Source organism: Pseudomonas sp. B20 (assembly GCF_020515755.1).
GTDB lineage: Bacteria > Pseudomonadota > Gammaproteobacteria > Pseudomonadales > Pseudomonadaceae > Aquipseudomonas > Aquipseudomonas syringae.
The window spans coordinates 114687-170997 of record NZ_JAHPJG010000002.1; the positions used below are offsets into that span (position 1 = coordinate 114687).

Consider the following 56311-nt stretch of genomic DNA (forward strand, 5'->3'; position numbering starts at 1 on the left):
ACAGCAAGGCGCACAGGTTGACGTAGATCGAGCGATCCCCGTCGATGCTCAGCTTGTAAAGGATGGCAAGGATCAATGACTGCTTGAAGATGTTGTCATTGAATGCCCCGAGGGACTGCGTGATGAAAAACGGCAGGAAACGGCGTTTCCCGAGCAGGCTGAATTGTGACTGTTGGCTCATCGTCCGTGGTCCTGAGAGGCTGGGGAGAACTGACGCAGCGGCCAATCCGAGGCACATTGAAGACGTAACGCCGCCGAATGTCGATAGGACATTTTCTTTTACAAAACCTGTGTCGCTATTTTTATCACTTCGGGCTTTGTCGGGGCAGCTGCGACACCGCGCCACGCTCGACCTTGGTCGACAAAGACGAAGCGCGGCCATCGTGCGAGACTGCGCGTTATCGATACGGTGTGGAATTTGATATGTCGCTGTCCAGCGGGCTGATTGCGGCCGTTGCTCTTACCTATATGGCCATCATGTTCGCCATCGCCTTCTACGGCGACCGCTACAGCGCGTCGCTGCGCCCGACCATGCGTGCCTGGGTCTACAGCCTGTCGCTGGCGGTGTACTGCACCAGCTGGACGTTTTTCGGCGCAGTGGGTCAGGCCGCCGAGCAGTTGTGGTCGTTTCTGCCGATTTATCTGGGGCCCATCGTGCTGATGGTACTGGCGCCCTGGGTACTGCAAAAAATGGTGCTGATCAGCAAGCAGGAAAATATCACTTCAATTGCCGACTTCATCGCGGCTCGATATGGCAAGTCCCAGTCCCTGGCGGTGATGGTGGCGCTGATCTGCCTGATCGGCATGCTGCCGTACATCGCGTTGCAGCTCAAAGGCATCGTGCTGGGGGTGAATATCCTGATCGGTGCCGTGGCTGACTCCACCGGCACCCGCGCGCAGGACACCGCGCTGGTGGTGTCGCTGATTCTCGCGCTGTTCACCATCGTCTTCGGCGCACGCAATCTGGATGTCACCGAACACCATCGCGGCATGGTGCTGGCCATTGCTTTCGAGGCGCTGGTCAAGCTGTTTGCGTTCATGGCGGTCGGCGTATTCGTCACGTTCGGCCTGTATGACGGATTCGACGACCTGTTCAATCAGGCCAAACTGGCGCCACGCCTCGAGGAATACTGGAAAGACACGATCAACTGGCCGTCGATGTTCGTGCAGACCGGCGTGGCGATGATGGCGATTGTCTGCCTGCCCCGCCAGTTCCACGTGACGGTGGTCGAGAACATCGAGCCTCAGGACCTGAATCTCGCCAAATGGGTGTTCCCGGCCTATCTGGCGCTGGCTGCGCTGTTCGTGGTGCCGATTGCACTGGCCGGACAAATGCTCCTGCCCGGCTCCATGCTGCCCGACTCGTTCGTGATCAGCCTGCCGCTGGCGCACGCTCACCCGTCACTCGCGCTGCTGGCCTTCATCGGCGGAGCATCGGCGGCAACCGGCATGGTGATCGTCGCCTGCGTGGCGCTGTCGACGATGATTTCCAACGATATGCTGCTGCCATGGCTGTTAAGACGCAAAAACACCGAGCGGCCGTTCGAAGCGTTCCGCCACTGGATGCTTTCTGTCAGGCGCATCAGCATTGTGATGATTCTCCTGCTGGCCTACGTCAGCTACCGGATGCTCGGGTCGACGGCCAGTCTGGCGACCATCGGCCAGATCGCCTTTGCCGCGATCACCCAGCTGGCTCCCGCGATGTTCGGTGCGCTGTACTGGAAGCAGGCCAATCGGCGTGGTGTATTTGCAGGCCTGGCGGCCGGTATCTTCATTTGGTTCTACACCCTCGTGCTGCCGGTGGCGGCGCATGGCATGGGCTGGTCTTTGAGTACTTTCCCACTGCTCTCCTGGCTGCACAGCAACCCGTTCGACCTGCCTATCTCGCCGATGACCCAGGGCGTGGTGCTGTCGATGGCCGGCAACTGCACGTTGTTCGCCTGGGTGTCGATGCTGTCGCGCACGCGAGTGGCCGAGCACTGGCAGGCGGGTCGTTTCATCGGCCAGGAAACCCAGGGACGCGACTTCAGCCGCCCGCTGCTTGCGGTACAGATCGAGGACCTGCTCAGCCTGTCGGCACGCTTCGTCGGTGAGGACCGCGCGCGGCAGAGTTTCATCCGCTTCGCCCAACGACAGGGCAAGGGTTTCAACCCCAGCCTGAATGCCGACGGTGAATGGATCGCGCATACCGAGCGACTGCTGGCCGGCGTGCTCGGCACCTCTTCGACCCGCGCGGTGGTCAAGGCTGCTATCGAAGGTCGCGACATGCAGCTGGAAGACGTCGTACGCATCGCCGACGAAGCCTCCGAAGTCCTGCAGTTCAACCGTGCGCTGCTGCAGGGGGCCATCGAAAACATTACCCAGGGCATCAGCGTGGTCGACCAGTCCTTGCGGCTGGTGGCCTGGAATCGTCGCTACCTTGAGCTGTTCAATTATCCCGAAGGCCTGATCGGCGTTGGCCGGCCGATTGCCGACATTATCCGTTACAACGCCGAGCGCGGACTCTGCGGGCCGGGCGAGGCAGAGGTTCACGTTGCGCGGCGTCTGCACTGGATGCGCCAGGGCCGCGCTCACACCTCGGAGCGGTTGTTTCCCAATGGGCAGGTGATCGAGCTGATTGGCAACCCGATGCCGGGCGGCGGCTTCGTCATGAGTTTCACCGACATCACCGAGTTCCGCGCTGCCGAACACGCCCTCAAAGGCGTCAATGAAAGCCTTGAGCAGCGGGTAGCCGCACGTACCCACGAATTGTCCCAGCTCAACCAGGCGCTGACCGAAGCCAAGGGCACCGCTGAAGCCGCCAACGAATCGAAAACCCGTTTCCTGGCCGCGGTGAGTCATGACCTGATGCAGCCTTTGAACGCTGCACGGCTGTTCTCCGCTGCGCTGTCACATCAGCAGGAAGGGATTTCCAGCGACGCCCAGCAACTGGTTCGGCACCTGGACAGCTCGCTGCGCTCAGCCGAAGACCTGATCAGCGACCTGCTGGACATTTCCCGCATCGAAAACGGCAAGATCACCCCGGATCGTCAGCCGTTCCCGCTCAGCGCGCTGTTTGACACCCTGGGTGCCGAATTCAAGGCGCTGGCCCAGGAGCAGGGTCTGAGTTTTCGTGTGAGGGGCAGTTCACTGCGCGTCGACAGCGATATCAAGCTGTTGCGCCGGGTGCTGCAGAACTTTTTGACCAACGCTTTCCGCTATGCCAAAGGCCCTATTCTGCTGGGTGTCAGGCGCTACGGTGACAGCCTGAGCCTGGAAGTCTGGGACCGCGGTCCGGGCATTCCCGAAGACAAGCGCAAGGTGATCTTCGAAGAATTCAAACGCCTCGACAGCCACAAGACTCACGCGGCCAAGGGGCTGGGTCTGGGGCTGGCGATTGCCGATGGTTTGTGCCGCATTCTCGAGCATCCTTTGCAGGTGCGCTCCTGGACCGGCAAAGGCAGCGTGTTCAGCGTACGGGTGCCGCTGGCCGCGCCCCAGGCGGCAGTCCCCGCGACACTGCCTGAGGTCAGCCGCCCCGCACTGAACGGTACGCAGGTGCTGTGTGTCGACAACGAAGACAGCATCCTGATCGGTATGCACAGTCTGCTGTCACGCTGGGGCTGTCAGGTCTGGACCGCGCGCAATCGCCAGGAATGCGAAGCGCTGCTGAACAATGGCGTTCGGCCGCAGATTGCCCTGGTGGATTACCATCTTGATGAAGGCGAAACCGGTACTGAACTCATGGCCTGGCTGCGTACCCGACTGGGTCAACCGGTGCCGGGCGTGCTTATCAGTGCCGATGGGCGTGCGGAGTTGATCGCTCAGGTGCACGCGGCAGGGCTCGATTACCTGCCCAAGCCGGTCAAGCCTGCAGCGCTTCGCGCACTGTTGAGCCGGCATGTGAGTCTGGACGGGTAACGGAATGCCGGTTGTTCGCAGAGGCGACGAACAACCGGATCAGGGGAAAACCGGAAACACTGTCGCTTAACCAAACAACCAGTAGCCCAGCAGCGTCAGTACCGCCACTGCCAGAACAGGGCGCAATATGCGATAAGCCTTGGGGTTGGCGCGCTTGAACTGCTTGACCTTGCCACTGAAGCCATCACTGAAACGCTTGCTGAACGCATACGCCTGGTTGATTCCGCCGACGCGCTCGTCGTCGAGATTCTGCGGGGCGGTGGCGCGGCCCAAAAACGCGCTGACGCTGCGGTTGATACGGGTCATGAAGCGGTTGGTCAGTGGACGCTCGATGTCACAGAACAGAATCACCCGGGTCTGGTCGGTCTCGTTCTTGACCCAGTGAACGTAAGTCTCATCGAACATGACGTCCTGACCGTCACGCCAGGCGTACTCCTTGCCATCGACGAAGATCCGGCAGTCATCGGAGTTGGGCGTGGACAGGCCCAGGTGATAACGCAGCGAGCCGGCAAACGGATCGCGGTGCGGATTGAGGTGACTGCCACCCGGCAACAGCGCGAACATCGCGCCCTTGACGTTGGGAATGCTGTTGACCAGTTCGACGGTTTTCGGGCACAGCGCCTCGGCAGACGGCAAGGCCTTGTCGTACCACTTCAGGTAAAAGCGCTTCCAGCCCTTCTTGAAGAACGAGCCAAAACCGGCGTCGTTGTTCTTCTCCGCCGCACGAATATAGCCTTCGTCGAACAGGTGCATGGCTTCGTCGCGAATGGTTTCCCAGTTGTCCTTGAGGACGTCCAGTTCAGGGAATTTGCTGCGGTCCAGATACGGCTCGGACGGCACGCGGGAAAACAGGTACATCAGTGCGTTGTACGGTGCGAACAATGCCGAATGGTTGACGAACTGCCGCAACAGAGGCAATCGGGCACGACCGCGCAAATGAACGTACAGCGTGCTGCCCAGAAACAGCATCAGGATCGATGCCTTGGCAACAAATGAAAGGGTCATGAAGCTCTCCTTGAAGCGGACAGATAACGCCAAACGTCACGCGGGCAGTGCTGATGCATGATTCTGAATAATGACTGGAGCGCCGGGCGGACAGCGCTCATTGTCCGGCGAGTCGTAAGCTGGCCATCATAAACCCTTGCGTTGCCCGCATGAAGTGCGCACTTGCGAAGATGTGTTACTGGGAAAGCTCCTGATCGGTAAACAGATCGCTGAACAGCATGCTCGACAGGTAACGTTCGCCGGAGTCCGGCAGCACCACCACGATCGTCTTGCCTTGCATCTCCGGCTTTTCAGCCAGACGGACGGCCGCCGCCATTGCCGCGCCGCAGGAAATACCGCACAGAATGCCCTCCTCCTGCATCAGACGCCGCGCCATGGCCTTGGACTCTTCATCGGTGACACGCTCTACCCGGTCGACAATCGACAGGTCGAGGTTTTTCGGGATGAAGCCGGCGCCGATGCCCTGAATCTTGTGCGGGCTGGGGGTGATCGTTTCACCGGCCATCGCCTGGGTGATGATCGGCGAACCGTCCGGCTCGACCGCGACCGACAGGATCGGTTTGCCTTCGGTGTGCTTGATATACCGGGAGATACCGGTGATAGTCCCGCCAGTTCCTACGCCTGCCACCAGGACGTCGATGGCACCGTCGGTGTCTGCCCAGATTTCCGGGCCAGTGGTTTTTTCATGGATGGCCGGGTTGGCCGGGTTCTCGAATTGCGCCGGCATGAAATAGTGCTCGGGGTCGCCTGCCAGCAGTTCTTCGGCCTTGGCAATAGCGCCTTTCATCCCCTTGGCCGCTTCGGTCAGCACCAGTTCTGCGCCCAGTGCCTTGAGTACCTTGCGACGTTCTATGCTCATGGAAGCAGGCATGGTGAGCATCAGTTTGTAGCCACGGGCAGCGGCAACGAAGGCCAGACCGATGCCGGTGTTGCCCGAGGTTGGCTCGACGATGGTCATCCCCGGCTTGAGCTTGCCGCTGCTTTCGGCGTCCCAGATCATGTTGGCGCCGATACGGCATTTGACGGAATAACCCGGATTACGCCCTTCGATCTTGGCCAGAATGGTGACACCGCGTGGCGCGATACGATTGATCTGCACCAGCGGCGTATTACCGATGGAATGGGCGTTATCAGCGTAGATACGGCTCATGAGGGTGTCCTTGTGCACATCGGTTAAAGACCCAAAGCCTATGCCGCCAACTGTGGGGCGTCCAGTCTGACCGAACGGATGACGGCGCGAGCAGTCAATCCATCATTGAAACAGGAGACTCATGTCATGAAACGTCGCTACAGCTGGCCGCTATGGACCCTGGCCGCTCTGATAGTCCTGCTGGTCGCTGTCAATATCGCCCTGCCCTACCTGGTGCGTGACTATCTGAACGACAAACTGGCCGACATGGGTGACTATCGAGGAGAGATCACCGATGTGGACCTGGCACTGTGGCGAGGCGCGTACCGGATCAAGGGGCTGAAGATCGTCAAGACCGACGGCAAGGTCCCGGTGCCCTTCTTCGATGCACCGATGATCGAACTGGCAGTCAGCTGGCATTCACTCTGGTATGACCATGCAGTGGTCGCAAAAGCCCTGTTCACCGGCCCGCAGATCAACTTCGTGGACGGCGGCAGCAAGCAGGACTCGCAGACCGGTCAGGGCACCGACTGGCGTACCCAGATGAACAAGCTGCTGCCTATCACCCTCAACGAGTTGCGCATCGACGACGGGCGCATCACGTTCAATAACTTCAACTCCACGCCCAAGGTAAAAATCGAGGCGGATCAGGTCAATGCCAGCATCTACAACCTGACCAACGTGGTCGACGTGGAAGGCAATCGCGACGCCGAGTTCAAGGGCAAGGCGCGTCTGCTGGGCCACGCCGATCTGGAAAGCTCAGCCAGATTCGACCCGTTCAGCAACTTTGAAGACTTCGACTTCAAACTGCGCGCCACCGGCATCCAGCTCAAGAAACTCAACGATTTCTCGTCGGCCTACGGCAAGTTCGATTTCAACGCTGGCGATGGCGACGTGGTAATTGAAGCGCAGGCCGATAAAGGCCAGCTCAAGGGCTATATAAAACCGCTGCTGCGCAACGTGGACGTATTCAACTGGCATCAGGATGTGGAAAACAAGGACAAGGGTGTTTTCCGATCGATCTGGGAAGCGCTGGTCGGCACCAGCGAAACCGTATTGAAAAACCAGCGGGAAAACCAGTTCGCCACACGCGTCGACCTCAGCGGCAGTGTCCATCAGCAGGACATCAGCGGCTTCCAGGCGTTTCTGCAGATCCTGCGCAATGCGTTCGTGCAGGCATTCAATGCGCGCTATGAGAGCAGCAAGGGTTCCTAGCGTGTTTTTTTGTCTGTGCCGTAGACGCCCCGCTCTTCGGCGGCCTGTGCCTGTTGCTGCAATGCATCCCAGCCAAGGCAAGCCAGCGCCAGGGTGCGTGGTGTAGGCTCGCGGGAGTTGCTGTAGCGGGTGATGCTGCGCGGGCTGACCCCCAATGCTTGTGCGGCCTGAGCCAGTGGCAAACCCGTGCGGGCCCGCCACCCGATGAAAATACGCGTGTTTTCATCGGTGGCCGCTTGAGCCTGAGCGTCAAGGTACAAGGTATCGGCACCGATCTGGATATCCGGCTCCGGCCATTCAACCGTCCAGCCATCATCGCCCACCTGGGCCTGGGCAAAGACATCGGCAGCGATCAAAGGCCGTAACCCAGGAAAAGTCTGCACATCCGCGCTCATGTCGAGCACGAATTGCTGATCGTCGATGAACGTCAGGGCCAGTCGATAACCAGACTGGGCCTGAACCTCCTTGAGCCGTGGGCGTTTCATGGATGCCATCGTTTCCATTCCTCCATCAGTTCGTTGCGGTGAGTTCGTATCCATTCAAGAGCTTCCCTTAACACAACAGCCGGTGCGGTTCCGCGCATGGGCTCTACAAGCTCAAGGCAAATCAGCACGTCCAGCCCTCCACCGGTCAGGTGAACATGCGGCGGCAGGTGGTCTTTTTTTCTCTCAGCTGAATCCTGTATTTATCCCTGAATCTGTATTTGGTCGACATGGCACGCATGGTATCGCCAAATTAGCCATACCAGAAGCAGCGTTACAATTTAGACCCGGTCACAGCGTGACGCGCCATTCAATAACTGAATGAGGCGTCTTCGTTCACAGCCATCGGGCCGCCACGTTATAGTCAGGGCATTGCTTGCCCCTCTTACGGCGTGCGTGCCGACCGGTTACGCGCGCCCACGCGAAAAGGATGGATCAATGAAGTTCGAAGGTACGCCGGCCTACGTTGCCACCGACGATCTCAAGCTGGCGGTCAACGCGGCCATCACGCTGGAACGTCCACTGCTGGTCAAGGGCGAGCCCGGCACCGGCAAGACCATGCTCGCCGAGCAACTGGCCGAGTCCTTCGGCGCGAAACTGATTACCTGGCATATCAAGTCCACGACCAAGGCCCATCAGGGTCTGTACGAGTACGATGCGGTGAGTCGTCTGCGCGACTCGCAACTGGGCGTCGACAAGGTCCACGACGTACGCAACTACCTGAAAAAGGGCAAGCTCTGGGAAGCCTTCGAGTCCGAGGAGCGTGTGATTCTGCTGATCGACGAAATCGACAAGGCCGATATCGAGTTCCCCAACGACCTGTTGCAGGAACTCGACAAGATGGAGTTCTACGTTTACGAGATCGATGAAACCATCAAGGCCAAAAAGCGACCGATCATCATCATTACCTCCAATAACGAGAAAGAGCTGCCGGATGCCTTTCTGCGTCGCTGCTTCTTTCACTACATCGCCTTTCCGGATCGGGCCACGCTGCAACGCATCGTCGATGTGCATTACCCGGACATCAAGAAAGACCTGGTGAGCGAAGCGCTGGACGTATTCTTCGACGTGCGCAAAGTGCCTGGGCTGAAGAAGAAGCCCTCCACTTCCGAGCTGGTCGACTGGCTGAAGCTGCTGATGGCCGACAACATCGGTGAAGCCGTGCTGCGCGAACGCGACCCGACCAAGGCGATTCCGCCACTGGCCGGCGCGCTGGTCAAGAACGAGCAGGACGTCCACTTACTGGAACGTCTGGCGTTCATGAGCCGTCGCGGCAATCGCTGATCGTGTCTATCCAACCTGCCATGTAAAAGGGCAACAGCCATGCTGCTCAACCTGTTCAACGAAATGCGCGCGGCCAAAGTGCCGGTGTCTCTGCGTGAACTGCTGGACCTGATCAATGCGCTGAAACAGCGGGTCGTCTTCGCCGACATCGATGAGTTCTACTTCCTGGCGCGCACGATTCTGGTCAAGGACGAGCGCCATTTCGACAAGTTCGACCGGGCCTTCGGCGCATATTTCAACGGCCTGGAAAACCTCGATGAGCATTTGCAGGCGCTGATCCCGGAAGACTGGCTGCGCAAAGAGTTCGAGCGTTCGCTGACGGACGAGGAACGCGCGCAGATCCAGTCGCTGGGCGGCCTCGACAAACTGATCGAGGAGTTCAAGAAACGCCTGGAAGAACAGAAGGAACGCCATGCCGGTGGCAACAAATGGATCGGCACCGGAGGCACCAGCCCGTTCGGTTCGGGTGGCTATAACCCGGAGGGCATCCGCGTCGGCGATGCAGGCGAGCGCAAAGGCAAGGCCGTCAAAGTCTGGGACCAGCGCGAGTACAAGAATCTGGATGATCAGGTTGAGCTGGGGACGCGCAATATCAAGGTGGCCCTGCGTCGCCTGCGCAAGTTCGCTCGTCAGGGTGCCGCGGATGAACTGGACATCGACAGCACCATCGATCACACCGCACGCGATGCGGGCCTGCTGAACATTCAGATGCGTCCGGAGCGGCGCAACACCATCAAGTTACTGCTGTTGTTCGACATCGGCGGCTCGATGGATTCGCACATCAAGGTCTGTGAAGAGCTGTTCTCCGCGTGCAAGACCGAGTTCAAGCATATGGAGTATTTCTACTTCCATAACTTCATCTATGAATCGGTGTGGAAGAACAACCAGCGCAGAAGCTCGGAGCGGACCGCCACCCAGGACCTGCTGCACAAGTATGGCGAGGACTACAAAGTGATTTTCATCGGCGACGCCTCGATGGCGCCCTATGAAATCACCCAGCCCGGCGGCAGCGTCGAACACTGGAATGAAGAAGCAGGCTATGTATGGATGCAGCGCTTCATGGGCAAATTCAAGAAAATCATCTGGATCAATCCCTACCCGAAAGATGCCTGGGATTACACCACCTCGACGCATATCGTGCGTGACTTGATCGAGGGGCAGATGTATCCGCTGACCTTGAACGGTCTGGAAGAAGGCATGCGCTACCTGGCGAAATGAAATAAGGCTGCTGCCAATGCTGTACAAGCCGGTCATCGACCGGCCGGTACCACCCGACCAGCAGCATGATCATTTTGAACACCCGAACTACGCTGACAGTTCCACACAACCAATCAGACGGAAAAGTGCTGATTGAGTAGGTCGTTTTGCAGTTACTCCATCGTTTTGCCTGAGCAGCCGTCGCGACGTCGCGGGTTACTTATGAACGAAACGCTCGGGATCATGCAGCCTTACTTTTTCCCCTACATCGGTTACTTCCAGCTCATTGCGGCGGTCCAGCGCGGGCTGGTCTTTGACATCGTCAAATACAAACGCAAAAGCTGGATGAACCGCAATCGGGTACTGGGCAGCAAAGGCGACTGGCAATACATCAATGTTCCGGTCTGTGTCAGCGAGGGCGCACTGATCAAGGACGCGACCATCATCGACCTTGCCTGTGCCCACCGACGAATCAAGCATCAGCTTGAACACTATCGAAGCCAGGCACCGTACTTCCGGGAAACCTTGCAGGTGGTCGAGCAGACATTCGGCACACCTGCCACCCACCTGTGTGAACTCAATACACGCGCGCTGAAAGTGGTCTGCGAGTATTTAGGCATGAGCTTTAACTGGGAAAGCTGTGCAGCGATGAACCTTGATCTGCCGCCCATTGAACATGCGGGCCAATGGGCGCTGGAAATAAGCACCGTGCTGAAAGCGCGTCAGTACATCAACGCCACAGGTGGACGCGAAATCTTCATACCCGGCGAGTGGCAGGAAAGAGGCATAGAACTGAGGTTTCTCGCGCCCGCTTCATTCAGTTATTCCACGGGACCTATGAATTTCGTCGAAAACCTTTCAATCATCGACGTGCTGATGTGGAACGCACCTGAAACAGTACTCGCCTATCTACGTAATGAAACACGGGCAGTCATATGAACTGCCCACCGATGTTTCGCTACGCCCCGACCCAGAGTCAATTCCAGTCGCGTTCGAGCTGAGGCTTGCGTCGTCCGCCGTGGACCACCCAGCCAAGCAACAGCACGAAGCTTTCGATCACCAGCGCCAGCAGCAATGCGCTGATGATGCCCCAGGCAATCACTTCCGGGGCCAGTAGAACTTGCCACGTATAACCATTGAAGGTCTCGCGACGGATATCCGGATCGGAAGAGGTAGCCACGAAGATGGCTTTGGAATACCAAGGCCCCTGAAGCCCGAGCCACTGACGCTCAAGGATGTGCGTGCGGTTCATCAGGGTGTCGATGGTGTCCGCATCACTGCGAAAAACCGGGTCTTCACTGCTGCGATAGTGCTGGATCAGCGCCTGGATATCGCCCTTGAAGAACTGCTGTGCGGTGGCGGTATAGCCCTTCACGGCTTGCTGCGCCTCGATCAGATGCGCTTCGACACGCTTGCTGTAATCACTGATGAAGCCGGGAATCTGTACCCCGAACAGCAGGCCCATGGTGAACAGGACCAATCGCAAATAACTTCGCAGCATTAATATCCCTCTTCTTTTTTATCCATTAAGCCGATGTGATGGTGTCTTACGACCTGGCCGTCTCGGTCGCGGTGTCGACCGAACCTTGCGCTACGCTCTCGCCCTTGCGCCACAGGCTCCACTGGCCCGGCTCATAGCGGTTCCAGTTTTCGTTCTCGGTCAAGGGTTCGGTCGCGATGACCGTGACCACGTCATGCGGTGTGGTTTCAGCCTGAAAATCGACAATCACGTCGACATCTTTCAACCTCGCCGGACCGAATGGGGCACGGCGGGTGATCTGAACCAGTTTGGTACTGCAAAAGCAAAACAGCCAGTCACCGTCGCTCAACAGGCAATTGAACACGCCTTTGCTGCGATATTCGGCACACGCCTGGATCAACGTGGGCAGCAACTCCTCGACGTCGACGGGCTCGGGAAAGGCTTCGCGGACGCGATTGAGCAGGTCGCAGAATGCCGCTTCGCTGTCGGTATCGCCCACCGGCCGATAAAAGGTAACGCCCGGGGTGAAATCCGCCAGCTGACCATTATGGGCAAAGCACCAATTACGGCCCCAGAGCTCACGTACGAAAGGGTGGGTATTGGACAGGCAGACCTTGCCGACGTTGGCCTGACGAATATGGCCAATCACGACTTCGCTCTTGATGGGATAACGCTGCACCAGCTGTGCGACTTCCGATTCACTGCTGGCTGCCGGGTCCTGAAACAGACGCAGGCCACGGCCCTCGTAAAAAGCAATACCCCAGCCATCGCGATGCGGACCGGTGCGGCCGCCCCGCTGCATCAGCCCGGTAAAGCTGAAGACTATGTCGGTCGGGACATTGGCGCTCATGCCCAGTAGTTCACACATGCTCAGGTTCTCGCTTCAAGACGTTTTGCAGCAGGTCATGCGCCGCAGGTAGCGGCGCTTGCCAACGAAGCGGGAGCTACAGCCGCGGCTCGACCCGCGCAGCCCTGGTCGGCGCAAGAGGCGCAGCGTTCTTGCGAGCGTAGTGATCGTCTTCGGCGAAAGGTTCGTCAGCAGGGTCTGTTTCGACAGGCTGAGCGGCAGGCTTGGGCTGGCGGGCCTTGCGGCTGCGTTCGATCGGCCAGCGGATAAACACGAACAGCAGGTACGCGGCGAAGGCGAACATGCCATACATGGCCAGGTCCGACACGGCTGTCCAGATATTGCTGCCGACCTTGAACATCAGGTCGAGCGCGGTGATCGCCACGGCTGGCGCCATCGCGTCCTTGGCAGGGTCGACCATGGTCGGCGTAAACAGCAGCACCGCGACCGCCACCAGCAACGGCTCCTTGAGATACCGCCACATCCAGCGGGTCATCAGAAACCATACCAGCAGGCAACCCAACGCGGCGAAGGCGTAGACGCTCCAGGCGATCAGATAGTCGTTTTCGGTCATGACGTCCGTGGTAAGCCAGGTAAAGAGGCGCTTATGATAACGGCTTTTGCCTGACGCGGCTTGCCTCGCTTCAGTATTCGGTTCAGCGTGTACCGATATTTTCCTGATTGATGCCTTAACAGAGAGCCCAGCATGTCCTTCTCGAATGCAACCTCCAGCGCCCCGATCGCTCGCAAGGCCGACGGTCCCGACCCTTATGCCTGGCTGCAGAACCGCGACACCGACGAAGTGCTCGACTACCTCAAGGCCGAAAACGCCTGGCAGGAGCAGCAACTGGCAGAGCAGACCGGGTTGCGCGAAAGCCTGTTCGAGGAAATCAAGGGCCGCATCCTCGAAACCGACCTGTCGCTGCCCTCCCCCTGGGGCCCGTACCTTTATTACACCCGCACCACACAAGGCGATGAATACGCCCGTCACTACCGCTGCCCGCGCCCGGCCGACGACAGCAACACGGTGGATGAAAGCGCCGAGGAATTGTTGCTCGACCCTAACGAGATGGCCGATGGCGGCTTTTTCTCGCTGGGCGCGTTCAGCATCAGCCCTGACCACCAGCGTCTGGCCTACAGCCTGGACACCAGTGGCGACGAGGTGTACCAGCTTTACGTCAAGGAACTGAGCACCGGCCAGATCAGCAGCCTGCCCTTCGAAAACTGCGACGGCAGCATGACCTGGGCCAACGACAGCCAGACCCTGTTTTTCGGCGAGCTGGACGACACCCATCGCCCAAGCAAGCTGCATCGCCATACCCTGGGCACGGCATCGGCCGAGCAGGTGTTCGATGAGCCGGACGGCCGCTTCTTCCTGCACTGCTTCCGCAGCAGCTCAGAGCGCCAACTGATCATCCTGCTCAACAGCAAAACCACCAGCGAAGCCTGGGTGCTGGACGCCGATCATCCGCAGCAGGCTTTCACCTGCCTCGCACCGCGCAGCGAAGGTCACGAATACTACCCGGACCACGGGCTGCTCGATGGCGTCTGGACCTGGTTCATCCGCAGCAATCAGAGCGGCATCAACTTCGCGCTGTATCACGCAGCGCAACACGCCAGTGGCGTACCGGTGCGCGAGGACTGGCAGACGCTGGTCGCGCACGACGACAAGGTCATGCTCGAAGGCGTCAGCCTCAACGCCAAAGGCATCAGCCTGAGCCTGCGCGAGGGCGGCCTGCCGATCATCGAAGTACGTCCGCAGGCGCTGCCGACCTATCGCGTGCAGCTACCTGACGCCGCCTACAGCCTGTATGTGCAGGACACGCTGGAATTCGACAGCGACAAAATCCGCCTGCGCTACCAGTCGCTGAACCGGCCAGCCCAGGTCCGTCAACTGACCCTGGCCAGCGGCGAGCAGGTGGTGCTCAAGGAAACCCCGGTACTGGGCACCTTCGACGCCGATGCCTACGTCAGCCAGCGTTTGTGGGCCACGGCCAGCGATGGCACCCAGGTGCCGATCAGCCTGGTGGTCAAGCGCGAACTGGCCGGACAGGCCACCCCGCTGTATCTGTACGGCTACGGCGCCTATGGCGAGAGCCTCGACCCGTGGTTTTCCCACGCACGTCTGAGCCTGCTCGACCGTGGCGTGGCGTTCGCCATTGCCCATGTGCGCGGCGGCGGCGAGCTGGGCGAGGCCTGGTATCGCAACGGCAAGCAGGAACACAAACAGAACACCTTCGGCGATTTCATTGCCTGCGCCGAACACCTTGTCGCCCAAGGTCTGACCAGCGCTGAACAACTGGTGATCAGCGGTGGCAGCGCCGGCGGCCTGCTGATCGGTGCGGTGCTCAACCAGCGGCCCGAGCTGTTCAAGGCAGCGATTGCCGAAGTGCCGTTCGTCGATGTGCTGAACACCATGCTCGACCCGGACCTGCCGCTGACCGTCACCGAATACGACGAATGGGGCAACCCGCAGGAGCCCGAGGTCTACGCGCGCATCAAGGCCTACGCGCCCTACGAAAACGTCACGGCCCAGGCCTACCCGGCCATGCTGGTCATCGCCGGTTACAACGACAGCCGCGTGCAGTACTGGGAAGCCGCCAAATGGGTCGCGAAATTGCGCGCCACCAAGACCGACGACAATCCGCTGCTGCTCAAGACCGAACTGGGTGCCGGACACGGTGGCATGAGCGGTCGCTATCAGGGCTTGCGTGACGTGGCGCTGGAGTACGCGTTTATCTTCAAGGTATTGCAGATCGCTGAATGAACTTGGTGTGAAACACCTGTCTTACTAGGATGGGGGGCAGCGGAGTTGCCCCTTTGTCAGGATTACCAGACCTCTCATGTCAGAACCACTGTCCAACCTGAACAACGCCATACGCGACATGCTGCTGGATTGCGGCCTGTTCGACACGCTGCTGCCGGGCGATTTCTTTACCGTAGCCGGCTATTTCAGCATTACCGATATCGATAAGGGCGAGACTATTTTCGCCGAGGGCGATGCCGGAACCTTCATGTGCATCATCCATCAGGGCACCGTGTCTGTGCAGAAGCTTGCTGCAGACGGTCAACAGGTGGAAATCGCCGTTCTGCGGCGCGGACGCGCCTTTGGGGAAATGGCGGTGCTGGATGGCGAGCGCCGCTCGGCCAGTTGTGTTGCAGCCACCAGTTGCCAGCTATTGAACCTGGGCCGTGATTCACTGGACAAGATGCTCGAGGACGCGCCGAAAATCGCTGCCAAGATCATTCGCGCCCTGGCCATCTCGTTGTCCAAGCGCCTGCGAATGGTCGATGGTCAATTACTCTCCCAGCAGGTGTGAGTTTGCCCATCTGGCGCTAAACTTGCCGACATTCCGCTTTCAATGCGCACACGCACAGGTGACACCATGAGCACGGCCAATCCCCCTTCCCATACTGCCAAGCTGGACCGCATCCTGGCCGACGCCCAGCGCGACCGCGAGATGGGCTACCGCGACAAGGCGCTGCGCATGTACCCGCATGTTTGCGGCCGCTGCGCGCGCGAGTTCGCAGGCAAACGCCTCAGCGAACTGACCGTACACCACCGCGACCACAACCATGACAACAACCCGCAGGACGGCTCCAACTGGGAGCTGCTGTGCCTGTATTGCCACGATAACGAGCACTCGCGCTACACCGATCAGCAGTACTTCGCCGATGGCTCTCTGGGCAGTCCGAAAACCGCCAAGGCCACTCACAACCCGTTCGCTGCACTGGCCGGGCTGATGAAAAAGGACGAGTGACCTCGGCACCACCGACCAGCCACGCTCCCCCGCCCTACTCGCACTTCCCCTGGCCTGCGGCCACCCGACCGACCGGATACTTTGTCATGCCCACCCGAACCTCAAGACGAACCTTTGTGAAAGGGCTGGCCGCCAGCGGCCTGCTCGGCGGCCTCGGGCTGTGGCGCAGCCCGGCGTGGGCGGTGACCAATCCGGGTCAGCCAAACGGGTTGTCCGGCACCGAGTTCGATCTGTATATCGGCGAAACCCAGGTCAACATCACCGGCAATGCCAAGACCGCGCAGACCATCAACGGCGGCATTCCCGGCCCGCTGCTGCGCTGGCGCGAAGGCGACACCGTGACCCTGAGGGTCAAGAACCGGCTCGACGAAGCCACATCCATCCACTGGCACGGCATCATCCTGCCGGCCAACATGGACGGCGTGCCGGGGTTGAGCTTTGACGGCATCGCGCCGGATGGCCTGTATGTCTACCGCTTCAAGGTCAGGCAGCACGGCACTTACTGGTATCACAGCCACTCCGGCTTCCAGGAACAGTCGGGGGTCTACGGGCCGCTGGTGATCGACGCGAAAGAGCCAGAGCCGTTCGAATACGACCGCGAACACGTGATCATGCTCAGCGACTGGACCGACGAAGAGCCGGTCCAACTGATGAAAACGCTCAAGAAACAGTCCGATTACTACAACAATAACCAGCGCACCGTCGGCGACTTCATTAACGACGTGGGTGAAAAAGGCTGGAGCGAGACCACCAGGGATCGCTGGATGTGGGCGAAGATGAGGATGGACCCGACCGATCTGGCGGATGTCAGCGGTGCGACCTACACCTACCTGATGAACGGTCAGGCGCCGAACATGAACTGGACCGGGCTGTTCAAGCCTGGCGAACGGATCCGACTGCGGCTGATCAACGGCTCGGCAATGACGTACTTCGACGTGCGCATTCCGGGCCTGAAGATGACCGTGGTGGCCAGCGACGGCTTGCACGTCAAGCCGGTGACCGTCGATGAGTTGCGCATTGCAGTGGCGGAAACCTTCGACGTGATTGTCGAGCCGGCGGAAGGTGCCTATACCCTGTTCGCCCAGTCCATGGACCGCACCGGTTATGCCCGTGGCACCCTGGCCAGCAGGCCCGGCCTGCAGGCTGTCGTGCCGCCGCTCGATCCACGCCCGCTGTTGAGCATGGATGATATGGGTATGGCGGGCATGGAGCATGGCAGCATGAACCACGCCGCAGCCCCGGCAACGCACGACATGTCAGGCATGGACCACAGCAAGATGGGCCACGACGCGATGCCCGCAATGGAACACGCGCAGATGCCGGCCAGGAAAACGTCGACCCCGCAATCGCACCCCGAAAGCGAAAACAACAACCCGCTGGTCGACATGCAAGCCATGAGCACCTCGCCAAAGCTCGATGATCCGGGCATCGGCCTCCGGGGCAATGGCCGCAGAGTCCTGACCTACGCTGACCTGCGCAGCACCTTCGAAGACCCGGACGGCCGTGAGCCCAGCCGCACGATCGAGCTGCACCTGACCGGGCACATGGAAAAATACGCCTGGTCATTCGACGGTGTGAAGTTCTCGGACGCCAAACCGTTGATGCTCAAATACGGTGAGCGGGTGCGTGTCGTGCTGGTCAACGACACGATGATGACCCACCCCATCCATCTGCATGGCATGTGGAGCGACCTCGAAGATGAAAACGGCCGGTTCATGGTGCGCAAACACACCATCGACATGCCACCGGGGTCACGCCGCAGCTACCGCGTGACCGCCGATGCGTTGGGCCGCTGGGCTTATCACTGTCACATGCTGTACCACATGGAAATGGGCATGTTCCGCGAAGTGCGGGTGGAAGAATGAGGACCCTGATGTTGAACAGAACGCTGAATTCGCCCTGCCTGCCGATGCTGTTGCTGGCCGCCGGGCTGACCGCCATGCCGTGGACCTCGAGCATGGCCGCCGGAATGGAAGGCATGGACCACGGCAGCCATGCGATGCCTATGGATTCCGGCGACAGCGAGGACACGCCATCGACACCGGCTGCGCCCGCCCAGAGCCGAACCCCGATCCCGCCGATCACTGATGCGGACCGGGCTGCAGTGTACACCAGCCACGCGGGCCATCAGGTCCATGACAGCGCCATCAACAGTTACTTTCTGGCCGACAAGCTGGAATGGCAGGACGCCAATGACGGCAGCGCGCTGGCCTGGGACCTGTCCGGCTGGATTGGCGGTGATATCGACCGCCTGCTGCTGCGCTCCGAAGGTGAGCGAACCAACGGCAAGACCGAAGAAGCGGAAATCCAGGCGTTGTGGGGCCACTCGATCAGCCCTTGGTGGGACGTGGTCGCCGGAGCACGTCAGGATTTCAAGCCGGGCGCACCGCAAACCTGGGCCGCCTTCGGCCTGCAGGGCCAAGCCATTTCGGATCTGGATATCGAGGCCACCGCGTTCATCGGTGAAGCCGGACAGACCGCCGCTCGCCTGGAAGCCGACTACGACCTCCAGCTGACCAGCAATCTGGTGCTGCAGCCCACCGCGGAGCTGAACTTCTACGGCAAGAACGACCCGCAACGCGGCAATGGTTCGGGCCTGTCGACCAGCGAGTTCGGCCTCAGGCTGCGCTACGAAATCACCCCGCAATTCGCACCTTATGTCGGCGTGAGCTGGGACCGCTCCTACGGCAAGACCGCCGATTACGCGCGCGAGGACGACGAAGACACCCAGGACGCGCGACTGGTGGTCGGCGTGCGCATGTGGTTCTGAACACAGTCAATGGCATTGCTCTGAGGCTGCCGTATAATCCCCGGTTTTCTTCAGAGCACCCTCCCCGTGGCCAACAAACGGTACGCCTGCATCGGTCTTTACAACCCCAAGTCCCCGGAAAACGTCGGCTCCGTCATGCGTGCGGCCGGCTGTTACGGCGTGGCGTCGGTGTTCTATACCGGTAAACGCTATGAACGCGCGCGGGACTTCATCACCGACACCAAGAAAATCCATCAGGACATCCCGCTGATCGGCATCGAAGACCTCAAAAGCATTCTGCCGCTGGGTTGCATTCCGGTGGCTGTCGAACTGGTCGACGGCGCGCGTGCGCTGCCCGAATACACCCACCCTGATCGCGCGCTGTATATCTTCGGCCCGGAAGATGGCTCGCTGGATCAGGAGATTCGCGACTGGTGCGAAGACGTGGTCTATATCCCGACCGAGGGCTGCATGAATCTGGCGGCGACCGTCAACGTCGTCCTCTATGACCGCATGGCCAAAGGTATCAATACCCGTTCGGGCCCGCAGTTCGGTCGCGAGAAAATTGATCCGGCCAGCGACCGCTGACGGAAAAGCATTGAACCTGTGTCGCGCACGGGCAGTCAGTTTCTCTGAATCGAGCAACTGCTTCCAATCTGCCAACTCCGACCTACTACCTCATGGAGAGCCATCATGCGCGACACCCCAATCATCGAACGCATCGACACACCTGAACTGCTCCAACGCAACCCCGAGCAGAACGTAAACGGCTGGGAGCGTATCGGCTCGCTGGCTGGCGGCGTACTGCTGATGGGTAAAGGCGTCCGTCGTGGCGGCTTTCTGGGCCTGATTCAACTGGCCATCGGCGGCGCGGCTCTGGCGCGCGGCATCAGTGGTCACTGCTCGGCCAAGAGCCTGATGGAAAAAGGCCGCAGCGATCTGCAAAGCGCACGCTCGACCATCGAACGTGCTGGTGCGGAACTGAACAACCTCAAGGACGACGCGGAAAATGCCGTGAAAACGGCGGCTGCCAAAGGCGTGGAAGCGCTGACCGAGCCAAAGCCGGTCATTTAAGCGTTCAACCTGCGCGAAAGATCAGGTAATCCTCCCAGTCGTCTTCGGCCACATTGTTCTCGCTGAGCATGCGGCCTGACTGGGAGATGCGCTCGTGATGCACGGCCGTGCGATCACCACACACCAGATGGTGCCAAAGCGGCAAATCCTTGCCCTCGCTGACCAGACGATAGCCACAGGTCGGTGGCAGCCATTTGAATTCATCTGCCTGACCAGGCGTCAGCTGAATGCAATCGGGCACCGAGGCACGACGGTTTGCATAGTCGGAGCACTGGCAGGTTTTCAGATCCAGCAGCTTGCAGGCAATTCGCGTGTAATAAACCGAGTTGTCTTCCTCATCCTCAAGCTTCTGCAGGCAGCACAGGCCACAGCCATCGCACAACGACTCCCACTCCTGGGTATCGAGCTGGTCAAGGGTCTTGCGAATCCAGAAGGGTTCAACTTTAGCGGCCATGGTTCGGACAACGGTATCGATAATGAAAAGGCCGCCAGTCTAGAGGTACACGGGGTGCGGGCCAAGCACTTGCGACTGCCGGTAGCCGGGACTTGTCAGCGACGGGGCAAAACAGTAGCGTTAACGGGTTTTCAGTGCGTTCAAGCGATGCCTGCCGACCACGGCCCATCAAGCCACGCTCGTTTTCAACCTTCGCTATCAAGGACTTTCATGAGCACGAACCCTCGCATCGCCGATCACCCTATCGACCCGCAATTCACCGAGCGCTGGTCGCCACGTGCCTTCAGCGGCGAAAGCATCGACCAGGAAACCCTGCTGAGCTTTTTCGAAGCCGCACGCTGGGCGCCCTCGGCATATAACTCGCAGCCCTGGCGCTTTCTCTATGCACGTCGCGATACGCCGAACTGGGAGCGTTATCTGGGCTTGCTGAACGAGTTCAACCGCAGTTGGGCGCAACACGCGGCAGCCTTGGTGATCGTCATTTCCAAGACCACCTTCGTCGCCCCAGGCGCAAGCGAAGAGAGCCCGGCTCTATGGCACACCTTCGACACGGGTTCGGCATGGGGTTACCTGGCACTGCAGGCCAGCCTGAGCGGCTGGCACACCCACGGCATGGCCGGTTTCGATCAGGATCTGACCCGCAAGGAGTTGAATATTCCCGAAGGCTACGCAGTGCATGCGGCCATCGCGATTGGCAAGCTGGGGGACAAATCGACCTTGCCGGACTACCTGCAAGGCCGCGAAGTGCCAAGCCCGCGCAAGCCGCTGGCAGAACTGGCCGCCGAAGGTGATTTTTCGCTATAACCGACTGTCTGCTGTAATCAATGCCTGCGAGCCGACGCCTGAAACGTCGGCTCGTTGGCAAGGGCGTCAGTAACCTCGCGAAAAATCGACCTCTCCGCGCAGCGCTTCTCCCGCCTGAAAAGCCTGCAGGTTATGCACGAAAAGCTCGGTCATGGCCACTGGCGAGGTAGGCGCCGAGCTGTGACCGGTCAACAGCAGACCGTAGGCAGTCCAGAACGGATGCCGCTGCGGCAAAGGCTCCTGACGGCAAACGTCAATCACCGCGCCAGCCAGATGCCCTTCTTTCAACGCCTCGACCAGATCCGCATCGACGACCGCGACCCCACGTCCGACGTTCATGAACAGCGCCGTGGGCTTGAAGCTGGCGAACAGCTTGGCGTCGTACAGGTCGTGCGTCTCGGGCGTGTTGGGCAGCAGGTTGATGACGTAGTCCATCTCACCGAGCAGACGCGTCATGTCTGACAATGCCGTCACTTCGATGAACGGTTCCTGAGTGCGCGCACTGGAGGCCACACCGTACACCTGCACGCCGAACGGCAGGAGGAACTCGGCAACGCGCTGACCGATATCACCGGCACCGACGATCAATGCCTTGCGGCCCGCCAGGCTCTGCCCGGTGCGGTTGTCCCACTTGCGCTCGACCTGACTCATCAGGCGCGCCAGCACCTCACGCTCATGGCCGAGCATGTAGGTCAAAACGAATTCGGCCATGACCTGGCCGAAAATCCCGACTGCACGCGTCAGGCGATAGTCCCGCGACAGGCTGTCGGCCAGCAGCGGTGTGATGCCCGCCCAGGTGGATTGCAGCCATTGCGGCGTGTGCCCCTGCCGCAGCAGATTGGCCATCAGGTCGGGCTGTCCCAGCCAGACCGGGCAGTCGCTGGCCATGCGCGACAACTCGGCAGAATCGCCAGTGCTGAAAACTTCCAGATCAGGCGCAGCCTTGCGCAACAATTGGGTGTAAACGTGGTAATCGTGCTCGGCAATCAGAACGCGCATGTTTCAAAAACCTTAAAAACAGGACAGGCAACCCACGTCGATGTGGGCCGCTTTACAACGTGAGCAACGATTACATGGGATCGTTGCGGCGCAGCAGCTCTTCGGGCAAGTGCTCGATGTAATCGTCTTCAGCCGGCGGCATCTGCAAGTGATAGCCCTGGCTGTCGAGGTTCTCCAGCACCACATTGATATCTTCGCGCGACAGCGCCCGCTCGGGGCTCAGTACCAGATCGAACGCATGAACCGGCTTGCCGAAGGCCACCATCAGCTCGGGCGGCACACGCTTGAGGACGTCACTTTTCAGAACGTAAAGGTACATCTCGTTTCTTTTCGGGCTGCGATAAATCGAGCAGATGCGCTTCAAGACGGTTCTCCGGAGGTGGCCAGGCTGTCCAGCAGCGCCTGCCCCATCAACTCGCGACGCCAGCCACGCAGCGAGTCGGGTAATTGGTAAGGACCGTCGGGATAGCCGCTCTTGAGCAGGGCTTCGAGGGTCTTCTTGCGCAGCATCAGCTCTGGGGCCATGTCCAGTCGCTCGGCGTACTGCTGACCTATGGCCCGCAGACGCTTGATCGACCCGGCCGCATCGATGGGCAACGGCTCGGGCAACGCAGGTGGCCACTCTTCTGGAGGCAACACGCTCGCGGTCTTGATCAGTTCGAGCAGAAACTCGCCGTCATGGCGGACCGTACGCGGGTGCATGTCTTCGATCCGCGCCAGCGCGCCGAGGTTGTCCGGCTGGGTCTTGGCCAATGGCCAGAGCGAATGCTCACGCACGATGCGGTTGCGCGGCAGGTTGCGGGCACGCGCCTCGCGCTCACGCCAGGCACACAGCTCGCGCAGCACCGCCAGCTGGGCGCGGGACAACTTCCAGGCCAGCTTGGCGTCGCGATACACCTCGTACGGGTCCACCTCACGGCGCAGGTTGGCGACCAGTTCGGCGCCGTCATCCAGCAGCCAGGCGTATTTGTCGTCGGACAAGCGCGGGCGCAGGATGGTGAACAGCTCGGCCAGGTGCACGGCATCTTCGGCCGCGTAGCTGATCTGCGTTTCCGACAGCGGACGCTGCAGCCAGTCGGAGCGGGTTTCGCCTTTGGGCAGGTCGATGTCGAGGACCTCCTGCACCAGACGCGAGTAGCCCATGGAAAAACCGAGGTTCAGGTAGGCAGCTGCCAACTGGGTATCGAACAGCGGGACCGGCAGGCTGCCGGTCAGGCGCAGCAACACCTCGAGGTCTTCGCTGCACGCGTGCACCACTTTGATGACGTCGGGGTTTTCGAGCAACGCAGACAGCGGCCGCCAGTCGTTGATCAGCAACGGATCAATCAGCCAGGCGCTCTGCCCGTCGCCGATCTGCAGCAACGCAGCGATCGGATAAAAAGTGTCGACCCGCATGAACTCGGTGTCGAGCGCCACGAAAGGCAGTGACTGCCATTGTGCGCAATGCCGGGCGAGGCTGTCGTCGTCGCGAATCCAGTGAATATCGATGGCCACACGGCTCTCCCTTCAACAATGGCGCGCAGTATATATCGTCATGGGAGATTATCGCGCGTCTGTCGTCCGGGTCTGGCGCATCTTCATGCAAATGACGGACAGGAGGAGCTGTTGCCGGGCAGACGCGCTGCCGATGATCGTCCCCATAACGTGAGAGGACGATCAATACCCGACACGCCGCGCACGTGGTTACTTGTCGGTGGCCGCCAACTCGCTGCGGCATCCGGCAAACATATCGAGACTGGGGTCATAAACCTTGGTATCGACTTTCAACAGGCCGAGCATGGAATGGAAAAGATTGTCCTGACTCAACGGTGCATTACGCTGTTTGGCCAGGCACTCCGGCGTGACGGCAAAGGACTTCTGATAGTTATCGGACAACCAGACCATCATCGGCACATGCTTTTGCTGATCAGGCGCCAGCACATAAGGCGTGCCGTGCAGGAACAGGTTGTATTCGCCCAGCGACTCGCCATGGTCCGACAGATACACCATGGCGGTATCGACCTTGTTTTGATTGGCGCGTAAAAGATCAATCAGCGTGGACAGTACATGGTCGGTGTACAACAACGTATTGTCGTACGCATTGACGATGCTGTCCCGGCTGCAATTGTTCAGCGCATTGCTTTCACACACCGGGGTAAACTTTTCAAACTCTTTTGGGTAACGTTTGTAGTATTCAGGCCCGTGGCTGCCCATCTGATGCAGAACAAGCACCGTGTCCTTGTCGAGGCTGTCGATAAAGGTCTGCAGGTTTTGCAAGAGTATCTCGTCCCGGCATTCGTGGTTGTTGCACAACAGCGGATCCTTGAGATTGCTCACGTCCTGAAAGGTCACTCGATCACAGGTGCCTTTGCAGCCAGCCTGATTGTCACGCCATATCACGTCTATACCCGCGCGCTTCAGTACATCCAGCAAGCCTTCCTGATTGCGCGCCTGGGTAGCGTTGTAATTCTTGCGTCCCATGTTGGAGAACATGCAAGGCACCGACACGGCGGTTTCGGTGCCGCAGGAATACACATCGGTAAACGCCACCAGCCCGCTTTCCTTGTTCAGGTTGGGCGTGGTGTTGCGACCGTAGCCAAGGATACCGAAGTTCTCGGCCCGGGCACTTTCGCCGACCACCAGCACGGTCAAGGATTTGCGGGCATGCGTGGCCCAGTCCGCAGAACGTTTGGCGTCCTCGCCGATCTTGACGAACGGGCGCCTTGCGGAGATTACCTGTTCACTCAGGTAGCCCAGCGACGCACCAATGTAATTGCTTGGCACCACCATCAGGCGCAATTCATGGTGATTGCGAAACAATGACGACAAGCCCTGGTAATTGGCCAGTGCAACGCCGCCGATTGCCACGCAGCACGCCACCGTCACCAGCAGTTTGCTGAACAGTTCAAGGTGCCAGCGACGGTAGCTGATCGGCAGTTTCCAGAGTATCAACGAGGGCACTACGCCCAGCAGAAGGATATACAAGGCCAGTTTTAAAGACAGCAGTCCCTGCACTTCCGTAGCGTTGGTTTCGGCGAAGTTTCGAAACATGCCGGCGTCGATCATGACCCCGTATTCGGTCATGAAATAAACCACCCCCGCGCTGATCATAAACAGACTGATCAACACCGGCTTAAACACACGACGGAATGCCAACAGCGTCAACACAATATTGAACACGCAGAAAATCATCAAGCCAAACGCAAAGCGCATGGCCAACCCTTTGCTATCGGCGCTGGTAATCGAGAAAAGATGCTGCCAGAGATTGAGATTGAAACCCAGTAACAGAAACGCACTGGCAAGTAGGGTTACAACCTCTGGACGAACAGTTCTGGGTGTCGGCATCGTGGTCTGCTTATCGAATTAATATGCATCAGGCGTTCGGGAGCCAGTTAATGCTCCAATGGCGCGCACTGTAGGCAGCGCATCATCAATTTTATGTGAAAACGATGAGAGTATTGGGTTGAATGAAGCTTATTTCACTGTAAAGAAATGCGTTGCAGCATTAACGCATTTGCGAGCAGCGTGTCTCCGCAAGCAAGCTTGCGGAGACATCAGCCGTTCAAACGCGCCTGATCAGACCGAGCGACGGCGGTAGGCCCGGTAGCCCGGCAACCAGAAATTACGCTCGATGGCCTCAAGCAGCGCCTCTTCGGTGGTTTCCAGCGCCAGCCCTTCGGCTTGCGCTTCCCTGGCCACAGCCAGGGCGATCTTGCGGCTGACCTGCTGGATTTCCTTGAGCGGCGGCAACACCGCATCGCCCTTCCCTGTCACCATCGGCGAGCATTCCGCCAGCGCATTGGACGCCGCCATGAGCATCCGATCGGTGATACGCGATGCCTTGCAAGCCACCACGCCGAGGCCGATGCCCGGAAAGATGTAGGAGTTGTTGCACTGCGCAATGTGCACCGTGCGACCGTTGATCTCCACTGGCGCAAACGGACTACCGGTGGCTACCAGTGCATTGCCGTCGGTCCAGCGCAGGATTTCTTCCGGAGTGGCTTCCACTTTGGACGTCGGATTGGACAGCGGCATTACCAGGGGTTTGGCGCAATGCTTGTGCAGTTCGCGAATCACCTGCTCGGTGAACAGACCGCGCTGCCCGGACACACCGATCATTACGGTGGCCCCGGCGTGAGTGACTACATCGAGCAACTGCGGAAAGGCTTCCGAGCCGGCAGTCCAGCCAGACACGTCGGCAGTCTTTTGCGCCAGTCGTTTCTGGAAGTCGAGCAGATTGTCCATGCCTTCGGTCAACAGGCCGAAACGATCAACCATAAAGATGCGTTTGCGCGCTTCGCTTTCGCTCAGGCCTTCGATGCGCATCGCTGCGATGATGTGCTCGGCGATCCCGCAGCCTGCCGAACCGGCACCGACAAACACCACTTTCTGCTGACCGAGGGTTTCATTCTTGGCCTTGCAGGCCGCCAGCAACGTACCCACGGCAACCGACGCGGTGCCCTGGATGTCATCGTTGAAGCAGCACAGCTCGTCCCGATACTTTTCGAGCAACGGCATGGCGTTGGACTGGGCGAAATCTTCGAACTGCAGCAACACGTCAGGCCAGCGACGCTGCACCGCGTCGATGAACAGCGCGATGAAGTCTTCGTATTCCTTGCCCGATACCCGCTCGTGACGCCAGCCCATGTACATCGGGTCGTCCAGCAGCTCACGATTGTTGGTGCCGACATCCAGCACGATCGGCAGCGTGTACGCCGGGCTGATCCCGCCACAAGCGGTGTACAACGACAATTTGCCGATCGGAATGCCCATGCCGCCGATGCCCTGATCGCCCAGACCGAGAATTCGCTCGCTGTCGGTCACGACGATGATCTTGATCCGGTCCTTGGTCGCGCTGCGCAAAATGTCATCGATGCGGTCGCGCTCAGGGTAGGAAATGAACAGGCCGCGATGCGTGCGGTAGATCTTGGAGAACTCCTGACAAGCCTGCCCCACCGTCGGCGTGTAGATGATCGGCAGCATCTCGTCCAGGTGGGAGTCGAGCAGACGGAAAAACAGGGTTTCGTTGTTGTCCTGGATCGAGCGCAGGTAGATATGCTTGTCCAGGTCGCTGGCACACTGTTTGTACTGGCTGTAGACCCGGGTGACTTGCTCTTCGATCGTCTCTACGTTCTGCGGCAGGAGACCGATCAGATTGAATTCGACCCGCTCTTGCGGGGTGAAGGCACTGCCTTTGTTCAGCAGGGGCATTTCCAGCAGTGAGGGTCCTGCGTAGGAAATGTACAAAGGTCGCGAAGTTTTGGTCATTTTCTCTAATCGCCTTTTTCGTCTACTCATTAATTCTTTACGTCGACCGGGGCGGGCAGCCTGGCTCAGTTCTTGTTGTTTTTTCTTGTCGCCAGCTCTCTATCAGGCCATGCCGAAAACCATTCGGCAGATAAGGTCAGGGCGAACATATTACTCGCCTGACAGCGGCTTGCGACATTTTGTCGCGCAAAGAGTGGCTAAGTGACGCTATTGCAGACACAGCTTCCCATGACCAGCCAGTGCATTCAGCACGCTGGAAGCCATCATGGTCTCGGGTTGAAAAAGCCCCGACGGACGTCGGGGCTGCATGGGGTCAGGCTGCGTCAGGCTTTTCGGCGATAAGCCCGATGGTGAACCCATCGACTGCCGAGATTCGCCCCCGCCACAGCACACCGGCATCACAAATCGGGTTGCCGTCAGTGGAATAGGTGCGGCAGTCCTTCAAGTGAATGAAATGGAAGGCCGGGGTGTCTTCAGACGACTCACCGGGCTTGAAGGACAGGATCATCTCCTTCATGGTCGCGTCAGTACCGTTGGCGAACGAACTGAATGGTGCCGAGATATCGTCGGCCAACTGCTCGAAATACGTATCGTGAGAAATCAGATGCCCGGAAACCAGATTCCCGCCCACCGACAACGTCACGCCCATCTCAACCTTGGTGTTGGCAACAAACTTGACCAGCCATTGCAGCAACCAGTCGATCTGCTTGCCCTGCCACTTGAACTGAGCAATCACGTCATCGTGGCTCTGGCTGGGAGAAGGTTGCGACTTTTGTACCTGATCTACGTCTGACATCTGAAAGCTCCTCGCCTCACAAAACGTTGAACCCAAGGTATAGATCAGATCGGGCGAAAGCGAAACCGGGAGGCAGGATTAGTTTGCGAATGGCCGAAGGGTACGTATGAAAAACACGCGATTTCGTAGAAGGATGACGACAGTGTTTCTACTCTGCACGGGCTGCCAGTGGTTCGGTTAAGTGTTGCAGTCCGAATATTGGTGATTTTTTTTCACAATGACTGATCCAAAAGATCGGAGATCCGCCTAAAGGTCATCTATAGAATCGAATGATCGATTTCCGAAACGGAGTAAAACGATGACTCAGAACAATCAATCGCTCGGCCTGGAGAACCATACGGCGTTCAGCGGTACATTCCAGCCTGATCAGTTGACCATCGGATTCATCTCGCCCGCGCGGGGCTATCCTGACGGCCCTTTTCCCAGCCTGGAGGACCAGGCCGAGATCGTGCAGCGCCTCGATCAGAGCGATGCTGCGGCACTGTGGCTGCGCGATGTGCCATTTTACGACCCGTCATTCGGCGATACCGGCCAGGTCCTCGATCCGCTGGTGTACGCGGGCTGGCTGGCAGCGCTCACTCATAGAATCGCCATCGGCACTGCCGGCATCGTCAGCCCGTTGCGAGAGCCGGTTATCACCGCCAAGCAGATCGCTACGGCGGACCAACTCCTGGGAGGCCGCTTTCTCGCTGGCATGGCTTCGGGTGACCGGGCAACAGAGTACCCGGCTTTCGGGGTCGAGTTTGCCAGCCGAGCGGAACGCTATCGGGAAGCGCTAACGCTGATCAAAACGCTGATTTCAGAGTCGTTTCCGCGCCTGAAGACACAGCATTTCGGCCAGTTGCGGGGCGATATCGATCTGATACCCAAACCCGCAGCCCAACGGGTCCCTATCATTGCTATCGGTCGCGCTGGACAGAGCCTGGAGTGGCTTGCGGCCAATGTAGATGCCTGGATCTGGCATGGCGACGCGCTGCGCATGCCGGAGGCTGTGCCGCATTGGCGTGAGGCAACCGCTTCCAGGGGATTCGTCCCTTTCGGCTACGGCGCGATGTTCGATCTCGACACTAATCCTGACGCGCCGCTACAAACGGGGCGGATACTGCGGGGCGGTCGAAAGGCGTTGAAAGACTTCTTCTCCCGGCAACGCGAAGCCGGGATCAATCATGTTGCATTGAACCTCAAGCCCACGCGGCGTCCCTCTGTGGAGGTGATCGATGAACTCCAGGAGCACATCCTCCCCGAGTTTTCCATCACGTCAGGCTGAGGAGACAGGGACAGCTTCGCGCTTCTGTGTTGTCAGCGGCTTTGCGATCATCCCCGATTCGATGATTATTCAAGCCCGCTCAACACGCCCGGCAGGCGTGAGATTGGCTCCCAGGTAGGCGACCAAAGCGCTGACTTTTGGCAGCGCCTCGCGACTTCGAAGCCAGACAAGATTCATCGGAAGGCCTTCGGTAGCATGATCCGGCAGCACCTCCACCAGCCTGCCGCTGTTCAGATGCACCTGGACCAGCCAGGTCGGTAGTTGAGCGATGCCTAGCCCCGCCAATACCGCCATCACCTCACCCTCTCCGTCTCCCACGGCAATGTGCGGATGTATGATCCTGCGCTCCATGTCCCCCGGTTGGCGACCCTTGAAGTACCAGGGGATCGCCATACCGTCATTTTGCCCGTAGCCGATGCACTGGTGGTCATCAAGGTCCGACACTGTTTTGGGCTGCCCATATTGATTTACATACTCGGGCGAAGCGCAAAAAATCAGTTTCTGCGTCCCAAAAAACTGGTGAGCCATGGCGGCTGGCCAGGCATCTGAACCACCAATCCTGACGACGATATCGATGCCCTCGTGCACCGGGTCGACGTACCGATCGGAAAAAGACACATGGGGCTGCAACCTGGGGTGCTGCTTCATGAAATCAAGAATCAACGGCAGGACATGTAAACGCCCATACGAAGCAGGCAAATCAATACGCACTTTGCCCTGTGGCTCGGTCTGGGTCGAAGTCAGCGCAATCTCGACTTCCTCCAGATCCGAAAGGACCGTTGTGCAGGTACGGTAGAAGGTTTCCCCTGCCTCGGTGAGCGACAGCCGACGCGTAGTGCGCTGAAACAACCGGGTGCGCAGACGCCCTTCCAATCGCGCAATGCTCTTGCTGATCGCCGAGTTGGTCAGGTTCAACCGTTCAGCTGCGGCCGTGAAGCTGCCCATGTCGGCGACGATGACGAACACATCGATACCCTTGAGTCGCTCAGACGAAAACATAGACGCTCCGATTATTGAATTTCATTCCACTCACTTGATAGAAACCAGCAAAAATCAAACGCCATTTCTCCAATAGACTATGTCAAAACCTGTTCGGATTGAAGCCTCATACAGCGCTGCACTGGCCCCGGACAACACCTCACGCTCGAACTATCAGTCCTGATGATGGCGTTCGCAACATCCCTGCCGGGCAAATTGGCGGGTGGCTAATGGGCTTCGGAGTGATCGTTGCGCTGCTGCTGACGCGTCGTCAGTCATCCCCTGACAGCCGCCTCCCCCAAGGCTGCTGCCGTCATTGTCCTTTTGATTCCCCCTCCACAGGAGAGACTGCCTTGACTCTGTTCAACGAATTCAAACTCGGCAACACGCCCCTCAGTAACCGCGTCGTCATGGCGCCCATGACCCGCTCGCGTGCCCCCGAGGACATCGCCACCGAACAGATCGCGCTACACTACACCCAGCGCGCCACCGCCGGCCTGATCGTTTCGGAAGGCACGCCGATCTCTCGCGAAGGCCAGGGCTACCTGTTCAATCCAGGCATCTATACACCGGAGCAGATAAAGGGTTGGAAGCTGGTGACCGACTCGGTCCACAGCGTCGGCGGTCGCATGTTCGCGCAGCTCTGGCACGTCGGCCGCGTATCCCACACCTCGATCCAGATCGACGGCCAAGCACCGGTCAGTGCCACCACCAAACAAGCACAGGGCGCAGTCGCATTCGCTTATGGCGAAGACGGCGAACCCGGCTTCGTGCCCACCTCCGTGCCGCGCCCGCTCACCACCGAAGAAGTGGCGCGAGTCGTCGAGGATTTCGCCCAGGCCGCGCAGAATGCGATCGACGCCGGTTTCGACGGCGTGGAAATTCACGGCGCCAATGGTTACCTGCTGGAGCAGTTCCTCAACCCGCGGGTCAACGACCGCACCGACCAGTACGGCGCGAGCAACCTGCAAGATCGCCTGCGCTTCGTCTTCGAAGTGGTCGATGCCGCCTGCGCCAGAATCGGTGCCGACCGCGTTGGTATTCGCATCTCGCCCTATGGTCAGTTGTTCGATATGCCGCTCTACCCGGAGATCGACGAAACTTACTCGGCGCTGTGTGCAGGCATGCGCGAACGCGGCATCGCCTATGTACACGTCATGGACCAGACCCACTTCTTCATGGCCGGCGAAAGCTCCGCCGCGCAGGAGCAGGCATTACGCAAACTGCTCAAGCACTGCAAGGCCGAACTGGGCAACACCGCGCTGATCCTCGCCGGCGACATGACCCGCGAACGCGCTGATGCGCTGCTGGAAGAAAACCTGATCGACCTGGCTGCATTTGGCCAACCCTTCATCGGCAACCCCGACCTGGTCGCCCGCCTGAAAAACGGCTGGCCGCTGACCATCCCGGACCGTGACAGCTACTACGGTGGCGATGCGCACGGCTACATCGACTACGCGCCTTACCGCGCTTGATCTAACGGCCGGGACGCCGCGTTCGAGCGGTGTCTCGGCTGGTCTCGCGGCGAAAGCTGCCTTTCAGCCGGGCACCGGCAACTGTGTAAGCGCAGCCATATTCTTGCCGTGAGCAGTTGGGTCTGAATGACGACGAGTTGGAAGTCCTCAGGGATAGGCTTGTACGGCATCTGACTGAACCGCTAGACGGATGAGAAGCCGATAAAAGTAAACTCTCAGTAAAATCTGTTTTGACTGAACATTGACAAACCCTGTGCGTGAGCAAGTACACTGAGTATACCGTTTAATTTTTCGTATACATTGTTTACAGCTAGCAGCCGTGGAGGCCAATATGGCATCGCCTGTTCTGTCATTCCGAGTAGAAGAAGGCTTGGTCGAAATGCTCGACCAGCTTGCCCGTGCCACGGACCGTGATCGTCAGTACCACCTGAAACGTGCTCTGTCTCGCTACGTTGAAGCAGAAGCGTGGCATTTGAAAGCCATTGATGAAGGCTTGGCCGATATCGATGCAGGGAAGACGATCGATCTGGAAACCGTTAAAGCCAAGTGGGTAGCACGTGCCGCAAATCGAGTTAAGTGAAAAAGCCGATAGCGATCTGGAAGCGATTCATGAGCATTACGCGGGGCTGATGGGCCACCAGAGAGCTGACGAAGCCGTAAATACCATTCTGGAATCCATTGAGCAGCTCGCGACGTTTACGGGGATGGGACGCCCTTCCCAAACCCCGGACGTGCGCGAGCTGGTGCTTACCCGCTACCCCTTCGTAGTGAGCTATGTGGTTCGCACCCGGGTCGTATTCATTGTTCGCGTACTGCATGAGCGGAACGAGCGCCTGAATACTGCAAACATCCCGGATCAATTCCGCTAGGCCCGAGCCTGTAGCCCTGCCATTTACATCCCCCATCAGCTGCGTTTATGCCCGTACCACCGCGCCAAAGGCCGCATGAACGACTTGATAACCCTCGCCAGCCTAATCCGACCGAATGAGGCAGGGATGCGGGACCAATTTCCAGAAGACCTGGAATGATGGTTATTTTGGCCACAAAAAAACCCGTAGCTGAATCAGCTACGGGTCTTTATTTGTATGGCGGAGAGATAGGGATTCGAACCCTAGGTACCGGTGAAGGTACAACGGATTTCGAATCCGTCCCATTCGGCCACTCTGGCATCTCTCCAACGGCGCGCATCATAACAGCATCAACGCAGAAGGCGAAGCCCTTCTGCTGTTTTTTTTCGTGCTATCAAGCGCTTGCGTGTTTTTTCCGCTTACAGCGGCACGCCCAGACGGTTTGCGACTTCTTCGTAGGCTTCGATGACGTCGCCCAGACCCTGGCGGAAGCGGTCCTTGTCCATTTTCTTGCGGGTGTCCTTGTCCCAGAGGCGGCAGCCGTCCGGGCTGAATTCGTCGCCGAGGACGATTTCACCGTGGAATACGCCAAATTCGAGTTTGAAGTCGACCAGCAGCAGGCCGGCGTCGTCGAACAGTCTGGTCAGCACGTCATTGACCTTGATCGACAGCTCTTTCATGCGAACCAGTTGCTCAGCGGTGCCCCAGCCGAACGCCACAACGTGGGATTCGTTGATGAACGGGTCGCCCTTGGCGTCGTCCTTGAGGAACAGTTCGAAGGTGTACGGATTGAGCCTGGTGCCCTCTTCGATACCCAGACGCTTGACCAGGCTGCCAGCCGCGTAGTTACGCACGACGCATTCGACCGGGATCATGTCGAGCTTCTTGACCAGGCACTCGTTGTCGCCCAGCAGCTTGTCGAACTGGGTCGGAATACCCGCGTCTTCGAGCTTCTGCATGATGAAGGCGTTGAACTTGTTGTTCACCATGCCTTTACGGTCGAGCTGTTCGATGCGCTTGCCGTCGAACGCCGAGGTGTCGTTGCGGAACAGCAGGATCAAGCGGTCAGCGTCGTCGGTCTTGTAAACCGATTTGGCTTTGCCGCGGTAGAGTTCTTCACGTTTTTCCATGATGGGCTCCGCTTGCTAAGTAGTTGGGCTAGGCGATATGTCGCCAGTCGAGCCCTGAATCTTGATCGGCCAGTTGCAGCCAGTCCGGGTCGCACCCGAGGGTGTCGACGAAACATTGCCGGGCCAGGTGCGGCAGGTTGTTCTTGCTGCTGAGATGCGCCAGCACCAGGTGCTGAAGGTCCTGCCATCCCAGTTCGCTCACCAGGCTGGCGGCCTGATGGTTGTTCAAATGACCGGTTTCACAGCCAACGCGCTGCTTGAGAAAGACCGGATACTGGCCTCGGGCAAGCATGTCGCGACAGTGATTGGCCTCGATCATCAAGGCATCCAGGCCTTGATAACGCTGTAATACGTTGGAGCAGTAAGAGCCAAGGTCGGTCAGCAGGCCAAAGCGGCGCTTGCCGTCACTGAAGACGAACTGCGTCGGCTCAAGCGCATCGTGAGCGACCGACACCACATCGATGTCCAGTGCGCCGATCTGCAGACTCTCCCCGCCTGCGAGCAGGCCGGTAATCTCCACCGGCTTGCGCATTCCGCGCAACGTCCCGCTGCTGAGGTAGACCGGCACATTGTAGCGCCGCGACAGCAAACCCACGCCATGCACATGATCGGCATGTTCGTGGGTCACCAGTATGGCGCTCAGTTGGCTTGCCGAGACGCCCAGACGAGCCAGGCGCCGCTCGGTTTCCCGCAGGGAGAAACCGCAATCGACCAGTATGTACGTATCGTTGCTTGCGACCAGCGTGCCGTTGCCACGACTGCCGCTGCCGAGAACTGCGAAACGCACTTAACCCAGGTTGTCTTGAATAACGCTCAACACCCGACGTGCGATATCCGCAGGTGCGACGGTGTTGATGTTCTTCTCGACGGTCACTTGAACGTTGTCACCGACCTTGCTCAGGCGGACCTGATAGCGCTCGGCACGGGCATCGATCTCTTCCTTGGTCGACTTGCTGCCAAACATGCGGCCGAAGAAACCAGGCTCGTTTTCAGGCGTCTTGGCCTTTTCAGCCAGGTTGATGTAGTACAGACCCAGGCTGCGGTTGATGTCCTCGACACGCCAGTCGCCCTGATCCAGCGCACGACCAACGCTCGACCATGCGCGGTCCAGATCGGCACCGAGGTTCAAGACCGGGTTGCCGCTGCCGTCTTCGCTCAAGGCAACACGGCTTGGGGTGTCGTAGTCACGTGCCGCCAGCAGGGAAATCGAACCGCCCTTCTCGGCGTTGCGGCCCATGCTGGCCAGCAGATCGTCGGTCAGTGCGGCATCAAGGCCCAGGTTGGTGGTGCGCGTCGGGAAGGCCACATCGGCAGTGCTGCCGGCAGGACGCTCGACGCTGACCACGTAGACTTCACTGGTATTGCGCTGCACGCCCGGCTCGATACGCACCCGCACGCGGGTTTCTGCATCGGCGGCGACGCCAGCAGCGCTCAGACGCTTGGCCACCGAAGCGGACAGCTCATCAAGGCGCTGCCAGGAAGAGCTGAATTCGCCCGTCTGTGGACGCTCTTCAGCGATACGGAAACCGTTGTCTTCGAAATACTGATGAGCCACCGGCCAGACTTCGGCTGGCTGACGCTGAGCCAGGATCCAGTGCGCATCACCACTCTTCTGCAGGCTGAAGTCGCTCGACTCGGAAGTCGTGCCCAGCGGCTGAGGACGGGGCACGATGTACTCGCCGTCTTTCTGGGTGCTGTCAGCCACGTTACGCGGGATCGGCAGCAAAGGATCCAGACGCTTGACGCCGCTAACATCGGCGGGCAACTGCATGGGTGGGGTCTGGGTCGCCTGGAGGTAATCGCTGCCGCGATCACGGAAGTAACCATCTTCGCCCCAGAGCCAACCGCAACCGCTGGTGCTGGAGATAATAAGAGCAAGTGCGGAAAGTCCGGCCAATCGCTTCATTGCGTGATACTTCCTCAATTAAACCAGGACGCCGGACTGGCGCATGGCCTGACGCAGCGGTTCATGACAGGCTTCGCTGAGCCAGGTAAGCGGCAGACGGATACCGTCTGGCATCAAACCCATTTCATGCAAGGCCCACTTCACGGGGATAGGGTTGGATTCGATGAACAGGGTGTTGTTGAGCGGCATGAGCTTTTCGTGAATCGCCCGGGCCGTTTGCGCATCACCACGCATGGCCGCTGCGCACAGATCGCTCATGGCGCGCGGTGCAACGTTAGCGGTTACGGAAATATTGCCCTTGCCGCCCAGCAGCATCAATTCGACTGCTGTAGCGTCGTCGCCGGAGTACACCAGAAAATCGCTGCTGACGCTGGCCAGGATGTCCTTGGCGCGTTGCAGGTTGCCGGTGGCTTCCTTGATGCCGACGATGTTTTTTACCGTCGACAGACGCGCAACGGTCTCTGGCAGCATGTCGCAGGCCGTACGGCCCGGCACGTTGTAGAGGATCTGCGGGATGTCGACAGCATTGGCGATGTGGCTGAAATGCTGGAACAGGCCTTCCTGAGTCGGCTTGTTGTAGTAAGGCGTCACCAGCAGGCACGCGTCGGCACCCGCATTTTTGGCGTTGGTGGTCAGTTCGACGGCTTCACGCGTCGAATTGGCGCCTGTACCGGCGATAACCGGAATGCGACCTGCAACCTGAGTGACCACCCGGCGGATGACTTCGATGTGTTCGTTCACATCCAGCGTCGCCGACTCACCGGTGGTGCCTACGGCAACAATGGCGTGGGTGCCCTCTTGCAAGTGGAAGTCAACCAGTTTGCTCAGGCTGTCCCAGTCCAGACGACCTTGTGCATCCATTGGTGTGACCAGTGCCACCATACTGCCCGCAATCATGCAACCGCTCCTGCCGGAAAAAGAGAGCCGTAATGGTACTGGCGCTATCAGCCTTGTACAAGCGAAGTACCGCGCTCTGAGCATTCCCCTGAGCGATGGTTTTCGCTACCCTTCGTCCTTTGATCGGTACTGGTCACCTGCGCACCTCGCTCAATCGGTCGAATTTGTCGCCAGAAGCCCCGCCCCAGCGCACTCCAGCCCAGTCATGGTATATCCATACAGGCCAGGCGCCGAGGGACCCGGCAAGTAATCTTGCGCCATCGATTGTCGAAACAGCCCCGCAAGTCCGAAAAAGTACCGACCGCTCATCGTCTAGGAATGCTGCATGTCGTCCACCCCCACAGTTCGCGAACAATTCCTTGTCATCAGTGCCCTTGGCGCAAACCCCATGGAGCTGACCAACGTCCTGTGCCGCGCCAGCCATGAAAACCGCTGCTCGGTCGTCACCTCGCGTCTCACCCGCCACGGCGAGTGCAGTGCGCTGATTCTTCAGGTGTCGGGCAGCTGGGACGCTCTGGCGCGCCTTGAAACCGGCCTGGCGAGTCTCTCCAAGAAGCATGCGTTCACGACCAGCGTCGTGCGCAGCGCCACTCTGGAGAACCGTCCGGAAGCCCTGCCCTACGTGGCCTACGTCAGCTCGGCGTACCGCCCGGACATCATCAATGAGCTGTGCCAGTTCTTCATCGACCACAACGTCGAGCTGGAGAACCTGATCTGCGACACCTATCAGGCTCCGCAGACCGGCGGCACCATGCTCAACGCCACGTTCACGGTGACACTGCCTGCCGGGACACAGATCAGCTGGCTGCGCGATCAATTCCTCGATTTCGCCGACGCGTTGAATCTGGACGCACTGATCGAACCCTGGCGTCCACAAGCCCCAATGTAAGGAGTCCTCATGACTGTCACAGTAGATCATCCGGTTCCCGATTTTCAGGCACCCGCTACCAGCGGACAGACTGTCGAGCTGTCTGCGATCAAGGGTCAGCAGGTGGTGATTTATTTCTATCCGAAAGACAACACGCCCGGCTGCACCACCCAGGGCCAGGACTTTCGTGACCATATCGCGCAGTTTCAGGCAGCCAACACGGTTGTGCTCGGTGTTTCGCGCGACAGCCTGAAAACCCATGAAAACTTCAAGGCCAAGCAGTCTTTCCCGTTCGAGCTGATTTCGGACAAGGACGAAGCGGTCTGCCAGCTGTTCGACGTCATCAAGCTCAAGAAGCTCTATGGCAAGGAATACCTGGGCGTCGACCGCAGCACCTTCCTGATCGACAAGGAAGGCGTACTGCGTCAGGAATGGCGCGGCGTGAAAGTGCCGGGCCATGTGGCTGAAGTATTGGCGCAGGCAGAAGCCCTGAACAAAGGCTGAGCAACGTGCTCCGCTGCGGCGCGCAAGGTGCCGCAGCGATTCAGCGCTGCGGCTGTGACTATCGCGTCAAAGCAGCGGAGCTACCGTCGGCTCATTGCGTGGCCAGGCGTCGAGCACGGCCTTGAACAGCGTGGCCAGCGGAATCGCAAAGAAAATCCCCCAGAACCCCCACAGCCCCCCGAACAGCAGCACCGCGCAGATGATTGCGACCGGGTGCAGATTGACAGCCTCGGAAAACAGCAGCGGCACCAGCACGTTGCCATCCAGCGCCTGAATGATGCCGTGAGCGATCATCAGGTAGATGAACTGATCACCCCAGCCCCACTGGAACAGACCGATCAATGCCACCGGCACAGTGACCACCACCGCGCCGACATAAGGCACGACCACCGATATACCGACCAGCATTGCCAGCAGCGCCGCGTAATTGAGACCGAGCGCGGCGAAAGCGATGTAGGTCACGCCGCCACAGATGAAAATCTCGATGACCTTGCCGCGAATGTAATTGGCAATCTGGCGCTTCATCTCATCCGCCACCCGGTTGATCAAGGCACGCTCACGGGGCAGATAGCCACGCGCCCAGCGGCCAATCATGTGCCGATCCTTGAGGAAGAAGAACACCAGAATCGGCACCAGCACCAGATAGATCATCAGGTTGACCAGCAAAGGCAGACTGGAGATCGAGAACGTCAGCGCCAACTGACCGATCTTGCCCACCTCACCACGGGCGACTTCGATGGCCAGCAGCACTTGCTCGTCGGACACCAGGTGCGGGTAACGCTCGGGCAGCAGCAACAGCACCGACTGCCATTTGGCGAGCATGCCCGGGGCTTCGTTGAACAAGGTGATCAACTGGTGCCAGAGCAGTGGCACCAATACCAGCAGGAACACCAGCAATACGCCGATGAACAGGGTAAACACCAGACCGACGGCGGCCATTTCAGGCATGCGCAGGCGCTCCAGGGCACTGACCAGGCCGTGCATCAGAAATGCCAGCACCAGACCGGCGATGACCGGCGCCAGCATGCCGCCCAGCGTCAGAACAAGGGTGAACGCCAGAAACAGCAAAACTGCCAGGACCACCGCCTCCTCGTCAGAGAAGTAGCGTTGCACCCAATTGCGAAGCACATTGAACATCAAACATCCTTTTCGGAAAAAAACGCTGCAGTGGGTCAGGCCTTGCGCAGCCAGTAACGATAAATGCCAGTATCGACCTCTTCATGCAGCAACTGGTGCCCGGCGAGCCTGGCAAAGGTTCGAAAATCGCGCTGCGAACCGGCATCGGTGGCAATCACTTTCAGCACCGCGCCGCTGGCCAGGCGGTTGAGCTCCATCTTGGCTTTCAGCAGGGGCAGCGGACAGTTGAGACCACTGGCATCCAGTTCGGCGTCACAGGCCTCGGGGCGCACTACAGCGTCAGACATCGTTTATCTCCAGGCGGACACATCGAATTACAAAGCAGGTCCGAAAAGGCAGGACGAACAAGGCGGCAAGAATACCTCACTCTGGTCAGCACGCCATCGAGCCAGCTACAGTACAGGTTCTTCTGACCAGAGCTTCGTGCATGAATTTTTTGCGTCCTACACTGCTCACCCTCGCCTGCCTGTTCGCTACACACGGCATGGCGGATGACCTCCCCTCGCTTGGTGACGCCAGCTCCTCGATTGTCTCCCCAGAACAGGAGCACCGTCTGGGCCGTGCGTGGCTGGGGTTGCTGCGCGGCCAGGTGGCGCAGCTGTCGGACCCGCAACTCAAGGACTACGTCGAAACTTCGGTCTACAGCCTTGCCGAGACCAGTCAGGTTCAGGACCGGCGGCTTGAATTCATCCTGATCAACAGCCCGCAACTCAACGCCTTTGCCGCACCCGGAGGCATCATCGGCGTCAACGGCGGCCTGTTTCTCAATGCTCAGACCGAGGGCGAGTACGCTTCGGTACTGGCTCATGAGCTGGCTCACTTGTCGCAGCGCCACTTCGCCAGGGGCATAGAAGCCCAGCAACGCATGCAGGTGCCAGTCATGGCCGCGATGCTGGCGGGTATCGTCATGGCAGCCGCAGGCGCCGGTGATGCGGGTATTGCCACCATCGCCGGCTCACAGGCTGCCGCGATCCAGGAGCAACGGCGCTTTTCGCGCCAGAACGAGCAGGAGGCTGACCGCATCGGCATTCTCAACCTGGAGAAGGCCGGTTATGACCCGCGCAACATGCCGACCATGTTCGAACGCCTCATGCGCCAATATCGATTCGACGCCAGGCCTCCGGAGTTTTTGCTGACTCACCCGGTCAGCGAGTCGCGGATCGCCGACACACGCAACCGTGCCGAGCAGGCCAAACCGGGCGGCAAGGAAGACAGCCTGCTGTACCAACTGATGCGCGCCCGTGTGGCACTGATCTACGAAGAAACCCCTGGCATCGCCGCCAAGCGCTTCCGTGCGCAACTGGTTGAAAACCCGAAATCCGATCCGGCGCGCTATGGTCTGGCCATCGCGCAGATCAAGGGCGGACAACTGAACGAGGCCAGGGAAACCCTCAAGCCACTGCTCGAAAAAGCGCCGAACGACATTACCTACAACCTGACGCAGATCGACCTGGACATCACCAATAACCGGCTGGCCGATGCGCAGCAGCGTGTCGATCGCATGTTGACGCTGTACCCCGGCAATTATCCGCTCAACGACGTGCGTATCGACGTGTTGCTCAAGCAGAACCGCACCGCCGAAGCCGAGAAAAGCCTTGAAGCGCTGCTCAAGACCCGCCCGGATGATCCGGACATCTGGTACGTCGTGGCGGAAACGCGTGGCCTGAACGGCAACACCATCGGCCTGCATCAGGCGCGCGCCGAATACTTTGCGCTGGTCGGTGATTTCCGTCAGGCGATCCAGCAACTGGACTTCGCCAAACGCCGTGCGGCCAATAATTTTCAGCTGGCGTCACGTATCGATGCGCGGCAAAAGGATCTGATCGAGCAGGAGCGGATGGTCAAGGACATGATGAACTGATCGTCCGGCGTCCCAAGGCGCCCGATACGACCGGCAATGAAAAAGCCCGACGCTTCAGTCGAGCTTTTTCATCATTGCTGTCAGGCGTTGCCTGCCTGTCGCAAGCGCGCAGCCTGAGTGAAGTCCAGCATGCGCTGCAATGGACGCACGGCATTGGGGATCAGCGCCGGGTCGACGACTATCTCGTTACTGCCCTCACGCAGACACTGCAAGGTGCGCTCAAGCGTATTCATCGCCATCCACGGGCAATGTGCGCAACTCCGGCACGCCGCGCCGTTACCGGCCGTAGGCGCCTCGATAAAGATCTTGTCCGGACACAGCTGCTGCATCTTGTAGAAGATGCCGCGGTCAGTAGCGACGATGAACGTCTTGTTGGGCAAGCGTTGCGCTGCGGCAATCATCTGGCTGGTGGAGCCGACCACGTCAGCCAGCTCGATGACTGCTTCCGGCGACTCGGGGTGAACCAGAATCGCCGCCTCGGGATACAGGGCTTTCATGTCTTCGAGCTGCTTGGATTTGAACTCTTCGTGGACGATGCAGGCACCGTCCCACAACAGCATGTCGGCACCGGTTTCACGCTGAATGTAACGACCCAGGTGCTTGTCTGGCGCCCAGATGATTTTCTCACCGTTGTCCATCAGGCTCTCGACGATCTCCAGCGCACAGCCAGAGGTCACCACCCAGTCCGCACGGGCTTTGACGGCTGCCGAGGTGTTGGCATACACCACCACCGTACGTTCCGGGTGCTGGTCGCAAAAAGCGGAAAACTCGTCGACCGGGCACCCCACATCGAGCGAGCAGGTGGCTTCGAGCGTCGGCATGAACACGCGTTTTTCAGGATTGAGGATCTTCGCGGTTTCGCCCATGAAACGCACACCCGCCACCAGCACAGTGCTGGCCGCGTGGTTATTGCTGAAGCGCGCCATTTCCAGAGAGTCGGCCACGCAGCCACCGGTTTCCTCGGCCAGCGCCTGGATAACCGGATCACAGTAATAGTGAGCGACCAGCACGGCGTCCTGCTTCTTGAGTTCCTCAGCAATGTCGGCACGGTAACGCGCCTGCTCTGCCGGGCTCAACGTCCTGGGCTGTTTGGCATCAAGATGCGCCTGCACCAGGAAACGTTCGGAGATCTGTGTCATGTTCACGGGACCTGAAAGCGCCAGTGCGCGAAAGGCAAGTTTACACCCGAAATACAGGCAATAAAAAAAGCCTGACAGAGGCTGCGCCATCTGTACAAAGGCTTGTGGCTGATATCTGGTGGATATCGGCCAGACTTCTTAAGGCGCGCCGATTCTAGCGCCAAAAAACTGATTTAACAGCTGTTTCTGGCTCAGCAGGCAGCGATGAGAAGCGTTCCTGAAAACCGCTTGCCGAGGGCACGGAAAGCCAGGCTGTCGACCTCGACCTCGACCTCGACCTCGACGTCGGCAAGGCGCTACAGCCTTGCATGCCGACTCCACCGCCTCAATCATGCGTTGCCTTGGATCGGCGGCGCACATACCGGACCAACGCCGCAAGGCTCACCAGTGCTACCACCGCGAGGAAGATCGGCAGTCGATAGGGCTTCAGGTCGCCGAATAGATGCTGTAACGCTTCCCCCGCCCAATAGCCGGCGCAGACGAACAGGGTCGCCCAGACTGCCGCACTCAGCACATTGATCAGCGCGAAACGCCAAGGCGACAGGCGACTTGCACCTATCACCATGGGCCCCACCAGGCGCATGCCGTAGAGGAAGCGAACAGCGAATACCGAGGTCGTGGGGTAACGCTGGATAAGACCCTCGACCCGCTTGATGGCAGATTGGTGACGCTTGAGCTTGGGCAGCAGACGCTCCCCGGAATAACGTCCGGTCCAGAATAGCAACTGATCGCCGAGCATACCGCCCAACGTGGCCAAGCCGATCACGTGCAGCAACTGCAGAGCACCTTGGTGCGCCGCCATACCGCCAAGGATCAACACTGTTTCGCCTTCCAGCAAACAGCCCAGGAAAATCACCCAATAGCCGTAGGCGGCGATCAGCGCGTTAAGGTCGAGATGTTCGAACATGGTCTTTCCTGTACGTCTGACATCACTTGAATCCAGGCTGAAAGGCCAGCTTCGTCACTTTCTTCCCACCAGGTACCGTACGCCATGTTCACCAAAAACTTCCGAATGGGGTTGGTTACATTCCAGGTGAAAAATATCTCCTGAGTTGTAGGTGAAATCGCCATCGGATTTATGAATGACCAGACTACCGTGCAGAACCAGCGCCATCGCCTCGAAGTTATGGGCGTGCGAATCGAGCGTACCAAACGCTTCGCGCTCAACTTCAACAACGGTGCCGAACCCTTCGGCAGCAAGCAGTTGCAAAAAAGCCTCTTTTTCCATTTCCACTTTTCCTGAATCTTTTGATGGGGTGGTGAACCCAATTGGCACCCGGAATGGCGGCGCCGTGACCACCCAATACGACAATGAATACAGCCTCGCAACATTCAAAAACGCCGTTCCTATAGATCACCCCTTGAGAGCAACATTCAATAAGTTTTCCAGCGCTTGGAACGCGTGCCTAAGATCAGCCCAACCTTCCCTGTCGCTGGGGTAATCCGCCGGTAATTAGTCTTTGCCGCCAGGCTAATCCCCTCGTGCTGCATTGCTGAGTTTTTGCAGATCGAGAATTGTGACGGCACCGTATCGAACGACCAACAGGCCTTCGGTTTCCCACATTTTCAGCTGGCGGTTGACGCTCTGACGAGAAACACCCAGTTGTTGGGCGATATTTTCCTGGCTTATCTTCAGGTAGGCCGCTTCTTCGATACCTGGACGTTTGACCAAGGCAATGAGTCGGTTAGCCAATCTGACAGGCAGAGGATTCAGGATCGTGTTCCCGGCCCATTCGAGCGCCATTCGAAATCTGCCACAGACCAAACGAGTAATGGCTAGCAGAACATCCGGTCGGTGCTCAATGATTTGCCAGAATGCGTTTGCCGGAAGAACTGCAATACGCGCTTGCGACGCGGCTCGAACGTCATACGTCCTGGGTAAGCCATCTAAAAGTGGCACTTCTCCGAACCAATCTCCGGACACCAATTGAGTAAGAAAGAGTTGGCGTCCATTAGCGCCCAGGCTACTCACTCGCAAAGTGCCTTGAATCAGACGAAACATTCCCAGTGGTTCAGAGCCTTGAGGGAAGACTGCCTCTGACTTTACCAACGTCCTGACCCGCGAGGCCTCAAGCAAAATCGCGTCCACATCCGGGGGGAGGGAAAAGGATGAGGGAATAGCTTTAGCAGACAACTCAGACATTGCCAAAACCCGACAATCTTGGTTTGAAGGCTCGGATAGTATCAGACGCATCTGGCCTGTAGACGACAGGCATACCTGAATCAGGAACGTAGAATGTACGTAGGTCACTTCGCCATAGGCCTGGCAATCAAGGCACGCTATCCAAGGATCCCCGCGCTCCCCATCATGATGGGAGTCGGCTTCCTGGATCTGCTGGATGGGATATTCATCATTCTTGGCTTCAACACCGCCACCCCGAATTTAAACAGCGGGCCGTATCTGTTCTTTGATCTGACCTTTATCGACTGGGATCACTCATTGCTTGCCGCTGTGTTCTGGTCAGTGCTTTGGGGACTGCTTTTCGTAAAGCATCGACCAGTAGCCATTGTGGCAGCGTTGGCAGCTTTCTCTCACTTCATCGCCGACTGGCCGATGCACAACAGCGATCTGGCACTTTATCCCCGCGCAGTTGAGCATTACGGTTATGGCCTATGGGGCAAGCTGGGGACTGCCTCCTGGATTCTCGAAGGCGCTTTTTCAGCCGTGCTGGCAGCCTATGCATGGCGGCTAAGTAGGCAACGTGGCGTGAGTTTGACCTGGCCTTGTGTGGTGCTGCTTGTCTTGTTCTTGCAGCTATCCCCGTTCGCTTCGCCCATGAAGTTTGTTGCCACTCTCGATGAACCTCTGACGCATATACTTCACGGGGTTCTGGTCTCGTCAGGCTTCCTGATTCCAGGACTGCTGATGTCATGGTTGTTGAATAGAAGTGAGCGTTTACGAGGACAGCGGGGGCAATGAAGCGGTCGTTGGGTCATTGAATTTGAGGCCTGACCCAAGCTGCAAACGCATTGGGCCAGACCTTCAAGCTAGACTTTAAATCGGTTGGTCATCTCCTGCAGCCTGGCGCTGACTCTGGCCAATTCAACGCTTGATGTCGCTGTCTCTTCACTGGCGGAAGCCGTTTGGTCTGAAATGTCCCTGACATTTGTGACGCCCCTGCCTATTTCTTCACCGACGTTAGTTTGCTGCTCAGTAGCAACGGCGATCTGTTCGTTCATCACCTCAATCTCATGAACAGATGCGGTAATACTCTGCAGCACCTCACTGGCTTGCGTGGACAGTTCGACACTGCTGTCCGTCAGTGCCAGATTTTGCTCTAGAACCTGGCCCATATGATCGGTACTGGTTTGCAGTTCGTTTATAAGCAGCGCGATCTCGTCTGTCGACGTGCGGGTGCGCACGGCCAGGCCTCTTACCTCGTCCGCGACGACAGCGAAACCACGTCCTGCCTCCCCGGCACGCGCAGCTTCAATGGCCGCGTTCAACGCCAGAAGGTTCGTCTGATCAGCCACCGTCTTTATCACATCCAGTACGCCACCGATGCTCTGAGTATTCCCTCTAAGCGCCGCCATCGCCGTCCTGGTCATGTTCATCTCACGCGCCAGGGTCTCTATCTGGGAACGAGTCCTGTCAACGACTTGCCCACCTTTTTGGGCCAACTGACTGGCGATTTGCGCAGTATTTACGGCTTGAGCTGCATTACGAGATACCTCATGAGTCGTGGCTGTCATCTGCTGCATCGCAGTGGCAATCTGCTCAGTCTCCAGTTTCTGCGCGTTCACGCCCGCACTGGTCTGCTCCGTTACGGCTGAAAGCTGCTCTGCCGCGCTTGCTACCTGCACGATTCCGTCTTTCATTTCCCCGATCAAGCTTCGAAGCCCGGACGTCATGCGCAACATGCTGCCCTGCAACGCGCCAAGTTCATCGTTTCGAGTCACTTCTGTTCTGTACGTAAAGTCTCCCTCTGCAACGACTTCAACGATTTCAACAGTCTCTTTGAGAGGATGAACAATTGATCGGGTGATCAACCAGGCAGCAAGAACACCCAACAGGGCAGAGAGGGCCAGCCAGAGCAAAATCTTCTCCTGTGCTTTCTCTGCATCGGAGGCACGAAGCTCGTTCTGGATAGCGGTCATCTTGTCCGTAATGCCAAGAATGGTAGCGATCGACGTTGTGATACCGCCTTGAGCCTCATCAACTTTGGCTTGAGCGGCGACTAATGTTTCCAGTTGCCCGCTATAGGTGGCCATTCCTGCCGCCAACGCTTGAACGTCAGCACTGGGCAAACGGGTATTTTTGAGCGTGTCGATACTGGCCACGACCTGCGCTATCGCCTGACGAACAGTGTCTTCCCCGCTTTTACTCGGGGATGCCGTATAAGAGCGAAACGCGGTACGCATCTTCTGGACCGAGATAAACAGTGCCGGCAGTTTCTGACGATCCGCTGCGTTCCCGCTCTCGTCGTTGGCAGCGTCTGCGATCTTCAGCAATAAACCGTTAATCGTTTCGCCGGAGGCGCCGGCCAGCGTCCGTAACTGCTCACGCTCTCGAGTAGCCTCGACTGAACGAGTATAGAACCCACGGTAAAGCTGCATCGTTGCCTGGGCTTCTTTGAGCAGCGCGATGTTATTGGCTGTTTTGAAACGTGGCGAGATACTCACCAACTGGCGCTCCGTTCGCTCGAGTGCCTCCAACCACTTTGAAGCCTGTGCATCATCCGCTTTTAAAAAATAAACCAACCGCTCGATACGCATGTCTCGCGCGATGGAACTGAATTGAGCAATGTCTCCAGACAGTTCAGCCCGACGCTTCAACGTATCGGTGGCTTCCTTTCCCGTATACGCCATTAAGAGAATCATCAAAATCAACAGTCCGAAACCTACCAGTAGCTTCGCCCGAACCGTCATATTACTTAACACACCTGATGTTGCGCTGGACATATATCTTTACTCATTGATTTTTTTGAAAACAAAAGCCTGCCGGACAGGTATCTGAACATAAGGTCCAATACGCATCAGGATGAATCGATAATGTAAATCCTGCTGAAACCCTCGATAAAAAGGGTCACGTCACAGATCTGAACTCACTGCGGCGTCATCCGGAGGGCCATTGAAGTACTTGAGTAAATACTCGAACTGTAAGTGTATTCTGGACAAAGCGGTGCCGAGGCAGGATAAACCTGTTCATAATCGAGGATCTCGAGCTAAAGCTGAAAGGCCGATCCATGGCAATGAGCCATTTTGTCGTCACTCTTTTAATTTTCTATAACTTTTTTAGCGCATATCGACGAACGGACGAATCAAATTCATCTCGGCACATGCATCGCAATGCCGAAAGCTACAGCTCATGATAATAATTAGTTACACAGAGAGGCAGCGACAATTAACTTTATTATCAAACAAACCGTTTGCATTATTTGCCATCGCTGGCGCACTCATTTTGAAAAGACGTAATGAACGCTGCTGTCGTTTGGCACGCTCGCCGTTGGCTTTGGCAAGACTATCAGCGCTCACGACACCAAAGCTCGGGCATTGAGTTTGATATCGGACGGATCAGAAACGCCAATTGACATCGCCGCTTGCCGGCGCATGTTTCGCGACAGGTGGCTGCGTTTCTTAACGGGTCTCACGCTTGAACGGCCTTACCTGCCTTCCGCTTCGAAAGACCTGTCAGGCGCTTTACAGATCGCTGCATCAACCCCATGACGGAAGCACAGAGTAGCTATCCGAACATGACAATCCGCAACGCAAAAAAAAACCTGGAAATCCGCATTTTCATGGGCCTTCCAGATTTTCGAAATGGTGGGTCGTGTGGGATTCGAACCTACGACCAATTGGTTAAAAGCCAACTGCTCTACCAACTGAGCTAACGACCCTCTGTTGTGTGGCGCGTATATTACTGATTTCTATCAGTAATTCAACACCTTTTTTAAAAAACTTTAAAAATAACGAGTCGGGTCTGCGATACCGGCGGCAGTAAAGCCCTCTGCGCGCAAGCGGCAGCTGTCGCATTTGCCACAGGCACGGCCCTGGTCGTCAGCCTGGTAGCAGGAAACCGTCAGCGAGTAATCGACTCCCAACGCAGCGCCTGCCTTGACGATGTCCGACTTGCTCAGATTCTGCAGCGGCGCCCTGATGGTGAAGCCCTGCCCTTCCACACCGGCTTTGGTCGCAAGATTGGCCATGCGCTCGAATGACTCGACAAACTCGGAGCGGCAATCCGGGTAGCCCGAGTAATCCACGGCATTGACGCCAATGAAGATATCCCGTGCCCCCAGGACCTCTGCCCAGCCCAGGGCGAGCGAGAGGAAGACGGTGTTGCGTGCCGGTACGTAGGTAACCGGAATGCCTTCAGAAGGCGACTCAGGCACGGCAATGGAGTTGTCGGTCAATGCCGAGCCGCCAATACCGTTGAGGTTCAGGCCGATGACCTTGTGCTCCACCGCGCCGAGATCACCAGCAACGCGTGCAGCGGCATCCAGCTCGGCGCGATGACGCTGGCCATAATCGAAGCTCATCGTGTAACAGACGTAACCCTCGGCGCGTGCCATGGCTACGACGGTCGCAGAGTCCAGGCCACCTGACAGGAGGATCACGGCTCTTTTTTCAGTCTTGGTCAATTCACTCATATCAGCGCCCCGGCTCGTCATCCCAAAGAATTTTATGCAGCTGCATCTGCAGGCGTACCGGCAGGTTGTCAGCCACGATCCAGTCCGCCAGATCACGCCCCTTGAGCTCGTGGTGACTGGCCGAGAACAGAACTTCGCCCGCACGACGATCGAGGCCGTACTGAATCAGCTTGGAAACGGCCCAGTCGTAATCTTCACGCGAGCAGATCACGAATTTGACCTGATCGTTGGCCGTCAGCAACTCCATGTTCTCGTAGCGGTTACGCGAAACTTCTTTTGACCCTGGGGTCTTGAGGTCGACTACGCGACTGACACGAGGGTCCACCGCCGAGATATCCAAAGCACCACTGGTCTCCAGAGACACTTCATAGCCAGCATCGCAAAGACGCTTCAGCAAGGCAATGGCATTGGGCTGGGCGAGCGGCTCACCGCCGGTGACGCAGACGTAGCGAGGGCGATAGGAGGCCACTTGCCCAAGAATGTCGTCCAGCGTCTGAATAGTGCCGCCGCTGAACGCGTAGGCACTGTCGCAGTACTGACAGCGCAAAGGGCAGCCGGTAAGGCGAACGAATACGGTGGGCAGGCCAGCCGTACGGGTTTCACCCTGCAACGAGTGAAAGATTTCGGTGATGCGTAATGTGTCTTGCATATCAGCCACGGGCGTAACAGCTAAACAGGCCGTCCGCCTCCGTCAGGCACTTCAAGGGACTCGGCAATCGCGGAATCCAGAAAAGCGTAAGGTGTACCGGAATTTCGGGTGCGAGATTCTAACGAAAAAAGCCGCGACTAGCGCGGCTTTCTTGATCAGCGGGTCAGAACATCAAAGGCGCTGGAGATCTCGTTGCGCCAATTGTGCAGCTGAAGTGCCCGGATACTGGGCAACGACCTGCTGCAATATGCCTTTTACCTTATCGGTATGACCCAGACGGCGTTCGACATCAGCCAGCTTGTACAGCGAATCAGGCACCTTGGCATGCTTCGGATACTGCTGACTGACTTTGGCGAACGCCTGACCAGCGCCCTGAAGGTCGCCTTTGGCCAGGTTTACTTCACCCAGCCAGTATTGGGCGTTGCCCGCATACGAGCTGTTTGGGTATTTGCGCAGGAAAGCGGTGAAGGCCTGACTGGCCTTGTCGAAATCCTTTGCCTTGATCAAATCGAAGGCTGCTTCGTAATAAAGCTTTTCCTTCGCCGGATCAGGAGGCTCGGTGCCTGCTGCCGGTGCCTGCTGAGCCGATGAGGCCGAAGGCGTCCCGCCGGCGTCGATAGCGCCACCAGCGGGTTGGGAATTATTGGTAGCCGGAGCGGCTGCGCCACTGGCTATACGTTGATCGAGTTCCTGATAACGCTCCAGAGCTTCCTGCTTCATGCGCTGGATGTCATTTTGCTGGACCTCGACAACACCGCGCAAACGCGCGATTTCGTCCTGCATTTGCTGCAGCTGCATGAACAGCTGACCTTGTGCCGAGGCAGGGGCCGTAACCCCTCCCCCGGCATAGGCGCCGGACGTGCCATAACCCGCTGGCGGATAACTGCTGCTGCCAGAGCCAGAATTGTTATCGACCACAGGTGCCGCACCCAACGCTGAAAGCGGAAGGGCGAGGGCCAAAACGGTTAGAGCACGTCGGCACGTTCGCATGTCAAATTACTTACGCAGTTCGACGCGACGGTTTTGAGCCCAGGACTGCTCGTCGTTGCCGGTAGCAACTGGACGCTCTTCGCCGTAGGAAACCAGTTCCAGCTGAGCTGGGGAAACACCTTGCAGTACCAGGTAGCGCTGAACGGCTTTCGCACGACGCTCGCCCAGTGCCATGTTGTACTCGCGAGTACCACGTTCGTCGGTGTTGCCTTCCAGAACAACGCGAGCGCCGTTAGCTTTCAGGTCTTTGGCGTGCACGTCCAGGGAGCGCATGGCTTCTGGCTTCAGGTCCGAACTGTCGTATTCGAAGTAGAAGGTGGTGATTGCGCGCAGAGCAGCTTCTTCGCTCAGGGAGCCGTCAACAGCACCCGAGTTGGCGCCGTAACCAGCGTTAGGATCAACAGCAGCACCGCCTGCACCGGCATTGTCGCCGCCTTTGGACGAGCAACCTACAGCTACAGCCATGGCCAGAGCCAGCGCAGCAAATTTACCAAACTTCAGCATTTCCATCTTGAAACTCCTAATGAACCCCAGTGTGTTAAGCAAATCGTGTAGCGCCGCGTCAGTTCAGGTAAGGGGACCAGGAAGGTTCTCTGACTTCGCCTTGAGCGGTAGGAAGCGGGAGCCTTACGCGTCCGTTAATGGACACGAGCATCAAGACTCCCCGGCCCTGCTGGCGGGTGGCGTAGATTACCATGGTGCCGTTGGGCGCAACAGTAGGCGACTCATCAAGGTTGCTATCTGTGAGGATTTTTACGCTACCGCGGGCCAAATCCTGCACTGCTACCTTGAAATTAGTGAAGCCGTCCTGCCGGTGAATCATTACCAGCGTCTTTTCATCGGCTGACAATTTCGGGTTGGCGTTGTAGTTACCCACGAACGTCACGCGTTCGGCACCGCCGCCATTGATATTGGTCTTGTAGATCTGTGGCTTGCCGCCACGGTCCGACGTGAAGTATAGCGTAGACCCGTCCTTACCGAAGAAAGGTTCAGTATCAATCGAAGAATCGTTGGTGACGCGGCTCAATTGACGCGACGCCAGATTCATCACATAGATCTCCGGGTTGCCATCCTTGGACAGCACGAACGCCAGCTTGCTGCCATCCGGCGACCAGGCAGGCGCGCCGTTCAGGCCTTCAAAGTTGGTGATCTGTTCGCGACGACCGGTGTCGATGTGCTGAACAAAGATGCGTGGACGCTTCTGTTCAAACGAGACATAGGCAATACGCTTGCCGTCCGGCGCGAAACGCGGCGACAGGATTGGCTCACGGGATTGCAACAGGGTTACTGCACGAGCACCGTCGTAATCCGAACGCTGCAGGGTGTAACGCGTGTTGTTCTCCGAGAAGCGTTCGGCCGTCACGTAGAGCATACGAGTGGAAAACGCACCCTTGATACCGGTGAGCTTCTCGAACGACTGGTCGGCAATGTAATGCGCCATGTCGCGCAGTTGATCATTGGTACCCGACACGTTGCCGGTCAGCACTTGCTGCTCGGTGGCCACGTTGAACAGTGCGTACTGGATCTGCAGACGTCCGCCGGCAGGCGTGATATTGCCGACCATGACGTACTGGGCACCCAGCGCTTTCCAGTCACGGAAAATGACTTCGCTGGCCTGGGTCGGCAAGCTGATCATGTTCTGCTTCGGGATCGGCGCGTAGTAGCCGGAGTTGCGCAGATCGTTGCTTATGATTTCGGCCATGTCTTCAGGCAGGACGTTACCGCCCTGCCATCCGAAAGGCACAACAGCGATGGGCGCTGCACGGTCACTGCCGCTGGTGACCAGAATGTTCTTTTCTTCTGCCGACACCATTGCGGATGCGAAACAGAGAACGACCAGCAGTCCTCGAAAAAGGTTGATCACAAGGCTAGATCTCCAGGTGTGAATGTCATCTTGAATGAACGATAGGGCGCGAAGTCAGCCGGCTTCAGACCCTGCATTTCTGTCAAACGTCCAATGTTCTTCACCGCAGCAACCGCAGAGCTGTCAAACGGCCCGTCGCCACTGGATTTGGCAATCGATACAGAGGCAATCGTACCGTCGGGCAACATCCCGATCTGCAACGTTACCGACATGTTGTTACGTGCCGATGGTGGACGACTCCAGCCTTCGGAAGCCCTGACACGAATCAGGTCATCGAAACTGCCAGCCGTTTCATCGCCCCGCTCGTCAGCCAAAGCCTGTTGCCGCTCCGGTTTATCGGAGAGCAAATCGGCCAGTGCCTGCGCCTTCTTGTCTTCAGCGGATTTACGAGCTGCTTCCTGCGCCTTCTTGGCGGAATCGGCAGCGGCTTTTTTCTTCGCGTCCTCGGCAGCCTTTTTCTTGGCGTCTTCTGCGGCCTTTTTCTTGGCCTCATCAGCAGCCTGTTTCTTGGCTTCCTCGGCAGCAGCTTTCTTGGCGTCTTCTTCGGCTTTTTTCTTCGCCTCTTCTTCGGCCTTTTTCTTGGCTATATCAGCCTGTTGCTTATCTTCAAGCTTTTTGGCGTCGGCAACCTTTTTGGCTTCATCGGCTTTCTTGGCATCGTCAGCCTTTTTGGCCTCCTCTGCTTTCTGTTCGGCCTTTTTGGCTTCGTCGGCAGCTTTCTGCTCTTCGGCTTTTTGAGCGGACTCTTCTTTCTTTTGTTCCGCAGCTTTTACAGCTTCCTGTTTTTGCTGCTCGATCTTTTTCTGCTCCAGCTGTTCGACTTCTGTTTGTCGCGCAGCGGTTTTCTTCGCCTCACCGGCAATCTTCTGGTTGGTCTGGGTAGTGGCCTGGCTCTTGGACTTGAGCTGATAGAGCGTTGCCTGAACGATAGGCTTGGCTTCGGGCAGATCCGGAGTCATGGCAAAGCTGACGAACAGCATGCCGAAAATCAGAATATGCAATGCCACGGCCCAGACACTGGGCCAGAAGTAGCTTTCCGAGGCGGACGGCTCTCGAATCGGCTGCATCAGGGTGCCTCGGTAATCAAGCCAACGTTCCCTACCCCAGCCTTCTGCAGCCCGCCCATGGTGCCCATGACCGAGCCGTAATCGACGGTCTTGTCACCACGAATGAAAACCTGGGTCTGCTTGCCTGCGTCACGACCGGCAGCGACGATCTTGGTCACTGCGGCAGTCAGCTGTGGCAGGGTCATTGCCTTGTCCATCTGCTTGTCGGTATCGACTTCGCTGCCAAGGTTCCAGTAATAGGTCTTGTCAGCCTTGATCGAAATGGTCAGGACCTGATTGTTGTTGTCTTGCGGCAAAGCCTCGCTGGAGACCTTGGGCAAGTCGACTTTCACGCCCTGGTTGATCATGGGAGCCGTCACCATGAAAATCACGAGCAACACCAGCATCACGTCGATGTAGGGCACTACGTTCATTTCGGCGACCGGCTTGCGTTTTCTGCGACGATCTCGAGCGATTAAAGCCATGGGGAATTACCTGCTCACTCTTCGCTGGTGTGCACTTTACGGTGCAGGATGGCCTGGAACTCGTCAGCAAACGTGTAATAACGGCTGATCAAGGTCTCACTGCGCGCGGCGAAACGGTTGTAGGCAATAACGGCCGGAATGGCTGCAAACAGGCCGATGGCCGTTGCAATCAGTGCTTCGGCAATGCCCGGTGCAACGGTAGCCAGCGTTGCCTGCTGCGCAGTCGCCAGACCGCGGAAGGAGTTCATGATCCCCCAGACAGTACCGAACAGACCGACATAAGGACTGGTAGAACCGACGGTCGCCAGATACGGCAGACCGGCTTCGAGTTTCTCTTCCTCGCGGGAGATGGCAACACGCATTGCGCGCGCCACACCTTCCATGACCGCATCAGGATCGACGCCGGACTGCTGACGCAGACGCGAGAACTCCTTGAAACCGGCACGGAAGATCTGCTCGACGCCCGAGTCCGGATCGGGATTGCTGCCCGCCTGACGGTACAGTTTGGACAGATCGATACCCGACCAGAAACGCTCTTCAAAGCTGTCCAGTGCACGTCGACCTGCGCGCAGCATATTGCTGCGCTGAAAAATCACGATCCACGAAGTGACCGAAGCAGCTACCAGAATCAGCATTACCAACTGAACAACAATGCTGGCATTGCTGACCAAACTCCACATGGAGGAATGGTCGACGACGTTAGCTTCCACGCTTTATCTCCTGCTCTGAATGTATGCCCGCGCCGCCCTGGTCGGCGAAGGCCGCTCGCAGAGCTTCGGGAATGGCCCGGGGTTTAAAACTATCGGCGCGTACACACGCCACCAGGAACTGCCCTTCACAGAGCAGCGTTGCATCCGACGCCCGCCTGATCTGCTGTTTAAAGCGCAGGCTGACGCGATTCAATTCGGTTACTTCTGCACTGACGAGCAGCTCGTCATCCAGCCGCGCCGGCTTGTGATAACGAGCCTCACTGGAGTGCACGACAAATAAAAGGTTTTCCTGCGCCAGTTCGGATTGGGCAAAGCCCAATTCCCGTAGCCGCTCGGTACGAGCCCGCTCCATGAATTTCAGATAATTGACGTAGTAGACGATGCCGCCGGCATCGGTGTCCTCGTAATAAACGCGACAGCGATGTGCGAACGACTGAACCCCGTTTTGCGCGCGCATACTCTAGAGCTTACTCCTCAGGTTGCCAATCGGGTCAGGCAACTGTTTTTCAACGTTTTGCCACTTAGTTACAGGTATCGGCGGCAGGACTGGCAATGTGACCACGCAGACTGCAAATAAATTGCAAAGCATCGCTATAAATCCACAGGTTCGTCGCCAAAATCATCCGGCACCGGTATCTCGCCCATCCTCGACGGGATATTCAGGCCGAAATGCAGATACGCATGCCGGGTCACCACACGCCCTCGAGGTGTGCGCATGATATAGCCTTGCTGGATCAAATAGGGCTCGAGTACGTCTTCGATCGTATGACGCTCTTCGCTGATGGCCGCCGCCAGGCTGTCCACGCCCACCGGACCACCGTCGAACTTCTCGATCATGGTCAGCAGCAAACGCCGGTCCTGATGATCGAAGCCGTGCTCGTCGACGTCCAGCAGGTTGAGGGCCTTGTCGGCTGTCTGCCGGGTAATCTGCCCATTGCCACGAACCTCGGCAAAATCCCGTACGCGACGCAACAGGCGGTTGGCGATACGCGGCGTGCCACGGGCGCGCCTGGCAATCTCGAAAGCGCCCTGCGGCTCAATGACCAAACCCAGAATGCCTGCCGAGCGCGAGACAATCGTCGAAAGATCGGCGATGTTGTAAAACTCGAGTCGCTGCACGATGCCGAAGCGGTCGCGCAACGGATTGGTCAGCATGCCGGCACGAGTGGTCGCGCCGACCAGCGTGAACGGCGGTAGATCAAGCTTGATCGAACGCGCTGCCGGCCCCTCACCGATCATGATGTCGAGCTGGAAGTCTTCCATTGCCGGGTACAGCACTTCCTCGACGATCGGCGACAGACGATGGATCTCGTCGATGAACAGCACGTCATTGGGTTCGAGATTGGTCAGGATCGCGGCCAGATCGCCGGGCCGCTCGAGGACCGGGCCGGACGTACTCTTGATCGACACGCCCATTTCCTGGGCGATGATGTTGGCGAGCGTGGTCTTGCCCAGGCCGGGCGGACCGAAGATCAGCGTGTGGTCCAGCGCTTCGCTGCGACCACGGGCAGCCTGGATGAACAACTCCATCTGCTCGCGCACGG

At 58.3% G+C, this 56311-nt stretch carries 57 protein-coding genes, 2 tRNA genes and 2 pseudogenes (2 of these 61 only partly in view); 21 read left to right on the forward strand and 40 right to left on the reverse strand.

Annotated elements, in window-relative coordinates; all coding sequences use genetic code 11:
• Window positions 1-181: the 5' end (the start) of an MFS transporter gene (locus tag LIX91_RS03320; RefSeq protein ID WP_003415632.1), read on the reverse strand. Its footprint begins 1694 nt before the window's first position; the window shows 181 of its 1875 coding nt (coding positions 1-181); the start codon lies at window positions 179-181; its stop codon lies off the left edge, out of view.
• Between the two features lie 242 nt (window positions 182-423).
• Between LIX91_RS03320 and LIX91_RS03325 the strand changes: the two genes are divergently transcribed.
• Window positions 424-3900: a PAS domain-containing hybrid sensor histidine kinase/response regulator gene (locus LIX91_RS03325; protein WP_103696848.1), complete on the forward strand. Its 3477-nt coding sequence runs from the start codon at window positions 424-426 to the stop codon at window positions 3898-3900.
• A 66-nt stretch (window positions 3901-3966) separates the two neighbouring features.
• Here LIX91_RS03325 and LIX91_RS03330 read toward each other — a convergent pair whose 3' ends face one another.
• A complete protein-coding gene (locus LIX91_RS03330; RefSeq protein WP_003415630.1) occupies window positions 3967-4905 on the reverse strand; it encodes an aspartyl/asparaginyl beta-hydroxylase domain-containing protein in 939 nt (312 codons plus the stop codon).
• Window positions 4906-5080: 175 nt separating this feature from the next.
• Window positions 5081-6055, reverse strand: a complete 975-nt coding sequence (gene cysK / locus LIX91_RS03335; protein ID WP_003390918.1) for a cysteine synthase A — start codon at window positions 6053-6055, stop codon at window positions 5081-5083.
• Window positions 6056-6181: 126 nt separating this feature from the next.
• On the opposite strand from cysK, the gene LIX91_RS03340 reads away from it, so the two are divergent.
• A complete protein-coding gene (locus LIX91_RS03340) occupies window positions 6182-7249 on the forward strand; it encodes a DUF748 domain-containing protein (protein WP_024648338.1) in 1068 nt (355 codons plus the stop codon).
• Here LIX91_RS03340 and LIX91_RS03345 read toward each other — a convergent pair.
• Together LIX91_RS03345 and LIX91_RS03350 are read right to left on the reverse strand one after the other, a co-directional pair.
• On the reverse strand, window positions 7246-7734 hold the full coding sequence (locus LIX91_RS03345) for a DUF2442 domain-containing protein (RefSeq protein ID WP_226487975.1): 489 nt from the start codon (window positions 7732-7734) through the stop codon (window positions 7246-7248). The two genes, LIX91_RS03340 and LIX91_RS03345, sit on opposite strands and share 4 nt — an antisense overlap.
• A pseudogene (locus LIX91_RS03350) lies at window positions 7731-7963 on the reverse strand (DUF4160 domain-containing protein). Before LIX91_RS03350 ends, LIX91_RS03345 begins: the two are co-directional and overlap by 4 nt.
• 206 nt (window positions 7964-8169) lie before the next feature.
• Here LIX91_RS03350 and LIX91_RS03355 point away from each other — a divergent pair.
• The 3 genes from LIX91_RS03355 to LIX91_RS03365 all read left to right on the forward strand — a co-directional run bounded on the left by LIX91_RS03355 (window position 8170) and on the right by LIX91_RS03365 (window position 11151).
• Window positions 8170-9015, forward strand: coding sequence for an AAA family ATPase (locus tag LIX91_RS03355; RefSeq protein ID WP_003407249.1), 846 nt, complete (start codon window positions 8170-8172; stop codon window positions 9013-9015).
• A 39-nt stretch (window positions 9016-9054) separates the two neighbouring features.
• Entirely contained in the window at window positions 9055-10233 is a 1179-nt protein-coding gene (locus LIX91_RS03360; protein WP_003415624.1) for a vWA domain-containing protein, read from the forward strand.
• 201 nt (window positions 10234-10434) lie between these two features.
• Window positions 10435-11151 carry a WbqC family protein gene (locus LIX91_RS03365; protein ID WP_226487976.1) on the forward strand — a complete coding sequence of 239 codons (717 nt, stop codon included), beginning with the start codon at window positions 10435-10437 and terminating at the stop codon, window positions 11149-11151.
• A 37-nt stretch (window positions 11152-11188) separates the two neighbouring features.
• Here the strand turns inward: LIX91_RS03365 and LIX91_RS03370 are convergent, their stop codons facing one another.
• From LIX91_RS03370 to LIX91_RS03380, 3 genes are all read right to left on the reverse strand, one after another.
• The gene (locus LIX91_RS03370; protein ID WP_003390926.1) at window positions 11189-11713 is read right to left on the reverse strand and encodes a DUF2937 family protein; all 525 of its coding nucleotides are present in this window, start codon (window positions 11711-11713) and stop codon (window positions 11189-11191) included.
• A 46-nt stretch (window positions 11714-11759) separates the two neighbouring features.
• Window positions 11760-12560, reverse strand: coding sequence for a class II glutamine amidotransferase (locus LIX91_RS03375; RefSeq protein ID WP_226487977.1), 801 nt, complete (start codon window positions 12558-12560; stop codon window positions 11760-11762).
• Between the two features lie 76 nt (window positions 12561-12636).
• Window positions 12637-13113: an MFS transporter gene (locus LIX91_RS03380; protein ID WP_226487978.1), complete on the reverse strand. Its 477-nt coding sequence runs from the start codon at window positions 13111-13113 to the stop codon at window positions 12637-12639.
• 132 nt (window positions 13114-13245) lie between these two features.
• Here LIX91_RS03380 and LIX91_RS03385 point away from each other — a divergent pair, with 132 nt between their 5' ends.
• From LIX91_RS03385 to LIX91_RS03415, 7 genes are all read left to right on the forward strand, one after another.
• Window positions 13246-15306, forward strand: coding sequence for a S9 family peptidase (locus tag LIX91_RS03385; protein WP_226487979.1), 2061 nt, complete (start codon window positions 13246-13248; stop codon window positions 15304-15306).
• A gap of 76 nt (window positions 15307-15382) precedes the next feature.
• Entirely contained in the window at window positions 15383-15859 is a 477-nt protein-coding gene (locus tag LIX91_RS03390; RefSeq protein WP_003317411.1) for a cyclic nucleotide-binding domain-containing protein, read from the forward strand.
• Between the two features lie 66 nt (window positions 15860-15925).
• A complete protein-coding gene (locus LIX91_RS03395; protein ID WP_003317410.1) occupies window positions 15926-16300 on the forward strand; it encodes a YajD family HNH nuclease in 375 nt (124 codons plus the stop codon).
• An 86-nt stretch (window positions 16301-16386) separates the two neighbouring features.
• Window positions 16387-18165, forward strand: coding sequence for a copper resistance system multicopper oxidase (locus LIX91_RS03400; RefSeq protein ID WP_226487980.1), 1779 nt, complete (start codon window positions 16387-16389; stop codon window positions 18163-18165).
• Between the two features lie 8 nt (window positions 18166-18173).
• Window positions 18174-19070 (forward strand): copper resistance protein B, encoded by an 897-nt coding sequence (locus tag LIX91_RS03405; RefSeq protein ID WP_226487981.1) that lies wholly within the window; start codon window positions 18174-18176, stop codon window positions 19068-19070.
• Window positions 19071-19136: 66 nt separating this feature from the next.
• Window positions 19137-19637: an RNA methyltransferase gene (locus LIX91_RS03410; protein WP_003317406.1), complete on the forward strand. Its 501-nt coding sequence runs from the start codon at window positions 19137-19139 to the stop codon at window positions 19635-19637.
• A gap of 105 nt (window positions 19638-19742) precedes the next feature.
• Window positions 19743-20123, forward strand: coding sequence for a DUF2892 domain-containing protein (locus LIX91_RS03415; RefSeq protein WP_103696840.1), 381 nt, complete (start codon window positions 19743-19745; stop codon window positions 20121-20123).
• A gap of 4 nt (window positions 20124-20127) precedes the next feature.
• On the opposite strand, the gene LIX91_RS03420 is transcribed toward LIX91_RS03415, so the two are convergent.
• Window positions 20128-20577: a YcgN family cysteine cluster protein gene (locus tag LIX91_RS03420; RefSeq protein WP_226487982.1), complete on the reverse strand. Its 450-nt coding sequence runs from the start codon at window positions 20575-20577 to the stop codon at window positions 20128-20130.
• Between the two features lie 210 nt (window positions 20578-20787).
• On the opposite strand from LIX91_RS03420, the gene LIX91_RS03425 reads away from it, so the two are divergent.
• Window positions 20788-21381 carry a nitroreductase family protein gene (locus tag LIX91_RS03425; protein WP_003317403.1) on the forward strand — a complete coding sequence of 198 codons (594 nt, stop codon included), beginning with the start codon at window positions 20788-20790 and terminating at the stop codon, window positions 21379-21381.
• Window positions 21382-21447: 66 nt separating this feature from the next.
• Here the strand turns inward: LIX91_RS03425 and LIX91_RS03430 are convergent, their stop codons facing one another.
• The 6 genes from LIX91_RS03430 to gvpU all read right to left on the reverse strand — a co-directional run bounded on the left by LIX91_RS03430 (window position 21448) and on the right by gvpU (window position 28423).
• A complete protein-coding gene (locus tag LIX91_RS03430; protein ID WP_003415610.1) occupies window positions 21448-22380 on the reverse strand; it encodes a D-2-hydroxyacid dehydrogenase in 933 nt (310 codons plus the stop codon).
• Window positions 22381-22450: 70 nt separating this feature from the next.
• Window positions 22451-22744, reverse strand: a complete 294-nt coding sequence (locus LIX91_RS03435; protein WP_003317401.1) for a YcgL domain-containing protein — start codon at window positions 22742-22744, stop codon at window positions 22451-22453.
• The gene (rnd, locus tag LIX91_RS03440; RefSeq protein ID WP_003415608.1) at window positions 22741-23874 is read right to left on the reverse strand and encodes a ribonuclease D; all 1134 of its coding nucleotides are present in this window, start codon (window positions 23872-23874) and stop codon (window positions 22741-22743) included. Before rnd ends, LIX91_RS03435 begins: the two co-directional genes overlap by 4 nt.
• A gap of 189 nt (window positions 23875-24063) precedes the next feature.
• A complete protein-coding gene (locus tag LIX91_RS03445) occupies window positions 24064-25704 on the reverse strand; it encodes a phosphoethanolamine transferase (RefSeq protein ID WP_226487983.1) in 1641 nt (546 codons plus the stop codon).
• 231 nt (window positions 25705-25935) lie between these two features.
• A complete protein-coding gene (locus tag LIX91_RS03450) occupies window positions 25936-27627 on the reverse strand; it encodes an NAD-dependent malic enzyme (RefSeq protein WP_003409449.1) in 1692 nt (563 codons plus the stop codon).
• A gap of 313 nt (window positions 27628-27940) precedes the next feature.
• Window positions 27941-28423, reverse strand: coding sequence for a gas vesicle accessory protein GvpU (gene gvpU, locus LIX91_RS03455; protein WP_046269986.1), 483 nt, complete (start codon window positions 28421-28423; stop codon window positions 27941-27943).
• 298 nt (window positions 28424-28721) lie between these two features.
• Between gvpU and LIX91_RS03460 the strand changes: the two genes are divergently transcribed.
• Entirely contained in the window at window positions 28722-29690 is a 969-nt protein-coding gene (locus LIX91_RS03460) for an LLM class oxidoreductase (RefSeq protein WP_103696837.1), read from the forward strand.
• Window positions 29691-29759: 69 nt separating this feature from the next.
• Here LIX91_RS03460 and LIX91_RS03465 read toward each other — a convergent pair whose 3' ends face one another.
• Window positions 29760-30689, reverse strand: a complete 930-nt coding sequence (locus tag LIX91_RS03465; protein WP_226487984.1) for a LysR family transcriptional regulator — start codon at window positions 30687-30689, stop codon at window positions 29760-29762.
• A 332-nt stretch (window positions 30690-31021) separates the two neighbouring features.
• On the opposite strand from LIX91_RS03465, the gene LIX91_RS03470 reads away from it, so the two are divergent.
• The 3 genes from LIX91_RS03470 to LIX91_RS03480 all read left to right on the forward strand — a co-directional run bounded on the left by LIX91_RS03470 (window position 31022) and on the right by LIX91_RS03480 (window position 33012).
• The gene (locus LIX91_RS03470; protein ID WP_226487985.1) at window positions 31022-32143 is read left to right on the forward strand and encodes an alkene reductase; all 1122 of its coding nucleotides are present in this window, start codon (window positions 31022-31024) and stop codon (window positions 32141-32143) included.
• A 331-nt stretch (window positions 32144-32474) separates the two neighbouring features.
• Entirely contained in the window at window positions 32475-32723 is a 249-nt protein-coding gene (locus tag LIX91_RS03475) for a CopG family ribbon-helix-helix protein (RefSeq protein WP_032702696.1), read from the forward strand.
• Window positions 32701-33012, forward strand: a complete 312-nt coding sequence (locus LIX91_RS03480; protein WP_003415601.1) for a type II toxin-antitoxin system RelE/ParE family toxin — start codon at window positions 32701-32703, stop codon at window positions 33010-33012. The genes LIX91_RS03475 and LIX91_RS03480 overlap by 23 nt, the downstream gene beginning before the upstream one ends.
• A 217-nt stretch (window positions 33013-33229) precedes the next feature.
• On the opposite strand, the gene LIX91_RS03485 is transcribed toward LIX91_RS03480, so the two are convergent.
• The 5 genes from LIX91_RS03485 to dapA all read right to left on the reverse strand — a co-directional run bounded on the left by LIX91_RS03485 (window position 33230) and on the right by dapA (window position 36924).
• Window positions 33230-33319, reverse strand: a tRNA-Ser gene (locus tag LIX91_RS03485).
• A 91-nt stretch (window positions 33320-33410) separates the two neighbouring features.
• Window positions 33411-34121, reverse strand: a complete 711-nt coding sequence (gene purC / locus LIX91_RS03490) for a phosphoribosylaminoimidazolesuccinocarboxamide synthase (RefSeq protein WP_226487986.1) — start codon at window positions 34119-34121, stop codon at window positions 33411-33413.
• Between the two features lie 28 nt (window positions 34122-34149).
• Entirely contained in the window at window positions 34150-34908 is a 759-nt protein-coding gene (locus LIX91_RS03495) for an MBL fold metallo-hydrolase (protein ID WP_003421240.1), read from the reverse strand.
• Window positions 34909-36027 (reverse strand): outer membrane protein assembly factor BamC, encoded by a 1119-nt coding sequence (gene bamC / locus LIX91_RS03500; protein ID WP_003409440.1) that lies wholly within the window; start codon window positions 36025-36027, stop codon window positions 34909-34911. It lies immediately after the preceding gene.
• 18 nt (window positions 36028-36045) lie between these two features.
• On the reverse strand, window positions 36046-36924 hold the full coding sequence (dapA, locus tag LIX91_RS03505; protein WP_003317384.1) for a 4-hydroxy-tetrahydrodipicolinate synthase: 879 nt from the start codon (window positions 36922-36924) through the stop codon (window positions 36046-36048).
• Between the two features lie 325 nt (window positions 36925-37249).
• Between dapA and LIX91_RS03510 the strand changes: the two genes are divergently transcribed.
• Both LIX91_RS03510 and LIX91_RS03515 read left to right on the forward strand, forming a co-directional pair.
• Window positions 37250-37813: a glycine cleavage system protein R gene (locus LIX91_RS03510; RefSeq protein ID WP_003368263.1), complete on the forward strand. Its 564-nt coding sequence runs from the start codon at window positions 37250-37252 to the stop codon at window positions 37811-37813.
• Window positions 37814-37822: 9 nt separating this feature from the next.
• Entirely contained in the window at window positions 37823-38296 is a 474-nt protein-coding gene (locus tag LIX91_RS03515) for a peroxiredoxin (RefSeq protein WP_226487987.1), read from the forward strand.
• Window positions 38297-38362: 66 nt separating this feature from the next.
• Here the strand turns inward: LIX91_RS03515 and LIX91_RS03520 are convergent, their stop codons facing one another.
• Both LIX91_RS03520 and LIX91_RS03525 read right to left on the reverse strand, forming a co-directional pair.
• The gene (locus tag LIX91_RS03520; protein ID WP_003409439.1) at window positions 38363-39433 is read right to left on the reverse strand and encodes an AI-2E family transporter; all 1071 of its coding nucleotides are present in this window, start codon (window positions 39431-39433) and stop codon (window positions 38363-38365) included.
• Between the two features lie 35 nt (window positions 39434-39468).
• Window positions 39469-39720: a sulfurtransferase TusA family protein gene (locus LIX91_RS03525; RefSeq protein ID WP_003415595.1), complete on the reverse strand. Its 252-nt coding sequence runs from the start codon at window positions 39718-39720 to the stop codon at window positions 39469-39471.
• 140 nt (window positions 39721-39860) lie between these two features.
• Between LIX91_RS03525 and LIX91_RS03530 the strand changes: the two genes are divergently transcribed.
• The gene (locus LIX91_RS03530) at window positions 39861-41294 is read left to right on the forward strand and encodes a M48 family metalloprotease (protein WP_003409438.1); all 1434 of its coding nucleotides are present in this window, start codon (window positions 39861-39863) and stop codon (window positions 41292-41294) included.
• An 80-nt stretch (window positions 41295-41374) separates the two neighbouring features.
• Here LIX91_RS03530 and nadA read toward each other — a convergent pair whose 3' ends face one another.
• From nadA to LIX91_RS03550, 4 genes are all read right to left on the reverse strand, one after another.
• Window positions 41375-42433, reverse strand: coding sequence for a quinolinate synthase NadA (nadA, locus tag LIX91_RS03535; RefSeq protein WP_003345534.1), 1059 nt, complete (start codon window positions 42431-42433; stop codon window positions 41375-41377).
• 325 nt (window positions 42434-42758) lie between these two features.
• Complete coding sequence (locus tag LIX91_RS03540; protein ID WP_226487988.1) at window positions 42759-43340, reverse strand: DedA family protein; 582 nt, start codon at window positions 43338-43340, stop codon at window positions 42759-42761.
• Between the two features lie 54 nt (window positions 43341-43394).
• Window positions 43395-43661, reverse strand: coding sequence for a cupin domain-containing protein (locus tag LIX91_RS03545; RefSeq protein ID WP_011267084.1), 267 nt, complete (start codon window positions 43659-43661; stop codon window positions 43395-43397).
• A 243-nt stretch (window positions 43662-43904) separates the two neighbouring features.
• A complete protein-coding gene (locus tag LIX91_RS03550; RefSeq protein WP_046236748.1) occupies window positions 43905-44576 on the reverse strand; it encodes a Crp/Fnr family transcriptional regulator in 672 nt (223 codons plus the stop codon).
• A 93-nt stretch (window positions 44577-44669) separates the two neighbouring features.
• Here LIX91_RS03550 and LIX91_RS03555 point away from each other — a divergent pair, with 93 nt between their 5' ends.
• Complete coding sequence (locus LIX91_RS03555) at window positions 44670-45353, forward strand: hypothetical protein (protein ID WP_226487989.1); 684 nt, start codon at window positions 44670-44672, stop codon at window positions 45351-45353.
• Window positions 45354-45421: 68 nt separating this feature from the next.
• Here LIX91_RS03555 and LIX91_RS25680 read toward each other — a convergent pair whose 3' ends face one another.
• The 13 genes and pseudogenes from LIX91_RS25680 to ruvB form a co-directional block, all read right to left on the reverse strand.
• On the reverse strand, window positions 45422-46294 hold the full coding sequence (locus LIX91_RS25680; RefSeq protein WP_410524741.1) for a methyl-accepting chemotaxis protein: 873 nt from the start codon (window positions 46292-46294) through the stop codon (window positions 45422-45424).
• Window positions 46280-47335 (reverse strand): annotated as a pseudogene (locus LIX91_RS25685) (methyl-accepting chemotaxis protein); the annotation flags it as partial. The gene LIX91_RS25680 and the pseudogene LIX91_RS25685, both read right to left, overlap by 15 nt.
• Before the next feature lie 859 nt (window positions 47336-48194).
• Window positions 48195-48270, reverse strand: a tRNA-Lys gene (locus tag LIX91_RS03565).
• 63 nt (window positions 48271-48333) lie between these two features.
• Entirely contained in the window at window positions 48334-49023 is a 690-nt protein-coding gene (queC, locus tag LIX91_RS03570; protein ID WP_103696833.1) for a 7-cyano-7-deazaguanine synthase QueC, read from the reverse strand.
• Window position 49024: 1 nt separating this feature from the next.
• Window positions 49025-49672, reverse strand: a complete 648-nt coding sequence (gene queE, locus LIX91_RS03575) for a 7-carboxy-7-deazaguanine synthase QueE (protein ID WP_011267001.1) — start codon at window positions 49670-49672, stop codon at window positions 49025-49027.
• A gap of 171 nt (window positions 49673-49843) precedes the next feature.
• A complete protein-coding gene (ybgF, locus tag LIX91_RS03580; protein WP_100072154.1) occupies window positions 49844-50662 on the reverse strand; it encodes a tol-pal system protein YbgF in 819 nt (272 codons plus the stop codon).
• Between the two features lie 6 nt (window positions 50663-50668).
• Window positions 50669-51172, reverse strand: a complete 504-nt coding sequence (gene pal / locus LIX91_RS03585) for a peptidoglycan-associated lipoprotein Pal (protein ID WP_003314369.1) — start codon at window positions 51170-51172, stop codon at window positions 50669-50671.
• 52 nt (window positions 51173-51224) lie between these two features.
• A complete protein-coding gene (gene tolB / locus LIX91_RS03590; protein ID WP_226487997.1) occupies window positions 51225-52475 on the reverse strand; it encodes a Tol-Pal system beta propeller repeat protein TolB in 1251 nt (416 codons plus the stop codon).
• A 47-nt stretch (window positions 52476-52522) separates the two neighbouring features.
• Window positions 52523-53593 carry a cell envelope integrity protein TolA gene (gene tolA / locus LIX91_RS03595; RefSeq protein ID WP_003314366.1) on the reverse strand — a complete coding sequence of 357 codons (1071 nt, stop codon included), beginning with the start codon at window positions 53591-53593 and terminating at the stop codon, window positions 52523-52525.
• On the reverse strand, window positions 53593-54057 hold the full coding sequence (gene tolR, locus LIX91_RS03600) for a protein TolR (RefSeq protein ID WP_002554654.1): 465 nt from the start codon (window positions 54055-54057) through the stop codon (window positions 53593-53595). The genes tolA and tolR overlap by 1 nt, the downstream gene beginning before the upstream one ends.
• 14 nt (window positions 54058-54071) lie before the next feature.
• Window positions 54072-54767, reverse strand: a complete 696-nt coding sequence (gene tolQ / locus LIX91_RS03605; RefSeq protein ID WP_002554655.1) for a protein TolQ — start codon at window positions 54765-54767, stop codon at window positions 54072-54074.
• The gene (gene ybgC / locus LIX91_RS03610; protein WP_003314364.1) at window positions 54757-55224 is read right to left on the reverse strand and encodes a tol-pal system-associated acyl-CoA thioesterase; all 468 of its coding nucleotides are present in this window, start codon (window positions 55222-55224) and stop codon (window positions 54757-54759) included. The genes tolQ and ybgC overlap by 11 nt, the downstream gene beginning before the upstream one ends.
• Window positions 55225-55358: 134 nt before the next feature.
• Window positions 55359-56311, reverse strand: the 3' portion of a protein-coding gene (ruvB, locus tag LIX91_RS03615) for a Holliday junction branch migration DNA helicase RuvB (protein WP_003409396.1). The gene runs 109 nt beyond the window's last position; the window shows 953 of its 1062 coding nt (coding positions 110-1062); its start codon lies beyond the right edge, outside the window; the stop codon is at window positions 55359-55361.

Coding starts and splice junctions, on each gene's coding strand:
- LIX91_RS03325 (WP_103696848.1), top strand. CDS start 424: ATGTCGCTGTCCAGCGGGCTGATTGCGGCCGTTGCTCTTACCTATATG.
- LIX91_RS03330 (WP_003415630.1), bottom strand. CDS start 4,905: ATGACCCTTTCATTTGTTGCCAAGGCATCGATCCTGATGCTGTTTCTG.
- cysK (WP_003390918.1), bottom strand. CDS start 6,055: ATGAGCCGTATCTACGCTGATAACGCCCATTCCATCGGTAATACGCCG.
- LIX91_RS03340 (WP_024648338.1), top strand. CDS start 6,182: ATGAAACGTCGCTACAGCTGGCCGCTATGGACCCTGGCCGCTCTGATA.
- LIX91_RS03345 (WP_226487975.1), bottom strand. CDS start 7,734: ATGAAACGCCCACGGCTCAAGGAGGTTCAGGCCCAGTCTGGTTATCGA.
- LIX91_RS03355 (WP_003407249.1), top strand. CDS start 8,170: ATGAAGTTCGAAGGTACGCCGGCCTACGTTGCCACCGACGATCTCAAG.
- LIX91_RS03360 (WP_003415624.1), top strand. CDS start 9,055: ATGCTGCTCAACCTGTTCAACGAAATGCGCGCGGCCAAAGTGCCGGTG.
- LIX91_RS03365 (WP_226487976.1), top strand. CDS start 10,435: ATGAACGAAACGCTCGGGATCATGCAGCCTTACTTTTTCCCCTACATC.
- LIX91_RS03370 (WP_003390926.1), bottom strand. CDS start 11,713: ATGCTGCGAAGTTATTTGCGATTGGTCCTGTTCACCATGGGCCTGCTG.
- LIX91_RS03375 (WP_226487977.1), bottom strand. CDS start 12,560: ATGTGTGAACTACTGGGCATGAGCGCCAATGTCCCGACCGACATAGTC.
- LIX91_RS03380 (WP_226487978.1), bottom strand. CDS start 13,113: ATGACCGAAAACGACTATCTGATCGCCTGGAGCGTCTACGCCTTCGCC.
- LIX91_RS03385 (WP_226487979.1), top strand. CDS start 13,246: ATGTCCTTCTCGAATGCAACCTCCAGCGCCCCGATCGCTCGCAAGGCC.
- LIX91_RS03390 (WP_003317411.1), top strand. CDS start 15,383: ATGTCAGAACCACTGTCCAACCTGAACAACGCCATACGCGACATGCTG.
- LIX91_RS03395 (WP_003317410.1), top strand. CDS start 15,926: ATGAGCACGGCCAATCCCCCTTCCCATACTGCCAAGCTGGACCGCATC.
- LIX91_RS03400 (WP_226487980.1), top strand. CDS start 16,387: ATGCCCACCCGAACCTCAAGACGAACCTTTGTGAAAGGGCTGGCCGCC.
- LIX91_RS03405 (WP_226487981.1), top strand. CDS start 18,174: ATGTTGAACAGAACGCTGAATTCGCCCTGCCTGCCGATGCTGTTGCTG.
- LIX91_RS03415 (WP_103696840.1), top strand. CDS start 19,743: ATGCGCGACACCCCAATCATCGAACGCATCGACACACCTGAACTGCTC.
- LIX91_RS03420 (WP_226487982.1), bottom strand. CDS start 20,577: ATGGCCGCTAAAGTTGAACCCTTCTGGATTCGCAAGACCCTTGACCAG.
- LIX91_RS03425 (WP_003317403.1), top strand. CDS start 20,788: ATGAGCACGAACCCTCGCATCGCCGATCACCCTATCGACCCGCAATTC.
- LIX91_RS03430 (WP_003415610.1), bottom strand. CDS start 22,380: ATGCGCGTTCTGATTGCCGAGCACGATTACCACGTTTACACCCAATTG.
- LIX91_RS03445 (WP_226487983.1), bottom strand. CDS start 25,704: ATGCCGACACCCAGAACTGTTCGTCCAGAGGTTGTAACCCTACTTGCC.
- LIX91_RS03450 (WP_003409449.1), bottom strand. CDS start 27,627: ATGACCAAAACTTCGCGACCTTTGTACATTTCCTACGCAGGACCCTCA.
- gvpU (WP_046269986.1), bottom strand. CDS start 28,423: ATGTCAGACGTAGATCAGGTACAAAAGTCGCAACCTTCTCCCAGCCAG.
- LIX91_RS03460 (WP_103696837.1), top strand. CDS start 28,722: ATGACTCAGAACAATCAATCGCTCGGCCTGGAGAACCATACGGCGTTC.
- LIX91_RS03465 (WP_226487984.1), bottom strand. CDS start 30,689: ATGTTTTCGTCTGAGCGACTCAAGGGTATCGATGTGTTCGTCATCGTC.
- LIX91_RS03475 (WP_032702696.1), top strand. CDS start 32,475: ATGGCATCGCCTGTTCTGTCATTCCGAGTAGAAGAAGGCTTGGTCGAA.
- purC (WP_226487986.1), bottom strand. CDS start 34,121: ATGGAAAAACGTGAAGAACTCTACCGCGGCAAAGCCAAATCGGTTTAC.
- bamC (WP_003409440.1), bottom strand. CDS start 36,027: ATGAAGCGATTGGCCGGACTTTCCGCACTTGCTCTTATTATCTCCAGC.
- dapA (WP_003317384.1), bottom strand. CDS start 36,924: ATGATTGCGGGCAGTATGGTGGCACTGGTCACACCAATGGATGCACAA.
- LIX91_RS03510 (WP_003368263.1), top strand. CDS start 37,250: ATGTCGTCCACCCCCACAGTTCGCGAACAATTCCTTGTCATCAGTGCC.
- LIX91_RS03515 (WP_226487987.1), top strand. CDS start 37,823: ATGACTGTCACAGTAGATCATCCGGTTCCCGATTTTCAGGCACCCGCT.
- LIX91_RS03520 (WP_003409439.1), bottom strand. CDS start 39,433: ATGTTCAATGTGCTTCGCAATTGGGTGCAACGCTACTTCTCTGACGAG.
- LIX91_RS03525 (WP_003415595.1), bottom strand. CDS start 39,720: ATGTCTGACGCTGTAGTGCGCCCCGAGGCCTGTGACGCCGAACTGGAT.
- LIX91_RS03530 (WP_003409438.1), top strand. CDS start 39,861: ATGAATTTTTTGCGTCCTACACTGCTCACCCTCGCCTGCCTGTTCGCT.
- nadA (WP_003345534.1), bottom strand. CDS start 42,433: ATGACACAGATCTCCGAACGTTTCCTGGTGCAGGCGCATCTTGATGCC.
- LIX91_RS03540 (WP_226487988.1), bottom strand. CDS start 43,340: ATGTTCGAACATCTCGACCTTAACGCGCTGATCGCCGCCTACGGCTAT.
- LIX91_RS03545 (WP_011267084.1), bottom strand. CDS start 43,661: ATGGAAAAAGAGGCTTTTTTGCAACTGCTTGCTGCCGAAGGGTTCGGC.
- LIX91_RS03550 (WP_046236748.1), bottom strand. CDS start 44,576: ATGTCTGAGTTGTCTGCTAAAGCTATTCCCTCATCCTTTTCCCTCCCC.
- LIX91_RS03555 (WP_226487989.1), top strand. CDS start 44,670: ATGTACGTAGGTCACTTCGCCATAGGCCTGGCAATCAAGGCACGCTAT.
- LIX91_RS25680 (WP_410524741.1), bottom strand. CDS start 46,294: ATGTTGCGCATGACGTCCGGGCTTCGAAGCTTGATCGGGGAAATGAAA.
- queC (WP_103696833.1), bottom strand. CDS start 49,023: ATGAGTGAATTGACCAAGACTGAAAAAAGAGCCGTGATCCTCCTGTCA.
- queE (WP_011267001.1), bottom strand. CDS start 49,672: ATGCAAGACACATTACGCATCACCGAAATCTTTCACTCGTTGCAGGGT.
- ybgF (WP_100072154.1), bottom strand. CDS start 50,662: ATGCGAACGTGCCGACGTGCTCTAACCGTTTTGGCCCTCGCCCTTCCG.
- pal (WP_003314369.1), bottom strand. CDS start 51,172: ATGGAAATGCTGAAGTTTGGTAAATTTGCTGCGCTGGCTCTGGCCATG.
- tolB (WP_226487997.1), bottom strand. CDS start 52,475: ATGGTGTCGGCAGAAGAAAAGAACATTCTGGTCACCAGCGGCAGTGAC.
- tolA (WP_003314366.1), bottom strand. CDS start 53,593: ATGCAGCCGATTCGAGAGCCGTCCGCCTCGGAAAGCTACTTCTGGCCC.
- tolR (WP_002554654.1), bottom strand. CDS start 54,057: ATGGCTTTAATCGCTCGAGATCGTCGCAGAAAACGCAAGCCGGTCGCC.
- ybgC (WP_003314364.1), bottom strand. CDS start 55,224: ATGCGCGCGCAAAACGGGGTTCAGTCGTTCGCACATCGCTGTCGCGTT.